The 56,901-nt window shown below is 62.2% G+C and carries 54 protein-coding genes and 2 pseudogenes (2 of these 56 cut by a window edge); 36 read left to right on the top strand and 20 right to left on the bottom strand.

All coding sequences use genetic code 11. From position 1 onward, the window contains the following. Together BLV47_RS06080 and colR are read right to left on the bottom strand one after the other, a co-directional pair. Nucleotides 1–399: the beginning of a sensor histidine kinase gene (locus BLV47_RS06080; protein ID WP_092311055.1), read on the bottom strand. 882 nt of this gene lie to the left of the window's left edge; the window shows 399 of its 1,281 coding nt (coding positions 1–399); it begins with the start codon at nt 397–399; its stop codon lies off the left edge, out of view. Next, on the bottom strand, nt 389–1,072 hold the full coding sequence (gene colR, locus BLV47_RS06075; RefSeq protein ID WP_047305857.1) for a two-component system response regulator ColR: 684 nt from the start codon (nt 1,070–1,072) through the stop codon (nt 389–391). The genes BLV47_RS06080 and colR overlap by 11 nt, the downstream gene beginning before the upstream one ends. Nucleotides 1,073–1,276: 204 nt before the next feature. On the opposite strand from colR, the gene BLV47_RS06070 reads away from it, so the two are divergent. Then, on the top strand, nt 1,277–3,226 hold the full coding sequence (locus BLV47_RS06070; protein ID WP_092311052.1) for an LTA synthase family protein: 1,950 nt from the start codon (nt 1,277–1,279) through the stop codon (nt 3,224–3,226). Between the two features lie 150 nt (nt 3,227–3,376). On the opposite strand, the gene groL is transcribed toward BLV47_RS06070, so the two are convergent. From groL to BLV47_RS06050, 4 genes are all read right to left on the bottom strand, one after another. Continuing rightward, nucleotides 3,377–5,020 (bottom strand): chaperonin GroEL, encoded by a 1,644-nt coding sequence (gene groL / locus BLV47_RS06065; protein ID WP_092311049.1) that lies wholly within the window; start codon nt 5,018–5,020, stop codon nt 3,377–3,379. 49 nt (nt 5,021–5,069) lie between these two features. Beyond that, a complete protein-coding gene (locus BLV47_RS06060) occupies nt 5,070–5,363 on the bottom strand; it encodes a co-chaperone GroES (protein ID WP_011063093.1) in 294 nt (97 codons plus the stop codon). Between the two features lie 251 nt (nt 5,364–5,614). Further along, a complete protein-coding gene (locus BLV47_RS06055; protein ID WP_011063094.1) occupies nt 5,615–6,091 on the bottom strand; it encodes an FxsA family protein in 477 nt (158 codons plus the stop codon). 66 nt (nt 6,092–6,157) lie between these two features. Continuing rightward, on the bottom strand, nt 6,158–6,889 hold the full coding sequence (locus BLV47_RS06050; protein ID WP_092311046.1) for a HugZ family pyridoxamine 5'-phosphate oxidase: 732 nt from the start codon (nt 6,887–6,889) through the stop codon (nt 6,158–6,160). 165 nt (nt 6,890–7,054) lie between these two features. Here BLV47_RS06050 and BLV47_RS06045 point away from each other — a divergent pair, with 165 nt between their 5' ends. Beyond that, nucleotides 7,055–7,813 carry an SDR family oxidoreductase gene (locus tag BLV47_RS06045; protein ID WP_092311043.1) on the top strand — a complete coding sequence of 253 codons (759 nt, stop codon included), beginning with the start codon at nt 7,055–7,057 and terminating at the stop codon, nt 7,811–7,813. 94 nt (nt 7,814–7,907) lie between these two features. On the opposite strand, the gene apbC is transcribed toward BLV47_RS06045, so the two are convergent. Beyond that, nucleotides 7,908–9,002, bottom strand: a complete 1,095-nt coding sequence (apbC, locus tag BLV47_RS06040) for an iron-sulfur cluster carrier protein ApbC (RefSeq protein WP_092311040.1) — start codon at nt 9,000–9,002, stop codon at nt 7,908–7,910. 195 nt (nt 9,003–9,197) lie between these two features. Between apbC and metG the strand changes: the two genes are divergently transcribed. From metG to BLV47_RS06000, 8 genes are all read left to right on the top strand, one after another. Further along, nucleotides 9,198–11,249 carry a methionine--tRNA ligase gene (gene metG / locus BLV47_RS06035; RefSeq protein ID WP_092311037.1) on the top strand — a complete coding sequence of 684 codons (2,052 nt, stop codon included), beginning with the start codon at nt 9,198–9,200 and terminating at the stop codon, nt 11,247–11,249. Between the two features lie 128 nt (nt 11,250–11,377). Next, nucleotides 11,378–11,956, top strand: a complete 579-nt coding sequence (locus BLV47_RS06030) for an Rnf-Nqr domain containing protein (RefSeq protein ID WP_092311034.1) — start codon at nt 11,378–11,380, stop codon at nt 11,954–11,956. Next, a complete protein-coding gene (gene rsxB, locus BLV47_RS06025) occupies nt 11,953–13,164 on the top strand; it encodes an electron transport complex subunit RsxB (RefSeq protein ID WP_092311031.1) in 1,212 nt (403 codons plus the stop codon). Before BLV47_RS06030 ends, rsxB begins: the two co-directional genes overlap by 4 nt. Continuing rightward, nucleotides 13,151–14,137 (top strand): RnfABCDGE type electron transport complex subunit D, encoded by a 987-nt coding sequence (locus tag BLV47_RS06020; protein WP_092311028.1) that lies wholly within the window; start codon nt 13,151–13,153, stop codon nt 14,135–14,137. Before rsxB ends, BLV47_RS06020 begins: the two co-directional genes overlap by 14 nt. A 2-nt stretch (nt 14,138–14,139) precedes the next feature. Next, a complete protein-coding gene (locus BLV47_RS06015; RefSeq protein WP_092311025.1) occupies nt 14,140–14,751 on the top strand; it encodes an RnfABCDGE type electron transport complex subunit G in 612 nt (203 codons plus the stop codon). Further along, nucleotides 14,744–15,340, top strand: coding sequence for an Rnf-Nqr domain containing protein (locus tag BLV47_RS06010; protein WP_092311022.1), 597 nt, complete (start codon nt 14,744–14,746; stop codon nt 15,338–15,340). The genes BLV47_RS06015 and BLV47_RS06010 overlap by 8 nt, the downstream gene beginning before the upstream one ends. Before the next feature lie 7 nt (nt 15,341–15,347). Continuing rightward, nucleotides 15,348–15,986, top strand: a complete 639-nt coding sequence (gene nth, locus BLV47_RS06005; protein WP_092311019.1) for an endonuclease III — start codon at nt 15,348–15,350, stop codon at nt 15,984–15,986. A 107-nt stretch (nt 15,987–16,093) separates the two neighbouring features. Then, the gene (locus BLV47_RS06000) at nt 16,094–16,273 is read left to right on the top strand and encodes a PA3496 family putative envelope integrity protein (protein ID WP_016965325.1); all 180 of its coding nucleotides are present in this window, start codon (nt 16,094–16,096) and stop codon (nt 16,271–16,273) included. 135 nt (nt 16,274–16,408) lie between these two features. Here BLV47_RS06000 and BLV47_RS05995 read toward each other — a convergent pair whose 3' ends face one another. The 3 genes from BLV47_RS05995 to BLV47_RS05985 all read right to left on the bottom strand — a co-directional run bounded on the left by BLV47_RS05995 (nt 16,409) and on the right by BLV47_RS05985 (nt 19,683). After that, nucleotides 16,409–17,035 carry a response regulator transcription factor gene (locus BLV47_RS05995; RefSeq protein WP_092311016.1) on the bottom strand — a complete coding sequence of 209 codons (627 nt, stop codon included), beginning with the start codon at nt 17,033–17,035 and terminating at the stop codon, nt 16,409–16,411. A gap of 386 nt (nt 17,036–17,421) precedes the next feature. Next, nucleotides 17,422–18,639, bottom strand: a complete 1,218-nt coding sequence (locus tag BLV47_RS05990) for an argininosuccinate synthase (protein ID WP_016965323.1) — start codon at nt 18,637–18,639, stop codon at nt 17,422–17,424. A 129-nt stretch (nt 18,640–18,768) separates the two neighbouring features. Then, nucleotides 18,769–19,683 carry a flagellar protein MotY gene (locus BLV47_RS05985; RefSeq protein WP_060844472.1) on the bottom strand — a complete coding sequence of 305 codons (915 nt, stop codon included), beginning with the start codon at nt 19,681–19,683 and terminating at the stop codon, nt 18,769–18,771. A 157-nt stretch (nt 19,684–19,840) separates the two neighbouring features. Between BLV47_RS05985 and pyrC the strand changes: the two genes are divergently transcribed. Next, entirely contained in the window at nt 19,841–20,887 is a 1,047-nt protein-coding gene (gene pyrC, locus BLV47_RS05980; protein WP_092311013.1) for a dihydroorotase, read from the top strand. Next, nucleotides 20,884–21,555: a ribonuclease T gene (rnt, locus tag BLV47_RS05975; RefSeq protein ID WP_016965320.1), complete on the top strand. Its 672-nt coding sequence runs from the start codon at nt 20,884–20,886 to the stop codon at nt 21,553–21,555. Before pyrC ends, rnt begins: the two co-directional genes overlap by 4 nt. A gap of 78 nt (nt 21,556–21,633) precedes the next feature. Here rnt and BLV47_RS05970 read toward each other — a convergent pair whose 3' ends face one another. After that, entirely contained in the window at nt 21,634–22,236 is a 603-nt protein-coding gene (locus BLV47_RS05970) for a peroxiredoxin (RefSeq protein WP_007922432.1), read from the bottom strand. A 322-nt stretch (nt 22,237–22,558) separates the two neighbouring features. Here BLV47_RS05970 and BLV47_RS05965 point away from each other — a divergent pair, with 322 nt between their 5' ends. Then, nucleotides 22,559–22,777, top strand: coding sequence for a bacterioferritin-associated ferredoxin (locus tag BLV47_RS05965; RefSeq protein ID WP_011063112.1), 219 nt, complete (start codon nt 22,559–22,561; stop codon nt 22,775–22,777). A 212-nt stretch (nt 22,778–22,989) separates the two neighbouring features. Beyond that, nucleotides 22,990–23,463: a bacterioferritin gene (gene bfr / locus BLV47_RS05960; protein WP_092311010.1), complete on the top strand. Its 474-nt coding sequence runs from the start codon at nt 22,990–22,992 to the stop codon at nt 23,461–23,463. Between the two features lie 79 nt (nt 23,464–23,542). Here the strand turns inward: bfr and grxD are convergent, their stop codons facing one another. The 3 genes from grxD to BLV47_RS05945 all read right to left on the bottom strand — a co-directional run bounded on the left by grxD (nt 23,543) and on the right by BLV47_RS05945 (nt 26,512). Then, nucleotides 23,543–23,881, bottom strand: a complete 339-nt coding sequence (gene grxD / locus BLV47_RS05955; protein WP_011063114.1) for a Grx4 family monothiol glutaredoxin — start codon at nt 23,879–23,881, stop codon at nt 23,543–23,545. A gap of 96 nt (nt 23,882–23,977) precedes the next feature. Then, nucleotides 23,978–26,086 (bottom strand): molybdopterin oxidoreductase family protein, encoded by a 2,109-nt coding sequence (locus tag BLV47_RS05950; protein WP_092311007.1) that lies wholly within the window; start codon nt 26,084–26,086, stop codon nt 23,978–23,980. 135 nt (nt 26,087–26,221) lie between these two features. Beyond that, on the bottom strand, nt 26,222–26,512 hold the full coding sequence (locus BLV47_RS05945; RefSeq protein ID WP_092311004.1) for a hypothetical protein: 291 nt from the start codon (nt 26,510–26,512) through the stop codon (nt 26,222–26,224). 416 nt (nt 26,513–26,928) lie between these two features. Here BLV47_RS05945 and argF point away from each other — a divergent pair, with 416 nt between their 5' ends. Both argF and BLV47_RS05935 read left to right on the top strand, forming a co-directional pair. Beyond that, the gene (gene argF / locus BLV47_RS05940) at nt 26,929–27,849 is read left to right on the top strand and encodes an ornithine carbamoyltransferase (RefSeq protein WP_092311001.1); all 921 of its coding nucleotides are present in this window, start codon (nt 26,929–26,931) and stop codon (nt 27,847–27,849) included. Beyond that, a complete protein-coding gene (locus BLV47_RS05935) occupies nt 27,846–28,955 on the top strand; it encodes an ABC transporter ATP-binding protein (RefSeq protein ID WP_092310998.1) in 1,110 nt (369 codons plus the stop codon). Before argF ends, BLV47_RS05935 begins: the two co-directional genes overlap by 4 nt. A gap of 78 nt (nt 28,956–29,033) precedes the next feature. Here BLV47_RS05935 and BLV47_RS05930 read toward each other — a convergent pair whose 3' ends face one another. Both BLV47_RS05930 and ybaK read right to left on the bottom strand, forming a co-directional pair. Continuing rightward, complete coding sequence (locus BLV47_RS05930) at nt 29,034–29,816, bottom strand: PhzF family phenazine biosynthesis protein (protein ID WP_092310995.1); 783 nt, start codon at nt 29,814–29,816, stop codon at nt 29,034–29,036. 120 nt (nt 29,817–29,936) lie between these two features. Next, nucleotides 29,937–30,406 (bottom strand): annotated as a pseudogene (gene ybaK, locus BLV47_RS05925) (Cys-tRNA(Pro) deacylase). A gap of 369 nt (nt 30,407–30,775) precedes the next feature. On the opposite strand from ybaK, the gene BLV47_RS05920 reads away from it, so the two are divergent. From BLV47_RS05920 to BLV47_RS05855, 14 genes are all read left to right on the top strand, one after another. Continuing rightward, nucleotides 30,776–31,624: an MIP/aquaporin family protein gene (locus BLV47_RS05920; RefSeq protein WP_092310992.1), complete on the top strand. Its 849-nt coding sequence runs from the start codon at nt 30,776–30,778 to the stop codon at nt 31,622–31,624. A 76-nt stretch (nt 31,625–31,700) separates the two neighbouring features. Beyond that, a complete protein-coding gene (glpK, locus tag BLV47_RS05915; RefSeq protein ID WP_092310989.1) occupies nt 31,701–33,206 on the top strand; it encodes a glycerol kinase GlpK in 1,506 nt (501 codons plus the stop codon). A 95-nt stretch (nt 33,207–33,301) separates the two neighbouring features. Next, nucleotides 33,302–34,057: a DeoR/GlpR family transcriptional regulator gene (locus BLV47_RS05910; protein WP_092310986.1), complete on the top strand. Its 756-nt coding sequence runs from the start codon at nt 33,302–33,304 to the stop codon at nt 34,055–34,057. A 285-nt stretch (nt 34,058–34,342) separates the two neighbouring features. Then, the gene (gene glpD, locus BLV47_RS05905) at nt 34,343–35,881 is read left to right on the top strand and encodes a glycerol-3-phosphate dehydrogenase (protein ID WP_092310983.1); all 1,539 of its coding nucleotides are present in this window, start codon (nt 34,343–34,345) and stop codon (nt 35,879–35,881) included. A gap of 361 nt (nt 35,882–36,242) precedes the next feature. Next, on the top strand, nt 36,243–37,157 hold the full coding sequence (locus BLV47_RS05900; RefSeq protein ID WP_092310980.1) for a glutamate/aspartate ABC transporter substrate-binding protein: 915 nt from the start codon (nt 36,243–36,245) through the stop codon (nt 37,155–37,157). A gap of 193 nt (nt 37,158–37,350) precedes the next feature. After that, entirely contained in the window at nt 37,351–38,097 is a 747-nt protein-coding gene (locus BLV47_RS05895; protein WP_092310977.1) for an amino acid ABC transporter permease, read from the top strand. Further along, nucleotides 38,097–38,768 (top strand): amino acid ABC transporter permease, encoded by a 672-nt coding sequence (locus BLV47_RS05890; protein ID WP_016964664.1) that lies wholly within the window; start codon nt 38,097–38,099, stop codon nt 38,766–38,768. The genes BLV47_RS05895 and BLV47_RS05890 overlap by 1 nt, the downstream gene beginning before the upstream one ends. Beyond that, complete coding sequence (locus BLV47_RS05885) at nt 38,765–39,499, top strand: amino acid ABC transporter ATP-binding protein (RefSeq protein ID WP_016964662.1); 735 nt, start codon at nt 38,765–38,767, stop codon at nt 39,497–39,499. The genes BLV47_RS05890 and BLV47_RS05885 overlap by 4 nt, the downstream gene beginning before the upstream one ends. Before the next feature lie 133 nt (nt 39,500–39,632). After that, nucleotides 39,633–41,534: a two-component sensor histidine kinase AauS gene (gene aauS / locus BLV47_RS05880; RefSeq protein ID WP_092310974.1), complete on the top strand. Its 1,902-nt coding sequence runs from the start codon at nt 39,633–39,635 to the stop codon at nt 41,532–41,534. Further along, nucleotides 41,531–42,856, top strand: a complete 1,326-nt coding sequence (aauR, locus tag BLV47_RS05875) for a two-component response regulator AauR (protein ID WP_092310971.1) — start codon at nt 41,531–41,533, stop codon at nt 42,854–42,856. Before aauS ends, aauR begins: the two co-directional genes overlap by 4 nt. Before the next feature lie 27 nt (nt 42,857–42,883). Beyond that, nucleotides 42,884–43,213: a GlpM family protein gene (locus BLV47_RS05870; RefSeq protein ID WP_169892259.1), complete on the top strand. Its 330-nt coding sequence runs from the start codon at nt 42,884–42,886 to the stop codon at nt 43,211–43,213. Nucleotides 43,214–43,380: 167 nt separating this feature from the next. Further along, a complete protein-coding gene (locus tag BLV47_RS05865; RefSeq protein ID WP_092310968.1) occupies nt 43,381–44,301 on the top strand; it encodes an arginase family protein in 921 nt (306 codons plus the stop codon). Continuing rightward, nucleotides 44,298–44,672, top strand: coding sequence for a DMT family transporter (locus BLV47_RS05860; protein WP_092310965.1), 375 nt, complete (start codon nt 44,298–44,300; stop codon nt 44,670–44,672). Before BLV47_RS05865 ends, BLV47_RS05860 begins: the two co-directional genes overlap by 4 nt. Before the next feature lie 31 nt (nt 44,673–44,703). Continuing rightward, nucleotides 44,704–45,105, top strand: a complete 402-nt coding sequence (locus BLV47_RS05855) for a DMT family transporter (protein ID WP_047288912.1) — start codon at nt 44,704–44,706, stop codon at nt 45,103–45,105. Nucleotides 45,106–45,183: 78 nt separating this feature from the next. Here BLV47_RS05855 and BLV47_RS05850 read toward each other — a convergent pair whose 3' ends face one another. Both BLV47_RS05850 and BLV47_RS05845 read right to left on the bottom strand, forming a co-directional pair. Then, nucleotides 45,184–46,050 carry a fatty acid desaturase family protein gene (locus BLV47_RS05850; protein WP_092310962.1) on the bottom strand — a complete coding sequence of 289 codons (867 nt, stop codon included), beginning with the start codon at nt 46,048–46,050 and terminating at the stop codon, nt 45,184–45,186. A 103-nt stretch (nt 46,051–46,153) separates the two neighbouring features. Then, entirely contained in the window at nt 46,154–46,924 is a 771-nt protein-coding gene (locus BLV47_RS05845) for a MipA/OmpV family protein (RefSeq protein WP_092310959.1), read from the bottom strand. A 229-nt stretch (nt 46,925–47,153) separates the two neighbouring features. Between BLV47_RS05845 and BLV47_RS05840 the strand changes: the two genes are divergently transcribed. The 6 genes from BLV47_RS05840 to BLV47_RS05815 are packed head-to-tail and all read left to right on the top strand — an operon-like array spanning nt 47,154 to nt 54,394. Continuing rightward, nucleotides 47,154–47,849 (top strand): HAD-IB family phosphatase, encoded by a 696-nt coding sequence (locus BLV47_RS05840; RefSeq protein WP_011063137.1) that lies wholly within the window; start codon nt 47,154–47,156, stop codon nt 47,847–47,849. Further along, nucleotides 47,842–49,236, top strand: a complete 1,395-nt coding sequence (locus tag BLV47_RS05835; RefSeq protein WP_092310956.1) for an aspartate aminotransferase family protein — start codon at nt 47,842–47,844, stop codon at nt 49,234–49,236. Before BLV47_RS05840 ends, BLV47_RS05835 begins: the two co-directional genes overlap by 8 nt. Further along, nucleotides 49,233–50,099, top strand: a complete 867-nt coding sequence (locus BLV47_RS05830; RefSeq protein ID WP_092310953.1) for an alpha/beta hydrolase — start codon at nt 49,233–49,235, stop codon at nt 50,097–50,099. The genes BLV47_RS05835 and BLV47_RS05830 overlap by 4 nt, the downstream gene beginning before the upstream one ends. 14 nt (nt 50,100–50,113) lie before the next feature. After that, entirely contained in the window at nt 50,114–51,241 is a 1,128-nt protein-coding gene (locus BLV47_RS05825; RefSeq protein ID WP_092310950.1) for a GNAT family N-acetyltransferase, read from the top strand. Continuing rightward, nucleotides 51,238–53,010 (top strand): sensor histidine kinase, encoded by a 1,773-nt coding sequence (locus BLV47_RS05820; RefSeq protein ID WP_092310947.1) that lies wholly within the window; start codon nt 51,238–51,240, stop codon nt 53,008–53,010. Before BLV47_RS05825 ends, BLV47_RS05820 begins: the two co-directional genes overlap by 4 nt. Further along, on the top strand, nt 53,000–54,394 hold the full coding sequence (locus tag BLV47_RS05815) for a sigma-54-dependent transcriptional regulator (RefSeq protein ID WP_092310943.1): 1,395 nt from the start codon (nt 53,000–53,002) through the stop codon (nt 54,392–54,394). Before BLV47_RS05820 ends, BLV47_RS05815 begins: the two co-directional genes overlap by 11 nt. A 98-nt stretch (nt 54,395–54,492) precedes the next feature. Here the strand turns inward: BLV47_RS05815 and BLV47_RS05810 are convergent, their stop codons facing one another. Together BLV47_RS05810 and metE are read right to left on the bottom strand one after the other, a co-directional pair. Beyond that, entirely contained in the window at nt 54,493–55,527 is a 1,035-nt protein-coding gene (locus BLV47_RS05810; RefSeq protein WP_092310940.1) for an alpha/beta fold hydrolase, read from the bottom strand. A gap of 179 nt (nt 55,528–55,706) precedes the next feature. Then, nucleotides 55,707–56,901, bottom strand: a pseudogene (gene metE, locus BLV47_RS05805) (5-methyltetrahydropteroyltriglutamate--homocysteine S-methyltransferase); it runs 1,114 nt beyond the window's last position.

Genomic DNA, 56,901 nt, shown 5'->3' with positions numbered 1-56,901 from the left:
GAACAGCACCCGCTCACGCTCTTCGAAATCGCTCTGATCCTGCAGCAGCACGTAACGCCGGCCATCCACCACCTCGACCATGGCGTGGTAGGACAGCTGCTCGCGGAACACTTCATGGAAGCCCGGGTCGAGATGGCGCAGGTCCTTGGGCAACTCGAAATCGCCGCGACCGCCGCTGTAGTAGAACAGTTGGTCGGGCTCGGGACGGTGGCTCCAGTCCGCTACGTTGTCCATCAGCAACAAGCGTTGCAGGTCGCCCCCGAGGCCGGCGGAGATGAGTTTTTCCTCCACCAGATGCACGGTCGCCACGATGCCCATGGCAAAGGCCCCTGCCACCAATGCGCTCATCAAGGCAAAGGCGATGATGATGCGCTGGGCCAGGCTTTGCTTAAACTCCATCACGGCCCTCGGCCAGCCGGTAGCCGACACCGTGCACGGTATGCAGCAGCGGCTTGGCGAATGGCTTGTCGATCACCTGACGCAGTTGGTGAACATGGCTGCGCAGGCTGTCACTGTCCGGGCAATCATCGCCCCACAGGGCCTCTTCGAGAATTTCCCGGCGCAAGACATGGGGGCTTTTCTGCATCAACACCGCCAACAGCTTGAGGCCCACCGGGTTGAGCTTGAGCAGACGCCCTTCGCGGGTGACTTCGAGGGTGTCGAGGTCATAACTGAGGTCACCGACCTGCAGCGCTCGACGACCACCGCCCTGGGTACGGCGCATCACCGCCTCGATTCGCGCTGCCAGTTCCGAGAGGGCAAAAGGCTTGAGCAAGTAGTCGTCGGCACCGGACTTGAAGCCCTGCAGCCGGTCATCCAGCTGGTCGCGGGCGGTGAGCATGATCACCGGGGTGTCGCGCCGGGCATCTTCACGCAGGCGCTTGCACAGGGTGTAGCCATCGATTCCCGGCAGCATGATGTCGAGCACGATCAGGTCGTAGTGCTCGGTGGCCGCCAGGTGCAGGCCGGACAGACCATCCTGGGCGCAGTCCACGGTGTAGCCCTTGAGCCCCAGGTAGTCAGCCAGGTTGGCGAGAATATCGCGGTTGTCTTCAACCAGTAGAATTCGCATCGGAACTCTCTCCCTACACAGTTACGGCCGTCTTGGCCCGCGCAGCTTAAGGCCAAGTCCGACTCGCCGCCAGCCCTGTCTGACCGCTGCCGCAGACCTGTTGCCCGATCAATGCCTTGACGAGTTTTTCACTGTGGGCTCACAACCTGACTACAGGGACAACCTCAGACTACGGACCGTTTGCCCACAAGGAACCCCCCCTCGATGGACCTTCTCAAGACCGCGCCCGCGCGCCTGGTACTGCTACTGACCGGCACCTGGCTGGCGATTTTCCTGCTGACCCGCAGCATTCTCCTGCTGACCCACCTCAACGAAGCCGGTAGCGGCTGGCTGCCGGTGTTCGGCATCGGCCTGCTCTATGACCTGGGCTTCCTGGCCTACGCCGCCCTGCCTCTGGGGCTGGGCCTGTTGCTGTGCCCGACAAGCCTCTGGCGCCGACGCGGCCTGCGCTGGCTGATACAGGGCCTGTTCAGCATCAGCTTGTTCGCCATGCTCTTCACCGCCGTGGCGGAATGGTTGTTCTGGGACGAGTTCGGCGTGCGTTTCAACTTCATCGCCGTCGACTACCTGGTGTATTCCGACGAGGTCATGAACAACATCCTCGAGTCCTACCCCATCGGCCTGCTAATGGGCCTGCTGGCCCTGGCGGCGGTGATCCTCAGCCTGGTCCTGCGCAGGCCACTGCAGGCCGCGCTGAACGCGCCTTTGCCGTCCCTGCGCGGTCGCCTGCTCAGCACCCTGAGCCTGCTGCTGGTGGCCGCTGCCAGTCTGCAACTGCTCAGCCAGGACAGTCCGCGAGCCCAGGGCGGCAACGCCTATCAGAATGAGCTGGCGAGCAACGGCCCCTATCAATTCTTTGCGGCCTTTCGCAACAACGAACTGGACTATTCACAGTTCTATCGCAGCCTGCCCGCCGACATCGTCGCGCGGCAGATGCGCGCCGAGCTGAACGAGCCCAATGCCCGCTTCATTGGCCAGGACCCGCTGGATATCCGCCGCGCCATCGATAACCCGGGCACACCGCGCACGCCGAATATCGTCCTGGTGACCCTCGAGAGTTTCAGTGCCAAGTACATGGGCAGCAATGGTGACGAGCGCAACCTGACCCCCAACCTCGATGCCTTGCGCCGGCAGAGCCTGTACTTCAACAATTTCTACGCCACCGGGACCCGCACCGACCGCGGCCTGGAAGCCATTACCCTGGCGATCCCGCCCACTCCCGGGCGTTCGATCGTCAAACGCATCGGCCGTGAAAGCGGCTTCGCCAGCTTGGGCCAGCAACTGCGCGCCGTGGGCTACGACAGCGTGTTCGTGTACGGCGGGCGCGGCTATTTCGACAACATGAATGCCTTTTTCAGCGGCAACGGCTACCGGGTGGTGGACCAGAGCAGCGTCGAGGAATCCGAAATCCACTTCAAGAACGCCTGGGGCATGGCTGACGAAGACCTCTATAGCCAGACCCTGAAGCTGGCCGATGCCGACTACGGGCAACAGCGGCCGTTCCTGCTGCAACTGATGACCACCTCCAACCATCGGCCGTACACCTACCCCGATGGGCGGATCGACATCAAGTCCGGCAATGGCCGTGATGGCGCGGTGAAATACACCGACTACGCCATCGGCGAGTTCCTCAAGGCTGCACGGCAAAAGCCCTGGTTCGACAACACGATCTTCGTGTTCGTCGCCGACCACACGGCGGGCAGCGCGGGCAAGGAAGACCTGCCCATCAGCAACTATCAGATTCCGCTGTTCATCTATTCACCCAAGCTGGTTCCAGCACAGGAAAGTGCACAGCTGGCCAGTCAGATCGACCTGGCGCCAACCCTGCTGGGCTTGTTGAACCTGGACTACGAATCGACCTTTTTCGGCCGCAACCTGCTGCAGGACAACCCGCTAGCGCCTCGGGTGCTGGTGGGCAACTACCAGCACCTGGGACTGTTCGACGGACAGGACCTGGCGATTCTCAGCCCGCGCCAGGGTCTGCGCCGCCATGACCAGGCGCTGGGCGCCAGCCGGGAATCCCGAGTGCCGGACAGCGACCCGCTGATCCAGCGCGGGATCAGTTACTACCAGAGCGCCAGTTATGGCTTCAAGCAGCAGTTGCTGGGCTGGAAGGCGCCCAAGGCAGCGGCGGATGAGCTGAGCCTGCGCTGAAGCCGTTCGCGGGCCAGCCCGCTCCTACAGAGGTCCATCGTTGTAGGAGCGGGCTGGCCCGCGAAGATTCAGGTACCCCATATCCCGGGCATAAAAAAGCCCCGCCGGCTTTCACCGGCGGGGCTTTTTCAGTACAGGGGTAAGGCTGGCTTACATCATGCCGCCCATGCCACCCATGCCGCCCATGTCTGGCATGCCGCCAGCTGCAGGCTTGTCTTCCACGATTTCAGCAACAGCGGCTTCGGTGGTCAGGATCAGACCGCCGATGGACGATGCGGCTTGCAGCGCGGAACGGGTCACCTTGGTTGGATCCAGGATGCCCATTTCGATCATGTCGCCGTATTCGCTGGTAGCAGCGTTGTAGCCGAAGTTGCCGGCGCCTTGCTTGACCTTGTCCACCACCACGCTTGGCTCGTCGCCGGAGTTGGCAACGATCTGGCGCAGCGGCGCTTCGATAGCGCGACGCAGTACAGCGATACCCACGTCCTGATCGGCGTTGTCGCCTTTCAGTTCGCTGATGCCTTGCAGAGCACGGATCAGGGCTACGCCACCGCCAGGTACCACGCCTTCTTCAACGGCTGCGCGGGTAGCGTGCAGGGCGTCTTCAACGCGGGCTTTCTTCTCTTTCATTTCAACTTCGGAGCCAGCGCCAACCTTGATCACTGCAACGCCGCCGGACAGCTTGGCCAGACGCTCTTGCAGTTTTTCACGGTCGTAGTCGGACGAAGTGTCGGCCACTTGTTGACGGATCTGAGTCACACGAGCCTGGATGTCCGCTTCAACGCCAGCACCGTCGATGATGGTGGTGTTTTCTTTGGACAGGATCACGCGCTTGGCGTTACCCAGGTGCTCCAGGGTGGTGCTTTCCAGGCTCAGGCCGATCTCTTCGGAGATCACGGTACCGCCGGTCAGAACGGCGATGTCCTGCAGCATGGCCTTGCGACGGTCGCCGAAGCCTGGTGCCTTGACGGCAGCGACTTTGACGATGCCACGCATGTTGTTCACAACCAGAGTCGCCAGGGCTTCGCCTTCAACGTCTTCAGCCACGATCAGCAGTGGGCGGCCGGCTTTGGCAACGGCTTCCAGCACTGGCAGCATTTCGCGGATGTTGGAGATCTTCTTGTCCACCAGCAGGATCAGCGGGCCGTCGAGTTCGGCGACCATGGTGTCCGGCTTGTTGATGAAGTAAGGGGACAGGTAGCCACGGTCGAACTGCATGCCTTCAACAACCGACAGTTCGTTTTCCAGGCCCGAGCCTTCTTCAACGGTGATCACGCCTTCTTTGCCGACTTTTTCCATGGCTTCGGCAATGATGTCGCCGATGGAGTTGTCGGAGTTGGCGGAGATGGTGCCAACCTGGGCGATGGCGCGGGAATCAGCGCAAGGCTTGGACAGACCCTTCAGCTCTTTGACGATGGCGATGGTGGCCTTGTCGATACCGCGCTTCAGGTCCATCGGGTTCATGCCGGCAGCGACGGCTTTCAGGCCTTCGTTGACGATCGACTGAGCCAGAACGGTAGCGGTGGTGGTGCCGTCGCCAGCGTCATCGTTGGCACGGGAGGCAACGTCTTTGACCAGCTGCGCGCCCATGTTTTCGAAGCGATCTTTCAGCTCGATTTCTTTGGCAACGGAAACGCCGTCCTTGGTGATGGTCGGAGCGCCGAAGCTCTTCTCGATGATCACGTTACGGCCTTTCGGGCCCAGGGTCGCTTTTACCGCGTCAGCCAGAACGTTGACACCGGTGAGCATTTTCTTGCGGGCGGAATCGCCGAATTTAACTTCTTTAGCAGCCATGATCGATATTCCTTAAATACTGTGTAGTAGCGGGAAAATACGCGGGAAATCAGCCTTCGATAACAGCGAGAATCTCGTTCTCGGCCATTACCAGCAGATCTTCGCCATCGACTTTCACGGTGTTGCTGCCGGAGTAAGGGCCAAACACCACTTTGTCACCCACTTTCACGGCCAGCGCACGTACTTCACCGTTGTCCAGCACACGGCCGGTACCTACAGCGACGATTTCGCCGCGGTTAGGTTTTTCAGCAGCCGAACCAGGCAGAACGATGCCGCCGGCAGTTTTCGATTCTTCTTCGCTGCGACGGATGACGACGCGGTCATGCAGAGGACGAAGCTTCATTGTCGATCTCTCCTAATTGTGGTTTTCAACGGCCGGTGTCGATACCGGCGGGTTAACAAATCCGGCTGTGCCGGGTGCGACTCGACAAGCGAGCCGCGGAAGTCTGTCTGGTGTCAGCACCAGAAACCTTGCGGTGACCGTTACATAAGGGCGCATAAGGTTATTACAAGGGCTGGCTGATGAATTTTTTTACATTGCCCGCGCCAAAACGAACACGGCACCCGAAGGTGCCGTGCTTTAAGGCTGAAAACTCATGAATCGCGGTGCTCGAACTCACCTTCGATGACATTGGGCTCGCGACCCAACGGCTGTTGCGGCGCGGGGCCGCCACGGGCCGCGCGCATGTCGTCGGCGAAGGCGCGTTGGCGCAGGGCCTGTTCCTCGGCGCGCTGGCGCATCTTGTTGGCCAGCAAGCGGCGGCTGATCGGCAGCAGCATCAACAGACCGAACACATCACTGATGAAGCCGGGCAGGATCAGCAGGCCGCCGCCCAGGGCCAGCATCAGCCCTTCAAGCATCTGCTGGGCCGGCAGTTCACCGCGGTTGAGACTTTCACGGGCACGCAGTGCCGTGGCCAGGCCAGCCACGCGCAACACCAGCACACCGAGCATCGAACCGAGAATGATCAGCAGCAGCGCCGGGAAGAACCCGATGGCCGCGCTGACCTTGACGAAGACGAACAGCTCCAGCACCGGGAACAGTAAAAAGAGCAACAGAAAAGGGCGCATCAAATGGTTTCCTCTGCGGAAGAATGCCTTCCAGTAGACCGTAAATGACGTCGCCAATTCGTGAATTCAAGCGCCAACGGCCGGATTTTTCGGCCATTGATCGGCGTGAGCCAGGAAAACCAGGGCTTCGCGTACTTGTGTCGGCGTATTGCAAGGCGCCTGGAACGGCAGCCAATACAACGCTTGGCCAATGCGCAGGTGCATGCCCTCGGTGTCGATTCCAGCCAGTTGCGCCGGCTCGCTGTGCGGCAGCCCGCTCAGCTCGACGTAATGGGCGATGGCCTTGGCATGATCGCTGTTCATGTGATCCACCATGCTCGACTCGGCCTTGCCGGCGAACGGGTTGGCCAGGGTCACCTGATCAATCCAGTGGATCGCGCCAAAGCCGCCGATGTAGCGATGCCGGACGGGCTTAAGTACCCAGAAGTCGAAATCGTGAGCCTTGTGATAGTTCTGCGATTCGGGGAAGTAGCGGTAGTAACGCTCGGCGGCGGCCTCGATGGCTGCATCGTCTTCAAGCTTCTCGGCTTCGGCCAGGTAGGTCAGGCGCCCGACCGCCTGCACATCGTCGGCGTCGCGCTCACCCACCAGCAACGAACACTTGGAGTCCTTCTGCAGATTATGGGTGTGCTGGGCAATGCGACTGATCAGAATCAGTGGCCGCCCCTCGGCATCCAGGCAGTAGGGCACCACGGAGCCAAAAGGAAAACCCGGCATGGCCTTGGAGTGCGTCGACAACACGCCGCGGTATTCCTTGAGCAGCAATTCTCGTGCATTCTTCGCAGCTTCAACGCTCACTTTATGACTCCTTCTGTAAAATCCGTCGAAAACGGACGGGCGCCTGGGGCATTGTTCCAGCTACGCCAGTGGGGCAATTCTCGTCTGCAGCCAGGCCAGGCCCGGCAGTCGGTCGAGGCTCTGCCAAAAGGACAACCTCTCAAGACCTGCTAGCGGGACATGCGAATGCAACTCACTGACAAAGTAATCATTATCACCGGCGGTTGCCAAGGTCTGGGCCGCTCCATGGCCGAGTATTTCGCGGCCAAGGGCGCGCGACTGGCCCTGGTCGACCTCAACCAGGAAAAACTCGACCAGGCGGTTGCCGCCTGCCAGGCCCTCGGCGTCGAGGCCCGCGCCTATCTGTGCAACGTCGCCAATGAAGAACAGGTGAGCCACACGGTGGCCCAGGTGGCCGAGGACTTCGGCGCCATCCACGGCCTGATCAACAATGCCGGGATCCTGCGCGACGGCCTGCTGGTCAAGGTCAAGGACGGCGAGATGACCAAGATGAGCCTGGCCCAGTGGCAAGCGGTGATCGACGTCAACCTGACCGGGGTCTTCCTCTGCACCCGTGAGGTGGCGGCGAAAATGATCGAGCTGAACAACAGCGGCGCGATCATCAACATCTCGTCGATCTCCCGCGCCGGCAATATCGGCCAGACCAACTATTCCGCGGCCAAGGCCGGGGTCGCGGCGGCCACCGTGACCTGGGCCAAGGAACTGGCGCGCTATGGCATCCGCGTGGCCGGCATTGCCCCGGGCTTCATCGAAACCGAGATGACCTTGGGGATGAAGCCCGAAGCCCTGGAGAAAATGACCTCGGGGATTCCCCTCAAGCGCATGGGCAAGCCGCAAGAGATCGCCCACTCGGCGGCGTACATCTTCGAGAACGACTACTACACCGGACGCATCCTGGAGTTGGACGGCGGCCTGCGGGTCTGATCCTGTCATCGCAACGGTAGGAGCCGGCTTGTCGGCGAAAGCGATCTTGAGGGCGCCTTCGCCGGCAAGCCGGCTCCTACATGACGCCGGGGTTTCAGTCGTCGCTGATGGTGATGTTGGGCATCGCCGGCGCTGCGGCTTCCTGCAATACGATGCGCGCGCCGACGTGCCGCGCCAGTTCCTGATAGACCATGGCGATCTGGCTTTCCGGCTCGGCGATCACCGTCGGCTTGCCACCGTCGGCCTGCTCGCGGATCAGCATCGACAGCGGCAGCGAGGCCAGCAGCTCGACACCGTACTGGCTGGCCAGCTTCTCACCGCCGCCCTCACCGAACAGATGCTCGGCATGACCGCAGTTGGAGCAGATGTGCACCGCCATGTTTTCCACCACGCCCAACACCGGGATGTTGACCTTGCGGAACATCTCCACGCCCTTGCGTGCATCCAGCAGGGCCAGGTCCTGGGGCGTGGTGACGATCACCGCGCCGGCCACCGGGACTTTCTGCGCCAGGGTCAGCTGGATGTCGCCGGTGCCTGGCGGCATGTCGATCACCAGGTAGTCGAGGTTGCCCCAGTCGGTCTGGGTCACCAGTTGCAGCAGGGCCCCGGAAACCATCGGCCCGCGCCAGACCATCGGCGTGTTGTCGTCGGTCAGAAAGGCCATGGACATGACCTCGACCCCGTGGGACTCGATCGGCACGAACCACTTCTGGTCCTTGATCTTCGGCCGGGTGCCTTCGGCGATGCCGAACATGATGCCCTGGCTCGGCCCATAGATATCGGCATCGAGAATCCCCACCTTGGCGCCTTCGCGGGCCAGGGCCAGGGCCAGGTTTGCGGCGGTGGTGGACTTGCCCACGCCGCCCTTGCCGGACGCCACCGCCACCACGTTCTTGACGTTGGCCAGGCCGGGGATCTGCGCCTGGGCCTTGTGTGCGGCGATCACGCTGGTGATTTCGACCTTGGCCGAGCTCACGCCATCCAGGCCTTCGATGGCCAGTTGCAGCATCTGCGCCCAGCCGCTCTTGAACAGACCGGCGGCATAACCCAGTTCCATGCGGACCGTGACCCGCTCGCCCTGGACGTCGATATCCCGCACACAGCCGGCGCTGACCGGGTCCTGGTTCAGGTAAGGGTCGGTGTACTGGCGAAGGACGGCTTCCACCGCTGCGCGATTGACGGCGCTCATGGGCAACTCCGATAACAAGACTGGAAAATCAGGCGGCTATCCTACCTGTTCCGTGGCGCGGGCGGGATGCCAAAACAACATGCGGGGCCCTCGTCACTGGCCACGACAGCCGTGGAAAACCGGGCTCACAGGGTGAAATATATTTCTCGGCGCTTTATAGTGGCCGACCTCCGTTTCATCAAGTAGCCGAGCCCCATGTCCGAGCCACGCAAGATCCTCGTCACCAGCGCCCTGCCCTATGCCAATGGTTCCATCCACCTTGGCCACATGCTTGAGTACATCCAGACCGACATGTGGGTGCGCTTCCAGAAGCATCGCGGCAATCAATGCATCTATGTCTGCGCCGACGACGCACACGGCTCGGCCATCATGTTGCGCGCGGAAAAGGAAGGCATCACCCCGGAACAGTTGATCGCCAACGTCCAGGCCGAACACAGCGCCGACTTTGCCGACTTCCTGGTGGACTTCGACAACTTCCACTCGACCCACGCCGAAGAAAACCGCGAGCTGTCGAGCCAGATCTACCTCAAGCTGCGCGACGCCGGGCACATCGCCACTCGCTCCATCACCCAGTATTTCGACCCGGAAAAGAAAATGTTCCTGGCCGACCGCTTCATCAAGGGCACCTGCCCGAAATGCGGCACTGAGGACCAGTACGGCGACAACTGCGAAAAATGCGGCGCCACCTACGCCCCCACCGATCTGAAGGATCCGAAGTCGGCGATCTCCGGCGCCACCCCGGTGCTCAAGGATTCCCAGCACTTCTTCTTCAAGCTGCCGGACTTCCAGCAGATGCTGCAAAGCTGGACTCGCAGCGGCACCTTGCAGGACGCCGTGGCCAACAAGATTGCCGAATGGCTGGATGCCGGCCTGCAGCAGTGGGACATCTCCCGCGACGCGCCGTACTTCGGCTTCGAGATCCCGGGCGAGCCGGGCAAATACTTCTACGTGTGGCTGGATGCGCCAATCGGCTACATGGCCAGCTTCAAGAACCTCTGCGACCGTCGTCCGGAGCTGGATTTCGACGCGTTCTGGGGCAAGGACTCCACCGCCGAGCTGTACCACTTCATCGGCAAGGACATCGTCAACTTCCACGCCCTGTTCTGGCCCGCGATGCTGGAAGGCGCCGGCTACCGCAAGCCGACCGGCATCAACGTCCACGGCTACCTGACCGTCAATGGCCAGAAGATGTCCAAGTCCCGCGGCACCTTCATCAAGGCCCGCACCTACCTGGAGCACCTGTCGCCGGAATACCTGCGCTACTACTACGCCTCCAAGCTGGGCCGTGGCGTCGACGACCTGGACCTGAACCTCGAAGACTTCGTGCAGAAGGTCAACTCCGACCTGGTAGGCAAGGTGGTCAACATTGCCAGCCGTTGCGCCGGTTTCATCCACAAGGGCAACGCCGGGTTGATGGTCGACAGCAATGCCGCCCCCGAGCTGACCGAGGCTTTCCTGGCCGCCGCGCCCAGCATCGCCGACGCCTATGAGGCCCGCGACTTCGCCCGCGCCATGCGCGAAATCATGGCCCTGGCCGACCGCGCCAATGCCTGGATCGCCGACAAGGCCCCATGGTCGTTGAACAAGCAGGAAGGCAAGCAGGCCGAGGTCCAGGCCATCTGCGCCACCGGCATCAACCTGTTCCGCCAACTGGTGATCTTCCTCAAGCCGGTGCTGCCACTGCTGGCCGCCGATGCCGAGGCCTTCCTCAACGTCGCGCCGCTGACCTGGAACGACCACCAGCACCTGCTGGCCAACCATCAGCTCAACGAATTCAAGCCGCTGATGACGCGGATCGACCCGGTAAAAGTCCAAGCCATGACCGACGCCTCGAAAGAAGACCTGACCGCCAGCCAGACCGACACCGGCGCCGCCGCGCCAGCCGGCAACGGCGAACTGGCCAAGGATCCGCTGTCGCCGGAAATCGACTTCGACACCTTCGCCGCCGTCGACCTGCGCGTCGCCCTGATCGTCAAGGCCGAAGCCGTGGAAGGTGCCGACAAGCTGCTGCGCCTGACCCTGGATATCGGTGATGAGCAACGCAACGTGTTCTCCGGAATCAAGAGCGCCTACCCGGACCCATCCAAGCTCGATGGGCGCCTGACCATGATGATCGCCAACCTCAAGCCGCGGAAAATGAAGTTCGGCATTTCCGAGGGCATGGTGATGGCTGCCGGCCCTGGCGGCGAAGAGATCTACCTGCTGAGCCCGGACAGCGGCGCCAAGCCCGGCCAGCGGATCAAGTAAGCCTCCACGCTGCCCCCATCCCCCCGTCGTGCCCAGGCGCAACGGGGGGATTTGCATATCTGGCGCCCCTGCGTGCGCGCAGAGTTTGCCTACTCTTGAGGGATAGCCTGCCCGTACCGGCCGCCACCATGACCCACTTCCTGCTCGCCCTGTTCAGCACCGCCCTGATCAACAACTTCGTGTTGCAATGGCCGCTGGGCGTCGATCCGCTGTTGCAGGCCGACGCTAGCAACCGACAACGGGTTCATGCGCTGGGGCTGGCGACCACGGGGTTGATGCTGCTCAGCAGCGTGCTGGGGCATGTCCTTTATCGTGGGCTGCTGCAGCCCTGGGGGTTGGCGGCGCTGCAATTGTTCATCTGGCTGCCATTGAGCCTGTTGCTGATCAAGCCGCTGCTGAGGCTGCTGTCCCGCGTCCTGCCGCGCTTGCCGTTCGAAGGCCTCTGGCCCTTGCTGCTGGGCAATGCCGGCATGCTCGGCCTGCTGCTGATCGGCGCCCGGGACGATCTGGACCTGGCCACCCTCAGCGCCATGAGCCTGGGGGCCGGACTGGGTTTCTGGCTGGTGCTGAGCCTGTTCAGCGACCTGCGCCAGCGTATTTCCACCAACGATATTCCCCTGCCCTGGCGCGGCCTGCCGATCGACCTGATCAGCGCCGGCCTCATGGCAGTGGCGTTTTTCGGCTTCAACGGACTGATCAAAACATGAGTCTGATTCAACGCATCGATGCCCTCCTGCCCCAGACCCAATGCGGCAAGTGCGGCCATCCAGGATGCAAGCCCTACGCCCAGGGCATCGCCAACGGCGAGGCCATCAACAAGTGCCCGCCCGGCGGCCAGGAAACCATTGCCGGCCTGGCGCAACTGTTGCAATTGCCGGTGTTGGAGCTGGACCGCAGCCGCGGCGAAGCGCCGGCACAGATCGCCCATATCCGCGAGGCAGAGTGCATTGGCTGCACCAAGTGCATCCAGGCCTGCCCTGTGGACGCCATCGTCGGCGCGGCCAAATTCATGCACAGCGTGCTGATCGACGAATGTACCGGTTGCGACCTGTGCGTGGCGCCTTGTCCGGTGGACTGCATCGACATGCTGCCGCTCCCAGAAGCCAAGGTGGTACCGATTGTTGGCGGCCTGGCCACCAGCCCCGAGCAACTGCAGGCCCGCAACAGCAAGCGCGAGCAGGCGCGTCGGCGCTTCGAACAACGCAACGAGCGCTTGCAACGGCAAGAAGCCCGGCGCCTGGCCGAGCGTCAGGCGCGTGCGCAGAAAGCCGCACAGGCTGTCGACGACAGCCAGAATCCGCTGCAGGCCGCCATCGAGCGGGTCCGCGCGCAGAAAGCCGCGGCCGCCGACGCGGCGCTGAAAAAAGCCAAGATCGAGCTGGCCATGAGCCGGGCTCAATTGCACAAATCCCTCAAGGCCTTCGGCCATCCACCGACCTTCGAGCAGCAAACGCAGCTCATCGTTCTGCAGCGTCAGTTCGAAGCCGCCGAACAGGCCCTGGCGCAGCTGGAGCCGGCAGCTCCAGCGGCGGCTACCGCGGCCCCAGTGGCCAAGGACGCCGAACTCAAGCGGGCAAAGATCCAGCTGGCCACCCGCCGCGCCGAACTGAAAAAGGCCCAGGCCGCGCACGCCTCCGACGCCGAGCTACAAGCCTTGAGCGCCGCCCTGGCGGCCGCCGAACAGGCGCTGCACGCCGCCGAGGACGCCAGCGGCAAACCGGCCCCAGTCCTGGTGCGTGTCGAAAAGCGCCCGATCGATCCCCAACTGCGGCAACTGAAAACCGAACTGGCCTACGCCCGCGCCGAACTGCACAAACTGCAGCGCCAGCCTGGCACCCATGCCGAGCAACTGGCCGAGGCTCAGGCACGCTTGCACGAAGCCGAACGCCAGGTGAAGGCCCATGCTGACCGCTGACGGCGTCGACCCGCGCCTGCGCCAGGCCATGCAACGCGTGCTGCTGGCCACGCTGCCCGGGCTGCTGGTATTGCTGTGGTGGTTCGGCTGGGGCGTGCTGCTCAACCTGTTGCTGGCGGCATGCGGCGCCCTGGCCATGGAAGCCCTGGCGCTGTTCCTGAGAAAGCGTGCGCTGTCAGCCGGCCTTGGCGATGGCAGCGCCTTGGTCAGCGCCACATTGCTGGCCCTGGCGTTGCCACCTTACTGCCCCTGGTGGCTGCCGCTCAGCGCCGCGGCAGCTGCCATTGCCCTGGGCAAGCAGGTGTACGGCGGAGTCGGCCAGAACCCGTTCAATCCGGCGATGCTCGGTTACGCCCTGGCCTTGCTGTGCTTTCCCCAGTCGATGACCCATTGGCCCGCGCCGCACGCCATGGACCTGCTCGCGGGACTGCAACAGGTGTTCGGCCTCTCTGACGGCCTGCAAGTGGATGCCTGGGCCCAAGCCACGGCGCTGGACAGTTTGCGCGTCAACAAGAGCCTGACCCTCGACGAACTCTTTGCCAGCAACCCCGCCTTCGGCCATTTCGGCGGTCGTGCCGCGCAATGGATCAACCTGGGATTTCTTGCCGGAGGCCTGTTTCTGCTGCAGCAGCGGGTCATCGGCTGGCAGGCGCCGGCGGGCATGCTGGGCAGCCTCCTGGTCATCAGCCTGGTGTGCTGGAACGGTACGGGCTCGGACTCCCACGGTTCACCGCTGTTTCATCTGCTCAGCGGCGCCAGCATGCTCGGCGCATTCTTTATCGTCACCGAACCGGTATCGGGACCCAAGACGGAAAAAGCCCGGCTGCTGTTTGGCGTCGGCGTCGGCCTGCTGACTTACCTGATCCGGACATGGGGCGGCTACCCCGACGGCGTCGCCTTCGCCGTGCTGCTGATGAATCTGACAGTGCCGGGACTGGAACGCCTGTGCGCGGCAAAACGGGAGAACGCTTGAGCATGAAAAAATCCGGCGGTCTGCTCCTGCTGGCCCTGATCGGTTTCGTGGGGGTGGCGGCGACCTTGTGGCTACATGGGGTTGCGGCGCCACGTATCGCCGCTGAACAACGGGCGCAGCAGGCGCGCAAGTTGCTCGACCTGCTGCCCGTCGCTCGCTACGACAACCAGCCCCTGGAGCAGCCACTGCCTCTTGAGGATGTGCAACTGGACAACAGCCGCTTGTTGCAGGGCTACCTGGCCACTCTTCAGGGCCACCCCAGCGCCGTGCTGTTGCGCAGTCAGGTGAGCGGCTACGCCGGCCCCATCGAGCTTTTGATCGCCATTGACAGCCAGGGCCGGCTGCTGGGCAGCAAGACCCTGAGACAGGATGAAACCCCCGGCCTGGGCGCCAGGATCGCTGATCAGCCCAACCCCTGGTTGCAGGGTTTTTCCGGCAAGTCCCGCAGTGATCCGGGCGATGCCGCCTGGGCCCTGAAGAAGGACGGCGGCCAGTTCGATCAGATCGCCGGCGCCACCATCACCTCCCGCGCGGTCATCAGTGCCCTACACGATGCCTTGCGCTACTTCGACGAACATCGCCAGCAACTGCTCCCGGAGGCCGCCCATGAATAAGCCGCTGACATTGCCGGGCCTGCTGATGCTGACGCCGTTGATCGGGGCCACTGATTCCTGGGTCAAGGCCCTGGGCCTGGCCCTGGCATCCGGGCTGCTGCTGAGCTTGTTCGGAGCCGGCATGGGTCTATTGCGGGCACAGTTGCAACGCCAGCAGCAGTGGTTCGCCAGCCTGCTGCTCGGAGCGTCCCTCGGCAGTTGCCTGTGGCTGGCGCTGCAAGCATTAAGTTATGAACTGCACCAGCAGTTGAGCCTGTACCTGGGCCTGCTGCCCCTGCAATGCGTGATGCTGGAACAGGCGGGCTTCTTCCAGCACCGCAATCGGTTGCGCCTGGCCGCCGGCTTCTGTGGCGCCCTGGCACTGCTGGGCGCACTGCGCGAACTGCTGGGTACAGGCGCCTTGGGCAGCCATCTGGGCTGGCTTGTCGGCCTGAGCGGCGACAGCACCGGCTGGGTGCTGCTGCCCCAGGGCGGCTTGCGCCTGCTGACTCTGGTCCCCGGGGGCTTTATCCTGCTGGGCCTGTTGTTGGCGGCAAAGCGGGCCTGGACCGCCTCATCGCCCTTCAACCGACAGTCTTCAAGGAAATGAACCACCCATGAATGCCGCCAAACGCCTGGAAATATTTCGCCGACTTCATGAAGACAACCCCGAGCCCAAGACCGAACTGGCCTATTCCTCGCCGTTCGAATTGCTGATCGCGGTGATTCTTTCGGCGCAATCGACCGACGTCGGGGTCAACAAGGCGACCGCCAAACTCTTCCCCGTGGCCAATACACCCGCGACGATCCATGCCCTGGGAGTCGAAGGCCTGTCCGAGTACATCAAGACCATCGGCCTGTACAACAGCAAGGCCAAGAACGTCATCGAAACCTGCCGCCTGCTGGTGGAACGCCACAACGGCGAAGTGCCACAGACCCGGGAGGAACTGGAAGCCTTGCCCGGCGTCGGGCGCAAGACCGCCAACGTGGTCCTCAACACCGCCTTCCGGCAGTTGACCATGGCGGTGGACACCCACATTTTCCGGGTCAGCAACCGCACCGGTCTGGCCCCGGGCAAGAACGTGGTGGAAGTGGAGAAAAAGCTGCTCAAGTTCGTGCCCAAGGAGTTCCTGCTGGACTCCCATCACTGGCTGATCCTGCATGGACGCTATGTCTGCCTGGCCCGCAAGCCACGTTGCGGCAGCTGTCGAATAGAAGACCTGTGCGAATACAAGCAGAAGACTTCCGACGATTGAGGAAGCATTGATTTTGCCGATGAATCGATTGAAAAAATCTTTTTTACCCGCCAGGAGAATATCGATATAAGGGGCGCCAATGGCAGTCTTAGCCTGGAGTTGACCTTATGAGCACTGGCAAAGAACAACTGGACGTAGAAGAAGACTTCATCGCCGCGGAAACAGACGATGTCGAACCGGTGGTCGAAGTGGCGAAAACCAATCTGAGCAAGCGCCGCACCATCGACAATCTTCTGGAAGAGCGGCGTCTGCAGAAACAACTGGCCGATTACGACTTTGACCTTTAGTCGCAAAAGAACCTCCATACGGAGGTTTTTTTGTGCCTGTCTTGCCGTCATGTCCGGCCGGTCAGCCTCCCGGCATGACCGGCCCGATCCGTACTTTCAGGCCTGACAGTCCAGCACCATCTCGGACGACAAGACTCAGACCAACTGATGGCGCTGGGCAAACTCGATCAGGTCAACCAGTGAGCGCGCATTGAGCTTGGCCAATAACCGTCGCTTGTAAGTACTGACCGTCTTGTTGCTCAGGCACAGGCCTTCAGCGATCTCCTTGTTACTCATGCCGTTGGTGAGCTGCTTCAATACGATCAACTCACGTCCGGAAAGAAGCTCGATCATTTCTTCCTCACTGCTGATGCCCTGGCTGGAACGAAAAGTGTGCAACGCCTCGTTGGGAAAGTAGCTGTAGCCCGCCAGTACCGCCCGTACCGCACTGATCAGCTCGGTAATGTCCTGCTGCTTGCACACGTAACCGGCGGCGCCGGCCTGCATGCAGCGCATGGAAAAGGGCCCTGGCGCTTGCAGCGTCAACACCAGGATCTTGATCGGCAAACTTCTGAACATGAGGCGAGCTATAACTTCAAGTCCATCAAGTTGCGGTATGCCAATATCCAGAATCAAGATATCGGGAAGATATTCAAGAGCCAGCTTTAATGCGTCCGTGCCGTTATCTGCTTCGGCTACTACTTCAAAACCATGACGTTCCATCAGCATGCGAACAGCGAGGCGAACAACAGGATGATCGTCCACGATCAATACTCTTTTCATAGGTCCATCCAGGTACTTAGAGTTTTTTAGAGCCCGCACAATACCCCAGAGAATTGACTCTGACACCGTGCCAAAAGGGGCTACGACCCTACGAGGACGATCCTTACAAACAATACCGATTTACCTTACAAAATAAATTAGATAAAGGTCGTTCAAGGGAAAAGGCGCTTAGGATTAATCTTCAAATCAGCTACTTTTCGTACTAAAAATTCGCAAACCCAACCCTCTTTTTCAGCGACAAGCGTGGCCAAGTCCGCCATCACTAACTTCATTCTGTTCAATCAACTTCTCTATCAAACCGCTGGCCTACAGCAACACGCCGCTGACTTAATCGAAGGCAAGAAAAAGCCCCGCATATAGCGGGGCTCTTTCTCAACAACTCGGGATCAGATCAGAGTCCGTCCCTTGTTGGCGGCAATACGCATGCGCAGGGCGTTGAGCTTGATGAAGCCAGCTGCGTCCGCCTGGTTGTAAGCACCGCCGTCTTCTTCGAAGGTGGCGATGTTGGCGTCGAACAGCGACTCATCGGACTTGCGACCAGTCACGATCACGTTGCCCTTGTACAGCTTCAGGCGCACTACACCGTTCACGTGAGCCTGGGAAGCGTCGATCATCTGTTGCAGCATCAGGCGCTCAGGGCTCCACCAGTAGCCGGTGTAGATCAGGCTGGCGTACTTGGGCATCAACTCGTCTTTGAGGTGAGCCACTTCGCGGTCCAGGGTGATGGACTCGATCGCGCGGTGGGCACGCAGCATGATGGTGCCGCCCGGAGTCTCGTAGCAGCCACGGGACTTCATGCCGACGTAACGGTTCTCGACGATGTCCAGACGACCGATGCCGTGTTCGCCACCAATGCGGTTCAAGGTCGCCAGCACGGTAGCCGGGGTCATTTCCACGCCGTCGATGGCGACGATGTCACCGTTGCGGTAGGTCAGTTCCAGGTACTGCGGGGTATCAGGAGCCTTCTCCGGGGAGACGGTCCAGCGCCACATGTCTTCTTCGTGCTCGGTCCAGGTGTCTTCCAGCACGCCGCCTTCATAGGAGATGTGCAGCAGGTTGGCGTCCATCGAGTACGGCGACTTCTTCTTGCCGTGACGCTCGATTGGAATGCCATGCTTCTCGGCGTAATCCATCAGCTTCTCGCGGGACAGCAGGTCCCACTCGCGCCAGGGAGCGATCACTTTCACGCCCGGCTTGAGGGCATAGGCGCCCAGCTCGAAACGCACCTGGTCATTGCCCTTGCCGGTAGCACCATGGGAAATGGCGTCGGCGCCGGTTTCGTTGGCGATCTCGATCAGACGCTTGGCGATCAACGGACGAGCGATGGAAGTACCCAGCAGGTACTCGCCTTCGTAGACGGTGTTGGCGCGGAACATCGGGAAGACGAAATCACGCACGAACTCTTCGCGCAGATCGTCGATGTAGATCTCTTTGACGCCCATGGCTTGCGCCTTGGCGCGGGCCGGCTCGACCTCTTCGCCTTGGCCCAGGTCAGCAGTGAAAGTCACTACTTCACAGTTGTAAGTATCCTGCAGCCACTTGAGGATCACCGAAGTGTCCAGGCCGCCCGAATACGCCAGAACGACCTTGTTAACGTCCGCCATGCCATCACTCCACGGGGTTGTACGGAAAGCCGCCAAGTCTACCGATCCACGCGGATAATTTACAGTGGCGCGACAGCTTATGACGACCAAGCGACAGATTATGTCGAGCGCGCGACGATGACAGCCGTATCAGGAGGTCGCAGCAGCGCTGGAGCCAGAGGCGGCCTGGGGCGCTGGAGCCGGCTTCTCGGTGGGTGCTACCCGCTCCAGATGCACGTTGACCCGACGGTTCTTCGCCCGGTTGGCGGCATTGGTGTTGGGCGCCAGAGGGTAACGCTCGCCATGGAAGCGCACCACGATCTGGTTTTCCGCCAGGCCGTTGGCCTTGAAGAACTCCATTACCGCCAGGGCACGACGACGGGACAGGTCACGGTTGGTCAAGCGATTGCCGCTGTTGTCCGAGTGGCCATCGAGTTCAACGTGGTTGACCGTCGGGTCGGCCTTGATGAAGTCCACCATCACCTGCAGCTTGGCCTTGGCCCGGGCATCGAGCTCGATACCCCCTCCCGGGAAACCGATCTCGCCCTGTTTCACCTGCTCGTAGTTCATCGGCAGCAGCTTGGCCATGCAGCTTTGATAGTCGCCATACGCCTTGCTGAACTTCACCGGCAACAGGCGCACTTCGGACACTCCGCCCTCGCGGGAATAATTGCGCACCACAGGGCTGCGCCCCTCCAGCAGCCCGATGATCAAGCGCCCGGCCTGCATCTGGTTGCTGTTGAACAGCACTCCATCGGTGCCGGCCTTGACCGCTCCGAGGTTGATGTCGCCCCGTCCCGGCTGCCAGGGCGCCGCCGCCGCCAGTAGAGTCGCCGAGCCCCCCGCCTGCATCGGGTTGAAGCTCTTGAGACGGAAGATCGCCTGCTCGCCGGCGCGGCGAACGAACTCGCCGGAACCGAAATCGGTCACTGGTTGGATCAGGCGGCACTCGAATTTGTCACCTTCGACCGTCCACTCAATGCTCTCCAGACGGGTCTGGAAAGTGAGAGCCATCGCGGGCAGGCTGGCAAACACACTGAGCAAGGCTAGATAACGCTGGCGCACGGGAGGCTCCACTGACGTGTACAACAGAAAAATCGACAGGCGTTAATACGCCATACCTTCGGGATATCGGTTGCTCGTCGCAAAACTTGATAGCGAGTGCCTGGAAGAGTCTTTTCCGGTAGCATTCCCCCCGAGTTTTACCCGCCTGGAACCTCCCATGTCCGACCGCCTGACCCTGCTGCGTCCCGACGACTGGCATATTCATCTTCGCGATGGTGCCGTGTTGCCCAATACAGTCGCAGATGTCGCGCGCACCTTTGGCCGCGCCATCATCATGCCCAACCTGGTACCTCCGGTGCGCAACGCCGTGGAAGCCGACGCCTATCGCCAGCGCATTCTCGCTGCGCGCCCGGCCGGCAGCCGCTTCGAGCCGCTGATGGTGCTCTACCTGACCGACCGCACTCAGCCGGACGAGATCCGCGCGGCCAAGGCCTGTGGCTTCGTGCACGCCGCCAAGCTGTATCCGGCCGGTGCGACCACCAACTCGGATTCGGGCGTGACCAGCATCGACAAGATCTTCCCGGTGCTCGAAACCATGGCCGAAGTCGGCCTGCCGCTGCTGATCCACGGTGAGGTGACCCGTGGCGAGGTCGACGTCTTCGACCGCGAGAAAATCTTCATCGACGAGCACATGCGTCGTGTGGTCGAGCGCTTCCCCAGCCTGAAAGTGGTATTCGAGCACATCACCACCGGTGAAGCCGTGCAGTTCGTCAACGAGGCTTCGGCCAACGTCGGCGCCACCATCACCGCGCACCACCTGCTGTACAACCGCAACCACATGCTGGTGGGCGGTATTCGTCCGCACTTCTATTGCCTGCCGATCCTCAAGCGCAACACCCACCAGGAAGCCCTGCTGGATGCGGCCACCAGCGGCAGCCAGAAATTCTTCCTCGGCACCGACTCCGCGCCCCACGCCCAGCATGCCAAGGAAGCCGCTTGCGGTTGTGCCGGCTGCTACAGCGCCTACGCCGCGATCGAGCTGTATGCCGAAGCGTTCGAACAGCGCAATGCCCTGGACAAGCTGGAAGCCTTTGCCAGCCTCAACGGTCCGCGCTTCTACGGCCTGCCGGCCAACACCGATAGCATTACCCTGGTTCGTGAAGAATGGACCGCCCCCGCCAGCCTGCCGTTCGGCGAGCTGACTGTCATTCCGCTGCGCGCCGGTGAAAAACTGCGCTGGCGCCTGCAGGAGGATCACTCGTGAGTGACGACCATTTCGACGACGAACAAGACGGCAGCAGTGGCGGCCCCCGCCATCCGATGGCGGCGCGCTTTCGCGGTTACCTGCCGGTAGTCGTCGACGTAGAAACCGGGGGGTTCAACTCGGCCACCGACGCCCTGCTGGAGATTGCCGCGACCACCATCGGCATGGACGAAAAGGGTTTTGTGTTCCCCGAACACACCTATTTCTTCCGTGTCGAGCCTTTTGAAGGCGCGAACATTGAAGCAGCGGCCCTGGAGTTCACCGGGATCAAGCTCGACCATCCGCTGCGCATGGCCGTCAGCGAAGAAGCCGCCCTCACCGATATTTTCCGCGGCGTGCGCAAGGCGCTGAAAGCCAATGGCTGCAAACGCGCGATCCTGGTGGGCCACAACAGCAGCTTCGACCTGGGCTTCCTCAACGCCGCCGTGGCACGCCTGGACATGAAGCGCAACCCGTTCCACCCGTTCTCCAGCTTCGACACCGCCACCCTGGCGGGCCTGGCTTACGGCCAGACCGTTCTGGCCAAGGCCTGTCAGAGCGCCGGCATCGACTTCGACGGTCGCGAGGCCCACTCGGCCCGCTACGACACCGAGAAAACCGCCGAGCTGTTCTGCGGCATCGTCAACCGCTGGAAGCAAATGGGCGGCTGGCAGGATTTCGACGACTGATCGTTCCCTGGTCGAGTTGAATCGCCCGCATAAAAAAACCGGCCCTGAGGCCGGTTTTTTTATGCGTGACGCCAAGCCTTACAGCTTGCCGGCGTTCTCGCTCAGGTAAGCAGCAACGCCTTCTGGCGAAGCGGTCATGCCCTTGTCGCCTTTCTTCCAGTTGGCAGGGCAGACTTCGCCGTGCTCTTCGTGGAATTGCAGAGCGTCGACCAGACGGATCAGCTCTTCCATGTTGCGGCCCAGCGGCAGGTCGTTGACGATCTGCGAACGGACAACACCTTTGTCGTCGATCAGGAATGCGCCACGGAACGCCACGCCGCCTTCGGACTCGACGTCGTAGGCCTTGGCGATGTCATGCTTCATGTCAGCGGCCATGATGTATTGAACCTGACCGATGCCACCGGCATTGATCGGGGTGTTGCGCCAGGCGTTGTGGGTGAAGTGCGAGTCGATGGAAACAGCGATCACTTCTACGTTGCGAGCCTTGAAGTCGGCCATGCGGTGGTCCAGAGCGATCAGCTCGGACGGGCAAACGAAGGTGAAGTCCAGTGGGTAGAAGAACACCAGGCCGTATTTGCCTTTGATGGCCGAGGACAGGGTGAAGCTGTCGACGATTTCGCCATTGCCGAGAACGGCCGGTACGGTGAAGTCAGGGGCTTGTTTGCCTACGAGTACGCTCATTGGATATCTCCTGGTGTGGACGTAGTAATGAAGAAGGGGATTGGCCTTGAGTCTGCCACGCAGATGCGACAGCTCTGTGACCCGACCCCGCTTCGCAAGGACCGACCATCATACACCGCGTCTTTGAGCTGTCCTTAACGGTTTTTCGTCAGCCCGGCTCACAAAGCGGAAAATGCGAATCATCTGTCACCATCGCTAACAAAACCGTTCGTCACCCCGGGATGAAACGACCGCAAAGGCGGCCGAAACCACTTTGACAATCATTCTCGTTAACATTAAGATCCATCGCAATTGAGCCCTAACCAGCGACGGTTCTCATCCTATGTATGTCTGCCTCTGCACCGGTGTCACCGACGGACAAATTCGCGAAGCGATCTACGAAGGTTGCTGCAGCTACCGTGAAGTGCGCCAGGCCACCGGCGTCGCCAGCCAATGCGGCAAATGCGCGTGCCTGGCCAAACAAGTGGTTCGCGAAACCCTGACCGAATTGCAGAGCAGCCAAGCAGCCATTCCCTACCCCGTGGAATTTAATGTTGCTTGATGTGCCGAATAAATAGCCGCATTTGAAACAACCGGACCTAGCGTCCGGTTTTTTTATGTCTGTAATTCAATCGCTTAGGTGCAAAACGCGGAACACAAACATTCTTATTCCGATTAATTTTCATATATTATTCAATAACTTAGGTTTGACAGTAATGTTTGTGCGGCTCAGACTCTGCTCTTATTTCACTAATTAAAGGGCAGGACCCCAACATGAAAGGCGACATTACAGTCATCCAGCATCTCAATAAAATCCTTGCCAATGAACTGGTCGCGATCAATCAGTACTTCCTGCATGCACGCATGTATGAAGACTGGGGCCTGAACAAGCTGGGCAAGCACGAGTACCACGAATCCATCGACGAGATGAAGCATGCGGACAAGCTGATCAAGCGCATCCTGTTCCTCGAAGGCCTGCCCAACGTTCAGGACCTGGGCAAGTTGCACATCGGCGAACACACCAAGGAAATGCTCGAGTGCGACCTGCGCATCGAACGCACCGGCCACGCCGACCTCAAGGTCGCCATCGCTCATTGTGAGTCGGTTGGCGACTTCGGCAGCCGTGAACTGCTGGAAGACATTCTGGAATCCGAAGAAGAACACATCGACTGGCTGGAAACCCAATTGGGCCTGATCGACAAAGTGGGTATCGAGAACTACCTGCAATCGCAAATGGGCGACGAGTAACCAACGCCCAAGCAATAAAAAAGCCCCGCCCTCGTAAGAGAGGCGGGGCTTTTTATTGAACGCGAATAAGCAGTTCGCGTCAGGCTTCGGTCTTGGCAGCCGCTTTTTCGGCAGCAGCCTTGATCAGGCTCTGCAGCTCACCATTGGCAAACATTTCAGCCATGATGTCGCTACCGCCGACCAACTCACCGGCCACCCACAGTTGTGGGAAAGTTGGCCAGTTGGCGTACTTGGGCAGGTTGGCGCGAATCTCTGGGTTTTGCAGGATGTCCACGTAAGCGAACTTCTCACCACAGCCCATTACGGCCTGAGCGGCTTTTGCGGAGAAGCCGCACTGCGGGGCATTCGGCGAGCCTTTCATGTAGAGCAGAATGGTGTTGTTGGCAATCTGCTCTTTAATAGTTTCGATGATATCCATGGAACACCTCGGCTGAACTTTCCGACTCTGTTGTCGGCACGGTGGCGCATTGTAACGGAATCCTGAGCGCCCTGCTCGGCCTCTCCGACAGACACCTCAGGCCGCCTCCACAGTCACCGGCACCCCATTCAACGCCGCATTCCCGGACAACGCATCGAGCTGACGCTCATCGGTCAGGTCATTGGCGCTACATCCAGGCTGCTCCATGGCAATGCTCATCTGCACACCAGGACGCCTGTGCCCCCAGCCATGGGGCAGACTTACCACGCCCGGCATCATCTCGCTGCTGGCCAGCACTTCCACCTCCACCGCGCCCACCCGGGACCTGACTCGCACCCGCTGGCCATCACTCAGGCCTCGCTGGGCCAGATCATCGGGATTCATCAATAACTGATGGCGAGGCTTGCCCTTCACCAGGCGGTGATAGTTATGCATCCAGGAGTTATTGCTGCGCACATGCCGACGCCCAATCAGCAACAACTCGCCCAAAGGTGGCGCACTCAGCGCGGCAAAGCGCTGCAGATCGGCCATGATCGGCGCCGGTGCGGCCTGGATCCGCCGATTCTCGGTTTTCAAGCGAGCCGCCAGGTTCGGCTGCAGCGCCCCCAGATCAATACCGTGGGGGTGCTGGTCCAGCGTCGCCAGGGACAGCTTGAGCGGCGAGGCATCGCCGTAAGGCCCGGCGCGCAAGCCCAAGTCAATCATCTGTGCAGGTGCCAGGGTCGGCTTCAACGGGCTGGCGGTCTGCGCGGCAAATGCCTTGGCCAGGCCGACGAAGATCTCCCAGTCATGCAGCGCCCCTTCAGGCTTGGGCAGGATCGCTCGATTGAAGCGACTGACATTGCGCACCGCGAACAGATTGAACGTGGTGTCGTAGTGATCATTCTCCAGAGCCGAGGTGGACGGCAGGATCAGGTCGGCATAACGGGTGGTTTCATTGATATACAGATCGATGCTCAGCATGAACTCCAGCCCGTCCAAGGCCTGCTCCAGCTGCCGGCCATTGGGCGTGGACAACACCGGATTGCCGGCCACGGTGATCAAGGCCCGCACCTGACCTTCACCCTCGGTGAGCATCTCTTCGGCCAGGGCCGATACCGGCAGCTCGCCGCCATACTCCGGAAGCCCGGAAACCCGACTCTGCCAGACATTGAAATGACCACCCGAAGTCGCCGCCACCAGGTCCACCGCCGGCTGGGTACATAAGGCACCACCGACCCGGTCCAGGTTGCCGGTGACCAGATTGAGCAACTGCAGCAACCAGTGGCACAGCGTGCCGAAGGCCTGGGTCGACACCCCCATGCGCCCGTAACAGACCGCCTTGTCCGCCGAGGCGAAATCCCGCGCCAGCTGACGAATCTGCGCAGCCGGAATGGCGCACAACGGGCTCATGGCTTCGGCAGTGAACCGCGAAATCGCCTGGCGCACCTCGGCCAGCCCATCCACCGGCAAATGGCTGTCGCGGGTCAGCCCCGCGTCGAAAATGCTGTTGAGCAGACCGAACAGCAGCGCCACATCGCCCCCCGGCCGGATAAACAGGTGCTGATCGGCCATCGCTGCGGTTTCACTGCGCCGGGGATCGACCACCACCACTTTGCCGCCACGGGCCTGAATGGCCCTGAGGCGCTTCTCCACATCCGGCACGGTCATGATGCTGCCGTTGGATGCCAGGGGATTGCCGCCCAGGATCAGCATGAAATCGGTGTGATCGATATCCGGAATCGGCAATAGCAGGCCGTGGCCGTACATCAGGTAACTGGTCAGGTGCTGGGGCAACTGATCGACCGATGTGGCCGAGAAACGATTGCGGGTCTTGAGCTGGCCGAGAAAGTAATTGCTGTGGGTCATCAGCCCATAGTTGTGCACGCTGGGATTGCCCTGGTAGGTCGCCACGGCGTTGTTGCCATGGCGCTGCTGGATGCTCGCCAGCCGCTCGGCCACCAGGGCAAAGGCCTCGTCCCACTCGATGGGCTGCCATTGGTTGCCCACACGACGCACCGGCTGGCGCAGGCGATCGGGATCATTCTGGATATCCTGCAGGGCCACGGCCTTGGGGCAGACATGGCCACGGCTGAAACTGTCCAGGGGGTCGCCCTTGATCGAGCTAATGCGTGGAGCGCTGCCCGGCTCTTCGGTGATTTCCAGGGTCAGGCCGCAGATGGCTTCGCACAGGTGGCAGGCACGGTGATGGAGAGTCTTGGTCATGGCCAGTCTCTTTTGTTTGAAGGCGCCCCGCACAGGGCCGCAGGAAGCCAAAACTATGGCGGCTGGCCTCGGCCGACACCAGCGACGTTCGCCCCATGAATTCAGGACCATCAGCCTGGGCCATGATCAGGGCCGTCAGTTCGGCGGTAAGCGCGGCGGCCCATCCACGGAGATTTGCGGGGGGACGTCCATGGGCCCCTGTTCGGCATGGACACCCGACAACTCGGCCAGCAGTCGCCAATGCTCATCCAGCCCGGCACTGAGGGTCATCATCAGATCGATCATCTTGCGCGCGGCGGCGCGGGTCAGCGGATCCTCGCTGCGTAGCAGCTCGAAAGAAAAGGCCGTCACCGAGGCGGTCATATCCGTAAGCGCCCGGGCCGTGAGCCCCAACAGCGTCATCAGTTGTTGCTCCCTGGATTCCATCGCACACCTATCCTTGCCGCAGATTCGCCTTTATAAACTCAGCACTTTGCATTAGGAAATGTTTCAAGTTGCCAAGCCGCGGATTCCCCCCGCAGCGAACCTCGGCCGACAGGTCAGAAAACGACCGCAGCCGCACAGCCGGCGCCACACTCGATTGCCAAGCCGCGCCGGGGCAGTGTACAAATGCCCGGCTGCTGTCTGAAAACCGGTCTCAAAAGCGCCAGCGCAATCGCGTCCTGGCCTCTCTGAATGCCCATGAACGCCGTAGCACTATTGGTAAGACGCGACATTTAATTATAAGATCGCGCCTTCCCCTATTTCGTCGCCCCGTGCGGCTTTCGCCGCAGGTCCAGCCCGTTGTTCGATTAAACAAGGCTTTGAGAATCTGCGGTCCGTTGCAAAAAAGGTAGTTAATGATGAGCGCAAGGCACTTTCTCTCCCTGATGGATTGCACGCCCGAAGAGCTGGTCAGTGTGATTCGTCGAGGCATCGAGCTGAAGGACCTGCGTAACCGCGGCGTACTCTTCGAGCCTTTGAAAAATCGTGTACTCGGCATGATTTTCGAGAAGTCGTCGACCCGTACCCGACTGTCTTTCGAAGCCGGCATGATCCAGCTGGGCGGCCAGGCCATCTTCCTTTCGCCACGGGACACTCAGCTGGGTCGCGGCGAACCGATCGGCGACTGCGCCATCGTCATGTCGCGCATGCTCGACGCGGTGATGATCCGCACCTTTGCCCACAGCACCCTGACCGAGTTCGCGGCCAATTCCCGGGTGCCGGTGATCAACGGCCTGTCCGACGACCTGCACCCCTGCCAGTTGCTGGCGGACATGCAGACCTTCCTCGAACACCGCGGTTCGATCCAGGGCAAGACCGTGGCCTGGATCGGTGACGGCAACAACATGTGCAACAGCTATATAGAAGCGGCCATCCAGTTCGACTTCCAGCTGCGCATCGCCTGTCCCGAAGGCTACGAGCCCAACGCAGAATTTGTCGCCAAGGCCGGCGATCGCGTGACCATCGTCCGTGATCCTCGCGAGGCCGTGATCGGCGCCCATCTGGTGAGCACCGACGTCTGGACCTCCATGGGCCAGGAAGAAGAAACCGCCAAGCGTCTTCAGCTGTTTGCCCCCTTCCAGGTCAGCCGCGCGCTGCTCGACCTGGCCGCCCCGGACGTAGTGTTCATGCACTGCCTGCCCGCCCACCGTGGCGAGGAAATCAGCCTCGACCTGCTGGACGACCCTCGCTCAGTGGCTTGGGACCAGGCGGAAAACCGTCTGCACGCGCAAAAGGCCCTGCTCGAGTTCCTTGTCGAGCCGGCGTACCACCACGCATGAGCCAGCCATTACTGCTGAACCTGCGCAACCTGGCTTGCGGCTACCAGGACCAACGCGTGGTGCAGGACCTCAATCTGCACCTCAACGCCGGGGACATCGGCTGCCTGCTGGGCTCATCCGGATGTGGCAAGACCACCACCCTGCGCGCCATTGCCGGGTTCGAGCCGGTGCACGCAGGCGAGATCCAACTGGCTGGCGAAACCATATCCAGCGCCGGTTTCACCCTGGCCCCGGAGAAACGCCGGATCGGCATGGTGTTTCAGGACTATGCCCTGTTCCCGCACCTGAGCGTGGCGGACAACATTGCTTTCGGCATTCGCAAGCACCCGCAGAGAGAACGAGTGATCGCCGAACTGCTGGAGCTGGTCAACCTGAAGAACCTCGGCCAGCGCTTTCCCCACGAACTGTCCGGCGGCCAGCAGCAGCGAGTCGCGCTGGCTCGCGCCCTGGCGCCAGAGCCGCAATTGCTGCTGCTGGACGAGCCCTTCTCCAACCTGGACGGCGAACTGCGGCGCAAGCTCAGCCATGAGGTGCGCGACATCCTCAAGGCCCGCGGCACCAGCGCGATCCTGGTCACCCACGATCAGGAAGAAGCCTTCGCCGTGAGCGATCAGGTCGGGGTATTCAAGGAAGGTCGCCTGGAGCAGTGGGACACTCCCTACAACCTCTATCACGAACCACAGACGCCCTTTGTCGCCAGCTTCATTGGCCAGGGCTACTTCATTCGCGGCCAACTGAACACGCCGGAATCGGTGCAGACCGAACTGGGTGTACTGCAGGGCAACCGGGCCTATACCTGGCCGACAGGTGGCGCGGTGGACGTCCTGCTGCGCCCGGACGACATCGTCCACGCGCCGGACAGCGACTTGAAAGCCCGGGTGGTCGGCAAGACCTTCCTTGGCGCCTCGACCCTATATCGCCTGCAATTGCCTACCGGCAGCCAACTGGAATCGATCTTCCCCAGTCACGCCGACCATCAGGTCGGAGCGGATGTCGGCATTCGGGTCGCGGCGGAACACCTGGTGCTGTTCCAGGCCTCAGGCAGCACGGCGGCGCAGATGCCCCATAGCGACTCCGGGGTACGGCGCTACAGTAGCGCTCACTGAGCCGCCTGCGCCAGCAAGCCAGCGCCTACAACAGCACACTGTAGGAGCCGGCTTGCCGGCGAAACCACCACCGCGCAGTCATTCCAGGTGCAAATGCCCGCTGGCAATCAGCCGTGCATGGCCACCGATCTTCACCCGTTCTCCCTCCAAGCGACAGAACAACGCCCCACCTCGCGCCGAACACTGATACGCGCTCAACTGCTGTTTATCCAATTGCTGCGCCCAGTAAGGCGTCAGGCAGCAATGGGTCGAGCCGGTCACCGGATCCTCGTCGATGCCGATGGCCGGAGCAAAATACCGCGAGACAAAGTCATGCCGCTCGCCCCGCGCGGTGACAATCACCCCCGGCCAGGGCAACTTGGCCAGTGCCGCCAGATCAGGCCGACAATCGCGGACCGCCTGCTCCGATTCCAGCACCGCCAACAGCTCATTGGCACCTTGCAGATCGACGACCCTGGCGCCGAGTATCTGCGCCACCTGCTCCGCATCGGCCTGGCGACGAGGGCTGCGCAGAGGGAAGTCCAGCCACAACAGGCCACCCTCACGGGTAACGCTCAAGGGCCCCGAGCGGCTGAGAAACTCAAGGCGCTGCCCCGGCTCGCCATACACCTCGAACAGCACGTAGGCACTGGCCAGAGTCGCATGCCCGCACAGGGGCACCTCGGTGGCGGGGGTGAACCAGCGAATCCGCCAGCCTTGGGTTTCGCGCACCACAAACGCGGTTTCCGCCAGATTGTGCTCGGCGGCGATCTGCTGCATCAGTGCGTCGTCAAGCCATGCATCAAGCCGGTAGACCATGGCCGGATTGCCGGCAAAGGGTTGATCACTGAATGCATCGATCTGTTGAAACTCAAGCTGCATAGCTCTTCTCCTTGATCCGTCGGCGGCCAGCATGGCCTGCGTGACCGGGAGCGCGACAGACACAGACGAGAAGATTTTCCGGCATACAGCAGCGGCCTGTTCAACCGCCGACGCCTGGACTCAAGGGCGACCGATGTCGGCAAACCTGGCCTGGGTATGCTCGGCCAGCACCGCTGCCGACAGCTCCACTTCCAGTCCGCGACGACCGGCACTGACAAAAATACTGGCCAAAGGCTGAGCACTGCTGTCGATGAAGGTCCGCAGACGCTTCTTCTGCCCCAGCGGGCTGATCCCCCCAAGAGGTAGCCAGTGGCACGCTGGGCAGCGGCCGGATCGGCCATTTCGGCTTTTTTCACCCCGGCCGCGTGGGCCAGGGCCTTCAGGTCGAGGCTGCCGGCGACCGGCACCACGGCCACCAGCAATTCGCCCTTCTCGCTGCTGGCCAGCAGCGTCTTGAACACTTGCGCCGGGTCGAGACTGAGCTTCTCCGCCGCCTCCAGACCATAGGAAGCTGCCTTGGGATCATGTTCGTAACTGTGAACACGATGTTCGGCGCGAACTTTTTTTAGCAGATCCAATGCAGGGGTCATGGCAGCTCCAAGGGGGACGAAAAGGCAAAACCGAGCGCGCGGATTTTAGGCCATTAATCGACAAAAGGCTCTATTCCAGGCCTCGATCAGCACTGGCCACGGACACCAGCGCAGCACCACCTGTCACTCCCGGGACTGTAGCCCTGGATCATTCATTTGATTGATATCTATAAAATGACCAGCCGTTCACTTTCGACCTTTGACAGCGGTGTTTCTTGTCTATATTTTTTCGTTTCTGAATATCATGCGGTAGATACAAGGTTGTACCCAGCAGCAAGACGAAGCCGGAATGGGGATTCCGTCTTCGTTGGAAGTCGCGCTCCATGCCTTTTGCAGCAGCGCCAGACAACAACAAAAATCGAGGTTCACATGACAACTGCTCTGCAACAACCGTCGCTATCGGGCCAATGCATCGCCGAGTTTCTGGGTACTGCACTGCTGATCTTCTTCGGCACCGGCTGTGTCGCCGCGCTCAAGGTCGCGGGGGCCAGCTTTGGCCTATGGGAAATCAGCATCATTTGGGGGGTCGGCGTGAGCATGGCGATCTACCTGACCGCCGGAGTTTCCGGCGCCCACCTGAACCCGGCCGTAAGCATCGCCCTGTGCCTGTTCGCCGATTTTGAAAAACGCAAACTGCCGTTCTACATCCTGGCCCAGGTCGCGGGCGCCTTCTGCGCGGCGCTGTTGGTTTACACGCTGTACAGCAACCTGTTCTTCGATTTCGAACAAGCTCACCAGATGATCCGTGGTTCCCAGGCCAGCCTGGAACTGGCCTCGGTCTTCTCCACCTTCCCCAACCCGGCGCTGTCCACGGCCCAGGCGTTCCTGGTGGAAGTGGTGATCACCGCGATTCTCATGGGCGTGATCATGGCCTTGACCGATGACAACAATGGCCTGCCTCGCGGCGCCATGGCGCCTCTGCTGATCGGCCTGCTGATTGCCGTGATCGGCAGCTCCATGGGCCCGCTGACCGGCTTTGCGATGAACCCGGCGCGGGACTTCGGACCTAAACTGATGACGTTCGTCACTGGCTGGGGTGAAATTTCCTTCACCGGCGGCCGTGATATTCCGTATTTCCTGGTACCGATCTTCGCGCCGATCCTGGGTGCCTGCCTCGGTGCAGCGGCCTATCGCGGATTGATCGCGCGCCACCTGCCTAATGCGGCGCCAGCCCCTGAGGCCGAACAGGCCGCCGACGGCAAGATCAAAGTTTCCTGAATCCAGCGGCGCGTGATCCTGCCCGAATCGATCCCGCGCCAGTTCTCTCTCCCTTATTTCGTCCAAGGCAATCGACATGACCGACATTCAGAATAAGAACTACATCATTGCCCTCGATCAGGGTACGACCAGCTCCCGGGCGATCATTTTCGACCGCGACGCCAACGTGGTGTGCACCGCCCAGCGCGAGTTCGCCCAGCACTATCCGCAAGCCGGCTGGGTCGAACATGACCCCATGGAAATCTTCGCCACCCAGAGCGCGGTGATGGTCGAGGCCCTGGCACAAGCTGGCCTGCATCACGACCAGGTGGCTGCCATCGGCATCACCAACCAGCGGGAAACCACCGTGGTCTGGGACAAGACCACCGGCCGGCCGATCTACAACGCCATCGTCTGGCAATGCCGCCGCAGCACCGAAATCTGCCAGCAGCTCAAGCGCGACGGCCTGGAAGACTACATTCGCGAAACCACCGGCCTGGTCACCGACCCCTATTTCTCCGGCACCAAGCTCAAGTGGATCCTCGACAACGTCGAAGGCAGCCGCGAGCGCGCCCGCAGCGGCGAGCTGCTGTTCGGCACCATCGACAGCTGGCTGATCTGGAAATTCACCGGTGGCAAGACCCACGTCACCGATTACACCAACGCCTCGCGCACCATGCTCTTCAACATCCACACCCTGGAGTGGGACGCGAAGATGCTGGAGGTACTGGACATCCCGCGGGAAATGCTTCCAGAAGTGAAGTCCTCGTCGGAAATCTACGGCCGGACCAAAAGCGGCATCGCCATTGGCGGCATCGCCGGCGACCAGCAAGCCGCGCTGTTCGGCCAGATGTGCGTCGAGCCGGGCCAGGCCAAGAACACCTACGGCACCGGCTGCTTCCTGCTGATGAACACCGGCGACAAGGCGGTCAAATCCCAGCACGGCATGCTCACCACCATCGCTTGCGGCCCACGAGGCGAAGTGGCCTACGCCCTGGAAGGCGCAGTTTTCAACGGTGGCTCCACCGTGCAGTGGCTGCGTGACGAGCTGAAGATCATCAACGACGCCCACGACACCGAATACTTCGCCAACAAGGTCAAGGACAGCAATGGCGTGTACCTGGTGCCGGCCTTCACCGGCCTCGGCGCGCCCTACTGGGACCCCTATGCCCGTGGCGCATTGTTCGGCCTGACCCGTGGCGTGCGCGTGGACCACATCATCCGCGCCGCCCTGGAATCCATCGCCTACCAGACCCGCGACGTGCTTGACGCCATGCAGCAGGATTCCGGCGAACGCCTCAAAGCCCTGCGCGTGGACGGCGGCGCCGTAGCCAACAACTTCCTCATGCAGTTCCAGGCCGACATCCTCGGCACCCAGGTTGAGCGCCCGCAAATGCGCGAAACCACGGCCCTGGGCGCCGCCTACCTGGCCGGCCTGGCCTGCGGATTCTGGGGCAGCCTGGAAGAACTGCGGGGCAAGGCGGTGATCGAGCGCGAGTTCGAACCACAACTGGGCGAAGCGGAAAAAGAAGGCCTGTACGCAGGCTGGAAGAAGGCGGTCAGCCGCACCCGCGACTGGGAACCTCACGAAGAGGCCAAATAAGCCAAGCCGTGGATAGGTAACCGCTTGTAACTGGTCGGGAGGGGATTCCTGCGGCATCATGGGCAAATTTTGCACGGCAGCCCAAAGGAAGCCCCATGAATCTGCCTCCCCGTCAGCAGCAAATCCTCGATCTGGTCCGCGAACGCGGCTACGTCAGCATCGAGGAATTGGCCCAGCTGTTCGTTGTGACACCGCAAACCATCCGCCGCGATATCAACCAACTGGCGGAAGCCAATCTGCTGCGTCGCTACCACGGCGGCGCGGCCTATGACTCCAGCGTAGAAAACACCGCCTACGCCATGCGCGCCGACCAGATGCGCGACGAAAAGCAGCGCATCGGCGAAGCCGTTGCCGCGCAGATCCCCGATCACGCCTCGCTGTTCATCAACATCGGCACCACCACCGAATCCATCGCCCGCGCCCTGCTCAACCACAGCCACCTGAAGATCATCACCAACAACCTGCACGTGGCCTCGATGCTCAGTGCCAAGGATGATTTCGACGTGCTGCTCACCGGCGGCAATGTGCGCCGTGACGGCGGCGTGGTAGGCCAGGCCAGCGTCGACTTCATCAACCAGTTCAAGGTCGACTTCGCCCTGGTGGGCATCAGCGGCATCGACGAGGACGGCAGCCTGCTGGACTTCGACTACCAGGAAGTGCGGGTGTCCCAGGCGATCATCGCCAATGCCCGGCAAGTGATCCTGGCCGCCGACTCCAGCAAGTTCGGGCGCAACGCCATGATCCGCCTCGGCCCCATCAGCCTGATTGATTGCCTGGTCACCGATCAGCAACCGGTCCCGGCCCTGAGCCAACTGCTCAACCAGCACAAGATCCGCCTCGAAGTGGTCTGAGCTCCCCTCCCGCAAGGCGAAGCAGGCCGGATTCCAGCGCCGGCCCATAGCGCGGCGCTACAGCCCTCCCTGCCCCGCGCACCTGCCTGGTGCGCTCCAAGCCTTCGGGCGTGCCGCAACCGCGGCATCCATCGCCTGACAATGTTCGAAAACCATCTTCCAAAGCCGCTTCGATCAGTTTTTTCAATCGAAACACGCTGGATGCAGGGTTCTTTATGCGCTAGTATTTTCGAAAATGAACATTAATGTTCGAATTCAAATATCAAAGCAACACGAGGCCCGTCGATGCCCACTTCTACCTTGCCCGCGCGCCCTCTCTCCGAGGTTTACGATATCGCCGTCATCGGCGGTGGGATCAATGGTGTTGGAATTGCCGCGGATGCGGCAGGTCGCGGCTTGTCCGTGTTCCTTTGCGAAAAGGACGATCTGGCCAGCCACACGTCGTCGGCCAGCAGCAAGCTGATCCACGGCGGCCTGCGCTACCTCGAACATTACGAATTCCGCCTGGTACGCGAAGCCCTGGCCGAACGCGAAGTACTGCTGGCCAAGGCGCCACATATCGTCAAACCCATGCGTTTTGTCCTGCCGCACCGGCCACACCTGCGCCCGGCATGGATGATTCGCGCCGGCCTGTTCCTGTATGACCACCTGGGCAAGCGGGAAAAACTCGCCGGTTCGCGCAGCCTGAAGTTCGGCGCCGACAGCGCGCTGAAGGCCGAGATCAGCAAAGGCTTCGAATACTCCGACTGCTGGGTCGACGATGCCCGCCTGGTGGTGCTCAACGCCATGGCCGCCCGCGAACACGGCGCCCACGTGCATACCCAGACCCGTTGCGTCAGCGCCCGGCGCAGCAAGGGCCTGTGGCAACTGGAACTGGAACGGGCCGACGGCAGCCGGTTCTCCATCACCGCCAAGGCCCTGGTGAACGCGGCCGGCCCCTGGGTCGCCAAGTTCATCAAGGATGACCTGAAGCTGGAATCGCCTTACGGCATCCGCCTGATCCAGGGCAGCCACCTGATCGTGCCCCGGCTGTACGAGGGCGAGCACGCGCACATCCTGCAGAACGAAGACCAGCGCATTGTCTTCACCATTCCCTACCTCGATCAGTTCACCCTGATCGGCACCACCGACCGGGAATACACCGGCGACCCGGCCAAGGTCGCAATCACCGAAGGCGAAACCGACTACCTGCTGCAGGTGGTCAACGCGCACTTCAAGAAGCAGCTGAGCCGCAGCGATATCCTGCACAGCTACTCCGGTGTTCGCCCGCTATGCAATGACGAATCCGACAACCCTTCGGCGGTGACTCGCGACTACACCCTGGCCCTTTCCGGCACTGGCGAAGAAGCTCCGCTGCTCTCGGTGTTCGGCGGCAAACTGACCACCTACCGCAAGCTGGCAGAATCGGCCATGGCGCAACTGGCTCCCTACTTCAAGCAGGCCAAGCCGAGCTGGACCGCTCAGGCCACCCTGCCCGGCGGCGAGCAGATGAGCACGCCGCAAGCCCTGGCGGAAGCCATCCGCAAGAAATTCGACTGGGTGCCCAGCCAGATCGCCCGCCGCTGGGCCACCACCTATGGCAGCCGCACCTGGCGCCTGCTGGAAGGCGTGCACAACCTCAACGACCTGGGTGAACACCTGGGGGGCGGCCTGTACACCCGCGAAGTGGATTATCTGTGCGCCGAGGAATGGGCGCTCAAGGCCGAGGATATTCTCTGGCGCCGGAGCAAGCTGGGCTTGTTCACCACCGCTGCCGAACAACAGCAGTTGCGGGATTATCTGCAAAAGGTCGAGGACAATCGCGGCAAGATCAAGGCAGCCTGAACGCCACGGATCAAGCCAAGCCCCTGCGCCGGAAGGCCCAGGGGCTTTTTTGTGCCCCACCCTGGCCAGCCGCTCGCGTCGGCCGGCGCCGACCGCAGAGTACCGCGTTCGGTTTTCCGAATGGCCAACCGAAAGGGATTCGGATAACCGGATGGAAGCGCGGAAATTTATACCAGAAAAATATTTAATATCCTTGTAAATCAAAGACTTGATCATGATCAATGGGTCTGGCACGACTCATGCTCTACACTGTGCGACGAATGCCTGTCGCGCCAACACTTCAGGAGCCGTCAAGGCATTCGCTGTATATAAGAGCCGTCGAACTGGCTTCATAAAAAAAACAAATGTCGAGGAAATATTGATGCGCATCGTTCCCCATCTGTTGGGCGCAGCTATCGCTGCCGCTCTGATTAGCACTCCAGTTTTCGCTGCCGAGCTCACCGGCACACTGAAGAAAATCAAAGAATCCGGCACCATCACCCTCGGACATCGCGACGCTTCCATCCCGTTTTCCTACATCGCTGACGCTTCCGGCGTGCCAGTGGGCTACTCCCACGACATCCAGCTGAAAATCGTCGAAGCGATCAAGAAAGACCTCGACATGCCTGACCTGAAGGTCAAGTACAACCTGGTGACCTCCCAGACCCGTATCCCGCTGGTGCAGAACGGCACCGTGGACGTCGAGTGCGGCTCCACCACCAACAACGTCGAGCGCCAGCAACAGGTCGACTTCTCGGTCGGCATCTTTGAAATCGGTACCCGTCTGCTGTCCAAAAAGGACTCGACCTACAAGGACTTCCCTGACCTGAAAGGCAAGAACGTGGTGACCACCGCCGGTACCACTTCCGAGCGCATTCTCAAGGCCATGAACGCCGACAAGCAGATGGGCATGAACGTGATCTCCGCCAAGGACCACGGTGAGTCGTTCCAGATGCTGGAATCGGGCCGCGCCGTTGCCTTCATGATGGACGACGCGTTGCTGGCCGGTGAGATGGCCAAGGCCAAGAAGCCGACCGACTGGGCCGTGACCGGTACTCCACAGTCCTACGAAATCTACGGCTGCATGGTCCGCAAGGGCGATGCCCCGTTCAAGAAAGCCGTGGATGACGCCATCGTCGCTACCTACAAATCGGGCGAGATCAACAAGATCTACGACAAATGGTTCCAATCGCCGATCCCACCAAAAGGCCTGAACCTGATGTTCCCGATGAGCGACGAGCTCAAGGCCCTGATCGCCAACCCGACCGACAAAGCGGCTGACGATAAAAAGTCCTGATTCCTGACTAACCTTATCTCCCGAAGGGGCGCCGCCCCTTCAGGAGTCTGTCACTACCTGCTGGCATTTTTTTTGGAAACACTCGAACCGGTGGTTGTCGAGCCGATCGCGTGTGCCTGGCCGTCCTGGCCGGGTGGGAACGGACGTCCCCAGGCGGGTGCTTGTACATCGAACGATCTGAGGGGTAACCCTAATGAATTACAACTGGGACTGGGGCGTGTTCTTCAAGTCCACCGGCGTGGGCAGCGAGACCTATCTCGACTGGTTCATCAGCGGCCTGGGCTGGACCATCGCCATCGCCGTGGTGGCCTGGATCATCGCGCTGCTGCTGGGGTCGATCCTGGGCGTCATGCGCACCGTGCCAAATCGCCTGGTGTCGGGCATCGCCACCGTCTACGTGGAGATCTTCCGTAACGTGCCGCTGCTGGTGCAGCTGTTCATCTGGTACTTCCTGGTGCCCGATCTGCTGCCGGCCAACCTTCAGGAGTGGTACAAGCAGGACCTCAACCCGACCACCTCGGCCTACCTGAGCGTTGTCGTGTGCCTGGGCCTGTTCACCGCCGCCCGGGTCTGCGAACAGGTCCGTACCGGCATCCAGGCGCTGCCCCGCGGCCAGGAATCCGCCGCTCGCGCCATGGGCTTCTCGCTGCCGCAGATCTACTGGAACGTGCTGCTGCCCCAGGCCTACCGGATCATCATTCCGCCGCTCACCTCGGAATTCCTCAACGTCTTCAAGAACTCCTCCGTGGCGTCCCTGATCGGCCTGATGGAACTGCTGGCCCAGACCAAGCAGACCGCCGAGTTCTCGGCCAACCTGTTCGAAGCCTTCACCCTGGCCACCCTGATCTACTTCACCCTGAACATGAGCCTGATGCTGCTGATGCGCCTGGTGGAGAAGAAAGTTTCGGTCCCCGGCCTGATCTCCGTGGGAGGTAAATAATGGAATTCGACTTCTCGGGCATCGTCCCGGCCATTCCCGGTCTGTGGAACGGCATGCTGATGACCCTCAAGCTGATGGTCATGGGCGTGGTCGGCGGGATCATCCTCGGCACCTTGCTGGCCCTGATGCGCTTGTCCCACAACAAGCTGCTGTCGAACCTGGCCGGCGCCTACGTCAACTACTTCCGCTCGATCCCGCTGCTGCTGGTGATCACCTGGTTCTACCTGGCGGTGCCTTTCGTGCTGCGCTGGATCACTGGCGAAGACACCCCGATCGGCGCATTCACCTCGTGCATCGTGGCCTTCATGATGTTCGAAGCGGCGTACTTCTGCGAAATCGTCCGCGCCGGCGTGCAGTCCATTCCCAAGGGCCAGATGGGCGCTGCCCAGGCACTGGGCATGAGCTATGGCCAGACCATGCGCCTGATCATCCTGCCCCAGGCGTTCCGCAAGATGACCCCTTTGCTGCTGCAGCAGAGCATCATCCTGTTCCAGGACACCTCCCTGGTGTACACCGTGGGCCTGGTGGACTTCCTTAACGCCTCGCGTTCTAGCGGCGACATCATCGGCCGCTCCAATGAATTCCTGATCATCGCTGGTCTGGTCTATTTCACAATCAGCTTTGCCGCCTCGCTGCTGGTCAAGCGTCTGCAAAAAAGGTTCGCCGTATGATCTCTATCAAGAACATCAACAAGTGGTATGGGGACTTCCAGGTGCTGACCGATTGCAGCACCGAGGTCAAGAAGGGTGAAGTGGTGGTGGTCTGCGGGCCGTCCGGCTCGGGCAAATCGACCCTGATCAAGTGCGTCAACGCACTGGAACCCTTCCAGAAGGGCGACATCGTGGTGGACGGCACCTCCATCGCCGACCCGAAGACCAACCTGCCGAAGCTGCGTTCTCGGGTGGGCATGGTGTTCCAGCACTTCGAACTGTTCCCGCACCTGACCATCACCGAAAACCTGACCATCGCGCAGATCAAGGTCCTGGGTCGCAGCAAGGAAGAGGCCACCAAGAAAGGCCTGCAACTGCTGGACCGCGTCGGCCTCGCCGCCCATGCCCACAAGCACCCGGGCCAGCTGTCCGGCGGCCAGCAACAGCGCGTGGCCATCGCCCGCGCCCTGGCCATGGATCCGATCGTCATGCTGTTCGACGAACCGACCTCGGCCCTGGACCCGGAAATGGTCAATGAAGTACTGGACGTCATGGTGCAACTGGCCCAGGAAGGCATGACCATGATGTGCGTGACCCACGAAATGGGCTTTGCCCGCAAAGTGGCCAACCGCGTGATCTTCATGGACAAGGGCCAGATCATCGAAGACTGCCAGAAAGAGGAATTCTTCGGCGACATCAGCGCCCGCTCCGAACGTGCCCAGCACTTCCTCGAGAAGATCCTGCAGCACTAAAACCCGCGTTCCTGTAGGCGCCGGCTTGCCTGCGATGGGACGGCATCTGACTCCCCTATCGTCAGCGCCGCCCTTATCGCCGGCAAGCCGGCGCCTACAGACACTGCGCAGTGGTTGACCCAAGGCATCTGTGATGAAATGCGACCCCACTCTCTATCGCGCCGCGCCGCCATCACTTGCCGTGAAACCCCGTCTGATCCGCCAGCTGTTCCTGCCGCCCCTGGTCATCCTGCTGATGATCGGCCTGGGCTACATCGGCTTCTGGGTCAGCGAACACAACGGTATCCGCACCCTCGGCGAAAATGGCGAACGCCAGCTGGAACTGCACGCCCGCGCCGTAGAAAGCGAGATCAGCAAATACACCTATCTGCCCAGCCTGCTGGAACTGGAATCCAGTGTCTCGCGTTTGCTGGACGATCCCTCGCCGGAACACCGGCAGACCGTCAATCAATACCTCGAAGGCCTCAACCGCCGCAGTCGCAGCCGGGCCATCTATGTCCTGGACACCACCGGCCGGGTACTGGCCACCAGCAACTGGCGCGACGTCGACAGCTACCTGGGTGAGGACCTGTCGTTTCGCGCCTACTTCCAGAACGCCGTGCGCGGCCAGCCCGGACGCTTCTACGGCATCGGCAGCACCAACGGCGAACCCGGCTACTACCTGGCCCACGGCCTGGAAGAGCACGGCAAGATCATTGGCGTGGCGGTGGTCAAGGTGCGCCTGGAAGCCCTGGAAGAACGCTGGCAGCGCGCCCGCCTGGAGGCCTTCGTCAGCGACGAGAACGGCATCATCATTCTCTCCAGCGACCCGGCGCGTCGCCTCAAGTCGGTCCGCCCCCTGAGCGACGACACCAAGGAGCGCCTGGCCCGCAGCCTGCAGTACTACTGGTTTCCGCTCAATGAACTCGAACCCCTGGCCCGGGAGCGCCTGGCCGAAGGCGTGGAGAAACTGACCTTCCCCGCCAACACCGAGCTCGAATCCGACGGCAAGGCCATCAGCTACCTGTCCCAGACCCGTCCCCTGAGCGACACGCCGTGGAATTTCACCCTGCTCACGCCCCTGCAGGACCTGCGCCGCGAAGCCATCAACCAGGGCATCCTGGTGGCCGTGGCGTTTGCCCTGGTGGCCTTCTTGCTGATCGCCTGGAACGAGCGACGCAAGGTCATCGCCACCCGCCTGGCCGCCCGTGAAGCCCTGCAGGAAGCCAACAGCCAGCTGGAACGGCGGATCGCCGAACGCACCGCCGACCTGCGGGCCAGCAACGAGCGGCTCAAGGGCCAGATCCGCGAACGCCGCCAAGCCGAGGAAACCCTGCGCCGGGCCCAGGACGAGCTGGTCCAGGCCGGCAAGCTGGCGGCCATCGGCCAGATGTCCACCAGCATTGCCCACGAACTCAACCAGCCCCTGGCGGCGCTGCGCACCCTGTCCGGCAACACCGTGCGCTTCCTCGAACGCGGTGCCCTGGACACCGCCAGCGCCAACCTCAAGACCATCAACGAACTGATCGACCGCATGGGCCGCATCACCGCCAGCCTGCGCTCCTTCGCCCGCCGCGGCGACGACCAGGGCCAGGCCAGCCTGGACAAGGCGGTGGACGCCGCCCTGCAGATTCTCAACGCCCGCATCGAACCCCTGCCCCTGCAGCTGCACCGCGACTTCAGTGAACAGACCCTGCAGATCGACCAGACCCGCCTGGAGCAGATCCTGATCAACCTGATCGGCAATGCCCTGGACGCCATGCAGGCGCAGCCGGCGCCGGAACTGTGGCTGGAAGGCGAACCCGGCGACGGCAAATACCGCCTGCGGGTGCGCGACAACGGCCACGGCATCGATCTTGAGGCGCGCAAGCACCTGTTCGAACCCTTCTTCACCACCAAACCCGGCGAGCAGGGCCTGGGCCTGGGCCTGACCCTGTCCGCCAGCCTGGCCGCCGCCACCGGCGGCAGCCTGGGGGTGGAGCACCCGACAAGCGGCGGCACCGCCTTTGTCCTCTGCTTGCCACTGGCAAGCCCCACTCAAGCCGAGTCGATATGAACAACGAGCTGACCGTGCTGATCGTCGAAGACGACCCCCATGTCCTGCTGGGTTGCCAGCAGGCCCTGGCCCTGGAAGACATCCCCTGCATTGGCGTGGGCAGCGCCGAGGAGGCCCTGGCCCAGGTTGGCGACAACTTCCCCGGCATCGTGGTCAGTGACATCCGCCTGCCGGGCATCGACGGCCTGGAACTGCTGAGCCGCCTCAAAGAGCGCGATCGCAGCCTGCCGGTGGTGCTGATCACCGGCCACGGCGACATCTCCATGGCCGTCGGCGCGATGCAGAAAGGCGCCTACGACTTCATGGAAAAACCCTTCTCCCCCGAGCGCCTGGTGGACGTGGCCCGCCGTGCCCTGGAACAACGGGGCCTGGCCCGGGAAGTGACTTCGCTACGCCGCCAACTGGCCGAGCGCAATTCCCTGGAAGGCCGGATCATCGGTCGCTCGCCGGCCATGCAGAACCTGCGGGAGCTGATCGCCAACGTCGCCGATACCTCGGCCAACGTGCTGATCGAAGGCGAAACCGGCACCGGCAAGGAGCTGGTCGCCCGCTGCCTGCATGACTTCAGCCGCCGCCATTCGCAACAGTTCGTCGCCCTGAACTGCGGCGGCTTGCCGGAGAACCTGTTCGAAAGTGAAATCTTTGGCCACGAGGCCAACGCCTTCACCGGTGCCGGCAAGCGGCGCATCGGCAAGATCGAGCACGCCCACCAGGGCACCTTGTTCCTCGATGAAGTGGAAAGCATGCCGATCAACCTGCAGATCAAGCTGCTGCGGGTATTGCAGGAGCGGACCCTGGAACGCCTGGGGTCGAACCAGAGCGTGGCCGTGGATTGTCGGGTGATCGCCGCCACCAAGTCGGACCTGGACGAGCTGAGCCGGGCCAAGGCCTTTCGCAGCGACCTGTACTACCGCCTCAACGTGGTGACCCTGGAACTGCCGCCCCTGCGCGAGCGCCGCGAGGACATCCTGCAACTGTTCGAACACTTCCTGCAGCAGTCATCCCTGCGTTTCGACCGGGCCGTGCCGGAACTGGACAACCAGACCCTGTCGAGCCTGATGAGCCACGACTGGCCGGGCAACGTGCGCGAACTGCGCAACGTCGCCGAGCGCTTCGCCCTGGGCCTGCCGGCGTTCAAGAAGACCGGCGCCAGCCCAGCCCAGGGCCTGGGTTTTGCCGAGGCGGTGGAAGCCTTCGAACGCAACCTGCTCAACGATGCCTTGCAGCGCAGCGGCGGCAACCTGACCCAGGCCAGCCAGGAGCTGGGCATGGCCAAGACCACCCTGTTCGACAAGGTCAAGAAATACGGCCTGAGCCATTAACCCAAGGCGCGAGTATCCATGGATCTTTTGTTGAAGGCCGCCCTGGGCGCGGCGGTGGTGGTGATTCTGGCGGCCCTGGCCAAGACCCGGAACTACTACATCGCTGGCCTTGTGCCGCTGTTCCCGACCTTTGCCCTGATCGCCCACTACATCGTCGGCAAGGGCCGTTCGCTCGACGACCTGAAGACCACCATCCTGTTCGGCATGTGGTCGATCATTCCCTACTTCGTCTACCTGGCGACCCTGTATGTGATGGTCGACCGCCTGCGCCTGGAAGCCTCCCTGGCGGTGGCGGCCGTGGCCTGGCTGATTGCCGCAACGATCCTGGTCAGCGTCTGGGTGCGCCTCCACGCCTGAGACCCCGCCCTTTTCTGTAGGAGCGAGCTTGCTCGCGAAGCCGGCGCCGCGGTCTGTCGCCGGCCACCCTGGCCCAACCCTTGCATTTACCCGCTAAAGCCCGTCCAGCCTGCGTTTGCGCGTTATCACGCAGTTTCTGGAGGGCGCTGCCATGGGTAAAGAACACCTTGAATATCTTAGATCTCGACCACAGCCTGACCGCCCAGGAGCCGATCATGCGGCGCCTGAATAGCGGCCAGGCGCGACGCCTTGACCTGCTGGACCTAGGCCCCAAGCTGCGCCTCTGGTCCACCGAACGCACCTACCGCCATTTTCGCGAGCGCCTGGGCCAACGTCCCCGGCACAGCGGCCCGCAGCCGGAAATCTTCTTCGTCGGCTCCGGTGACTATCACCACCTGACCCCAGCCTTTCTGTACGACCTCAAAGAGCCGGTGAGCCTGATCCACTTCGACAACCACCCCGACTGGGTACGCTTCGCCCCGCGCCGGCACTGCGGCTCCTGGGTCAACCGGGCGCTGCAGTTGCCGAACATCCAGCGCATCGTCACCCTCGGCCCTTGCAGCGAAGACCTGCACAACCCGCAACTGCGCGGCGGCAACCTCGGCGCCCTGAAGCACGGCAAACTGCAGCTGTTTCCCTGGCAACACGCGCCGTCCAAGGTCTGGGGCCGGGTCGGCGACGGCGCCGGGCATCAGCAGCAGGAAAACCACCTGCACTGGCGCAACCTGGCGGACCTGGACTGGGCCAGCTTCCTTTCGCAGATGATCGACAGCCTGCCCACCGAAGCGGTGTGGATCACCATCGACAAGGACGTGCTGGCCAGCGAAGACGCCGCCACCAACTGGGACCAGGGCGGCATGCGCCTGACCCACCTGCTGCAGGCGCTGCGCGAACTGGCGGCGCGCAAGCGCATCCTGGGCATCGACGTCTGTGGCGAGTTCGCCCAGCCGGCCTTCAGCAACGCCTTCAAACGCTGGGAGGCCAAGTCCGACCAGCCCCCGGCCGAGCGCTGGAGCCAGGACGACCTGCTGCGCAACTCAGTAACCAATGAAGCCCTGATTTCGCTGTTCGAGGAGCTGTTCCCGTGACCCTGACCGTTGTTCTACTGGTGGCCTTTTCGATCCTCCTGGACGTGATCGGCCAACTCTGTTTCAAGCTCGGCCTCGACCGCCTGCCGGAGCTGGAAGGCGGCTTTCGCCTGAATGCCTTCTGGGGCCAGGTGTTCAACGCGCCCCTGCTGTGGTGCGGCATCGGCGCCTACGCCATCGAGTTCTTCGTCTGGCTCGAAGCCCTGTCCCGGGCGCCCCTGAGCCTGTTGTTCCCGGCAGCGGCCCTGGCCTATTGCGGCGTGGTACTGGCGGGCAAGGTGGTGCTGGGCGAGGTCGTCAGCCGCCGACGCTGGCTCGGCACCCTGGTGATCACCGCCGGGGTGATGCTGGTGTGCGTGGCCAGTACCTGAGCCTCATTCAACGAATAGAAGGAAACGCTTCATGAGTTCGAACACCTCCCACGGCTGGCTGCACGAGCGTCTGGGCACCATCGTGCTCTGGGCCCTGCTGATCGGCTTCGAGAGCGCCGGGCAGATCGCCACCAAGGTCGGCGGCGACCAGTTGGGGCAGATGGACTTCAACCTGCAATGGCTGGCAGCGGTTGCGGTCAATCCCGGCGTGTTGATGGCAATTGCCTGCTACATCGGCGCTTTTTTCGTTTGGATGCTGATCCTGCGCCGCAGCAGCCTGTCCCTGGCCTTCCCCCTGAGCTCCCTGGTGTTCGTGGTGGTCCTGCTGGGGTCGTGGCTGGGCCTGGGTGAGCAGATCAGCCTGCTGCACTGGATCGGCGTCTTCGTGATCATCGGCGGGATTGCCCTGCTGGCGGAGGGTGAAGAGGCCTGAGGGCCCCTTCGCTGGCAAGCCAGCTCCTACGGTGGGGGATTGGCGTGACGTCCTGGCCGGCGAAAGGCGGTCTTGCGGTCAGGCTTTGCGGTGGGATAGCAGGAAGCCCAGGCCGTGGGACAGCGGAATCACTTTTACCCCCGCCGCCCGCTGCTGCTCGCGAATCTCGCGGTGGAAGGCCTTGACCTTGGTCCAGTGCATCTTCGGCCGGTAGTGATGCTCGGCGTGGTAGCCGTTGTTCATCCAGATCAGGTTGTACAGCGGGCTGTAGGAACTCACGCCCCAGGCAATCGGCAGGTCGGGATTGCCCCCCAGGTGCTCGTAGTAGCCATTGAGGGACGACAGCGATTGTCCCAGGTACCAGAACGGCAGCAGCACCAGCACCGCGTGCCAGTCATACAGCGCCAGGGCCAGGTAGAAGGCCACGGTGACGCCGATTTCCACCTTCACCCAGCGCGCATCGTCAGGCCGCTTGCGCTGCATTTCCTGGTAGATCTCCTTGGGGTCGTCGCGAAAGAAGCTCAGGAAGGTGTAGGCCCAGGGGTTGTCCGGCTGGCCATTCTTGCCGTGCAGGTAGATCGACAGCGGGTCCACGGTCTTGCCCTGGGCATCGGGTCGATCGGAGTTGCCACGGTGGTGACGGTTGTGGATGTCGCGGTACAGGGTCTGGGAAAAGCCGATGGTCACCGACAACAGCAGGTCGAAGGCGCGGTTCATCCACCCCGGGGTGAAGTAGGCGTTATGGATCTGATTGTGGGAAATGCTGTTGATGCTCCACGACAGGCTGACCGCATACAGCAGCGCCGCCGGGAGAATGACCCACCAGGACAGGGCGTGAAAGTCCAGCACCAGCCACAGGACAAAGGCGAAATGCGCCAGGGCCATGACAATCGGGATCAGGTCCCAGAGGGAATGGGCAAGCAGACGGTAGGCGGGTCGAGCCATGAAGAACTTCCTGAGAAATTGAATTCATGACCGCCTTTGCAAAGGCCAGACCAGTTTTCACCGGAGCCAGCGCAGGCCGGGTCGCGGCCGGCGCTGGCGCGCTTCAGAACTTGTAGCTGATGGCGGTCTGTACCTGGCCCTGGTTGACCTCGCCCCGATCACGAACGATGGAGCTGTCCGCGGCGGAATTGGCCAGACGGATCCAGCTGGCGCTGGCCACCAGCGACCAGTTGTCCCCCAGGGGGAACTGGAAACTCTGGCTCAGGGTGAAGTTCTGCAGGCCACCGCCGGCGTTGTAGCGGTCGATACCGGAGGCCAGGGAGTCTTTGCTGCTGACGCCATAGAAGGTATTGGCCTGGCGGTCGTCGGCAAAGTGCAGGGTCAGTTCGTTGCTGCCAATGATGCCCATGCCCAGGGGATAACCGATCTCGCCACCGAGCTTGCCCAGCAGGCCGCCCTGGCCGCCGGCACCGCCAACCGCCTGGCCCAGGGTGGCGAATAGCCGCCAGAAGTCATCCGGAGCGTATTCAATGAAACCGCCGATATCGGCCATGTCGCGCACGTCCCGCAAGCCGCGCAGCTTGCCGTCGGAGTTGCGCCCCTGCAGGTAGTTGACGTAGGGACCGACACTCAAGCCATTGCCCTTGAAGGCACTCCAGGTCAGGCCGTCATCGGTGCTCAGGCTGACATCGCCCCACTCCAGATCCATATATGGCAGCGGCACCGTGTCGTAGCTGCTGCCGGTCGGGTCGTGGGGCTGGTAGCCGAGGCCAAGTCCCAGTTCACCGGTGATGCCGGAGTCGGCGGCGGCGCCCATTGCCGCGCCCAGCGACAGCAGGCCGGCCAGGATGGCGGAGAAAGAAAGCCTAGGCATGAGTGAGTTTCCTTGTCTGAACAGCCGCGCATCAATCACCAGAGCGGCCCATGGATGCAAGCACTGATGTTGGTTGTAGCAAGCTACAAAAATTGTAGCCAGAAAGCTACAAATCCCCTCCCAACCCAGCCAGAGCCCCGGCCCTGCTGGGTTTTCGCCACTTGGCACAGTCCCTGCTGTACCCCTGCCGCAAGCGCAAACAGCGCTCTTATTCAACAGGTAACAGCAGATGATGCACTGGCATATCGTATGTGACTTCGACGGGACCATCTCCCGCGCCGACGTGATCGATAACGTTCTCCAACGCTTCGCCGACCCGAGCTGGGAAGGTATCGAGCAGGAATGGCTGGACGGTCACATCGGCTCCCGAGAATGCCTCAGCCGCCAACTGGCCCTGGTCAAGGCTTCGCCCGCCGAACTGCTGGGCTACTTCGACAGCGTCGAAATCGACCCTGACTTCCCCGACTTCGTCGATCACGTGATCGGCCTGGGCGCTTCCATCGAAGTGGTCAGCGACGGCATCGAACAGGGCATCGCCCGGATCCTGGCACGCAACTACGTGACCCTGCTGCCGATCCTCGCCAACCGCCTGCGCCAGGTCGACCACAACAGCTGGCGCATCGACTTCCCCTATGCCAGCGACGCCTGCCGCGCCGCTTCCGGCAATTGCAAGTGCAAGTCCACCCCACGGGGCAAGCGCGTGCTGGTGATCGGCGACGGTCAGTCGGACATGTGCGTGGCTTCCACCGCCGACTTCGTGTTCGCCAAGGACCGCCTGGCCGACTACTGCGAACGCAACAAGATTCCTCATGCGCGGTTCGACTCCTTCGCCGAACTGCCGGCGCTGCTGGCCAAGCTGCCGAACAACGCCGCCAACGCGACCAATTTCTCTCTTGAAACCCAGGAACTCTTCCACCATGTCTGATATCCGCATCGCTACCGCCGAAGACCAGATCCTTCTGGAAAAAGAAGCCAAGTACTGCTCCTACGGCGATACCGTTCACTACATCGAGCCGCCGCGCATTTTCAGCCGCTGCGAAGGCTCCTATGTCTGGGACACCAGCGACCAGGCTTACCTCGACCTGCAGATGTGGTACTCGGCGGTGAACTTCGGCTACGCCAACCCGCGCCTGAACAACGCCCTCAAGCAACAGATCGACACCCTGCCGCAGATCGCCAGCCAGTACCTGCACAAGGGCAAGATCGAGCTGTCGGAAATGATCGCCGTGGACGCCAAGAAGAAGTTCGGCCTCGATGGTCGCGTGCACTTCAACGTCGGCGGTTCGCAGTCGGTCGAGGACTCGCTGAAAGTGGTGCGTAACGCCACCAACGGCAAAAGCCTGATGTTCGCCTTCGAGGGCGGCTACCACGGTCGTACCCTGGGCGCCTCGTCGATCACCTCCAGCTACCGCTACCGTCGCCGCTACGGCCACTTCGGCGAGCGCGCGCAGTTCATCCCGTTCCCGTACCACTTCCGTGGCCCTAAAGGCATGACCAAGGAAGAGTACGGCAGCCACTGCGTGAAGCAGTTCGCCCGCCTGTTCGAAACCGAATACAACGGTGTGTGGGACCCGAAAGTCGGCCAGAGCGAATACGCCGCCTTCTACGCCGAGCCGATCCAGGGCACCGGCGGCTACGTGATCCCGCCGATGAACTTCTACAGCGAGCTCAAGCAGGTCCTGGACCAGCACGGCATCCTGCTGGTAGTGGACGAAATCCAGATGGGCTTCTACCGCACCGGCAAGCTGTGGTCGATCGAGCACTTCGACGTCCAACCCGACGTGATCGTGTTCGGCAAGGCGCTGACCAACGGCCTCAACCCACTGGGCGGCATCTGGGCCCGTGAAGAGCTGATCAACCCGGGCGTGTTCCCGCCAGGTTCGACTCACTCCACCTTCGCCTCCAACCCACTGGGCACCGCCGTGGGCCTGGAAATGTTCAAGATGACCAGCGAGATCGACTACGGCGCGATGGTCATGGAAAAGGGCAAGTACTTCCTCGAAGGCCTCAAGGACCTGCAGAAGCGCTACCCGATCATCGGCGACGTCGACGGCCTGGGCCTGGCCCTGCGCTGCGAAATCTGCACCACCGACGGCTTCACCCCGGACAAGGCGACCCTGGACTTCATGGTCGAGGAAGGCATGAAGGGCGACATCGAAATCGACGGCCAGCGCCTGGGCCTGATCCTCGATGTGGGCGGCTACTACAAGAACGTCATCACCCTGGCCCCGTCGCTGGAAATCAGCTACGCGGAAATCGATCTGGGCATCGCACTGCTGGACCGCCTGCTGGATCGGGCCATGAAGCGATGAGCCAGGCTGAGATCGATCTGGGCGAAGGCGACGCCGGCTTCGTTCTCGGCACGGGTCCGGTCGGGGTCTTGTTGATCCACGGCCTGACCGGCACCCCGACGGAACTCCGTCGGGTGGCCCAGGGCCTGGCCAAGGACGGAACGTGCACCGTGTACGTTCCGACCCTGCCCGGGCACTGCGGGGACAACAGCGACCTGCAGGCCACCGGCTGGCAGGACTGGTACGAGGGCGTGCGCAAGACCTTTGTCGGCGTGCAGCAGCGTCACGAGCAGGTGTTCGTCGGCGGCTTGTCGATGGGCGCGGTGATGTCCATGTACCTGGCCTCCGAGCATCCGGGGCGGATCAGCGGCCTGCTGATGTACTCCACCACCCTCAAGTACGACGGCTGGAGCATCAACAAGCTGGCGTTCCTCACGCCGTTGCTGATGAAGATCCCCTTTGGCGTGCACATCTGCCGTTTCGAAGAGAAGCCGCCCTACGGCATCAAGAACGAACGGCTGCGGGCCATTGTCGAGAAGCAGATGAAAGCCGGCGAAAGCAGCAATGCCGGACTCCTGACCATGGAGGGCGTGACGGTGCGCGAGTTGCATCGGATGAACGCCGTGGTCAAGAAACGCATGCCTTCGATCATGACCCCGGCCCTGGTGCTGCACTCCAGCGAGGACGACATCACCAGCCCCTGGAACGCCGACTACGTGGAGCGCAAGCTCGGCGGCCCGGTGACCAAGATCCTCCTCGACAACTGCTATCACATGATCACCGTTGACCTGCAGTACCTGCGGGTGATCGAGCTGAGCGTCGACTTCATCCAGCAACGAGTGACCCAGCCCGCCGAACGTGAAGACTACCGACAGCTGGCGTGACTTAAGGAAGAGACGTGATTACCGCCCGAGCCTTTTCAACCATACAGGCCATCGAACGCAGCGCCTGGAATGACTGTTTTCCAGAGGCCCTGGAGGATTGGGATTACTACCTGGCCGTGGAAAAAGCCGCCATTGCCGACTTTCAGTGGCGCTACCTGGCGGTCTTCGAGGGCTCGACCCTGGTGGCGGTGGCTCCGGCCTTCACCACCCAGTACCGGCTCGACACCACCGTTTCGGGACTGGCCAAACGCTTTACCGAGCGCCTGGAGCGCCAGTGGCCCGGTGTCCTGCAACTGCGCCTGTACGCCATCGGCTCGCCGGTGGCCGAACAGTGCAATGCCGGCACCGCCAGCCATGTCCCGCCCCAGCGTCGCCAGGCCTTGCTCGAAGAACTGCTGAAACTGGCCCGGCGCGACGCCGACAGCTTTGGCATCGGCCTGTTGGCGGTCAAGGATGCCCCCAGCCACGATCAGCAATGGGCCGACAGCTGCCTGGCCGCCGGCCTGCAAGCCATGCCCAGCCTGCCCACCGCGTTGTTGCCCGTGCCCTTCGCCTCGATCGACGCGTACCTGGGCACCCTGGGCAAATCCACCCGCAAGGACCTGCGCCGCAAACTCCGGGCGCCGGGACCGCGCATCGAATGGCGCCGGCAGATCGACGATGTGCTGCCGGACATCATGCGCCTGTACGAAGCGACCCTGAACCGCAGCGACCTGCAGTTCGAACGCCTGCCGGCGGACTACTTCACGGCGATCCTGGAGCAGTTGGGCGACCGCGCCGCCTGCGTCCTGTACTGGGTCGGCGAGCAGTTGGTGGCGTTCAACCTGATCCTCATCGACCAGCATCGGCTGATCGACAAGTTCTTCGCCCACGACCTCAATGTCAGTCGCGAGCACAACCTGTATTTCCGCAGCTGGCTGGCCAATGTCGACTACTGCATCCAGCAACGAATTCCGCTCTACGAGTGCGGCCAGGCGGGCTATGCCAGCAAACTGCGTCTGGGTTGCCGCTTCACCGGTAACATGCTGTTTTTCCGCCACCGCAATCCGTTGCTCAATGCCCTGCTCAAAGTGATAAAACGCTTTGTTCGCCCGGATCGCTCCGACCCCGCCATGGCTGCTGCAATAAGCGAAAGTACATGACCAGAAAAGATCGTCGCCCGCCCCGCCCCTTCGCCATCTCCCGCTGGAGCCTGCAGCGCAAGCTGGTGCTGGCATTCTGGCTGGTCAGTGTGATCCCCACCATGATCGCGGCTGAGCTGGCGGCCACCACGCTGTCGGAAATCTTCGACAGCAACGTGCGGATCTGGCTGCAGGAGTCGACCAAGATCGTCGAGGACGAGATCACCGAGATCCTGCGTGACAACGCTCGGATCGCCCAGCTGTTCCTGCGCTACACCCGCCCGCCCACCGATCGCAATGCGGCCAAGCACGACAAGCTCACCGCCGACATCGCCGACTCCATGGGCATCGACGTGGTGGCGCTGATCCGCAAGAGCGACCACAAGGTGATGTTCACCACCGCCGCCGATGACGTGGTGGGGCAGATCAGTACCGCCTCCAATGCCGTGCTGCAGACCATCCAGGTTGGCGGGGTGGCCACCGGGGCGGTGGTTTCGACCTTCCAGACCCAGCTGGACGGCGTCGACTATCAGCTGTTGATCGCCACCTACCTGGACGCCAGCTTCCTCACCAGCGTGGCCGATGTGCACTCCCTGGACCTGCGCCTGTACCTGGCCAAGGCCGATGACTTCTCCGAGATTTTCGCCACCCAGCGCTTTGAGGATCACCCGCCGCGGGTGCCGCACAAGATCGAAGACATCCTGCGCGCGACGCGCCAGCCCACCGAACAGTTCACCAGCCGCTACAGCGGCCTGTACCGCCCGATCTTCAATGACAGCGGCGACCTGGTGGGGGTGATTTTCAGCGGCTTGCTGCGCCACAGCAGCCTGGTGGGCCTGGTCAACCAGAGCAACCTGTTCATCCTGATCTTTCTCCTCAGCTCGGCGGCCTCGCTGTGTGTCGGCTGGCTGGTGTCGCAACGCTTGACCCGGCCGCTGCGGGGCCTGTCCAAGGGCGTCCAGGCGGTGATTGCCGGCGACTACCGGCAACGGGTGCCGGTGATCGGTGGCGACGAACTGGCGGAACTGAGCAGCACCTTCAACCACATGACCGAACGCCTCGGCGAACTGCAGCACCTGGAATCCCAGTTGCGTCGCCGGGACCGCCTGCACGCCCTGGGCGAAGTGGCCATGGGCCTGGCCCACGAGATCCGCAATCCCCTGGGCATCATCAAGACCGCCACCCAACTGCTGCACCGCCGGGCCAACCTGCCGGAAAACGACAAGCGCCACCTGGAATACGTGATCAGCGAAGTCAGCCGGATCAATGACCTGATCACCGAATTCCTCGACTTCGCCAAGCCCAGCGCGCCGATCCGCGCCACGCAGCCGGCGCGCCCTTTGCTGGAAGAGTTGCTGGGCTTCTGCGCCCCGGAACTGGCGACCCACAACATCGATGCACGCATCGACGACCAGGCCCCCGGCGCGACCATCCACGCCGATGCCCGGCAGCTCAAGCAGGCCTGCCTGAACCTGATCCTCAACGCCATCGACGCCATGCCCGAGGGCGGCCGCCTGACCCTGGGCATTGCCCAGCAGGAAAACGAAACCGTCATCAGCGTCAGCGACACCGGCCAGGGCATCGAGCCGGACATGCTGGAGCGCATTTTCACCCCATTCGTCACCACCAAGGCCTCGGGCACCGGCCTGGGATTGGCTAAAGTCTTCTCGATCATGGAAAGCCATGACGGCCATATCGAGTGCGCCAGCGAAAAAGATGCCGGCGCCACCTTCAGCCTGTACATTCCGGCCAACGGTGAAGAGGACGACGAGGACAGTGATGACGCATAACCTGCTGGTGGTCGACGACGAACCGAAACTCTGCGACCTGCTGTCCTCGGCCCTGAGCCAGGACGGCATTCAGGTGTTCACCGCCAGCAACGGCCTGCATGCCCTCAAGGTGCTGGAGCAGGAGGACATCGACCTGGTGATCAGCGACTGGCGCATGCCGGGCATGGACGGGCCGCAGTTGCTGGGTGAAATCAAGCAGCGCTACCCGAACCTGCCGGTGATCGTGATGACCGCCTACAGCACGGTAAAGAACGCCGTGCAGTCCATGCGCAACGGCGCCTACGACTACATCGCCAAGCCGTTCGATATCGACGAGCTGGACATCACCGTCAGCAAGGCCCTGCAGTTTCGCGACATTCTCAAAGACAACCAGCGCATGCGCGCCGAACTCGACGAACACCAGCAGTTCGACAGTCTGGTGGGCGACAGCCCGACCTTTCGCCAGGTGCTGCAGGCGGTGGACTCAGTACGCGACAGCAATGCCACCATCCTCCTGACCGGAGAAAGCGGCACCGGCAAGGAAATGGTCGCCAGGGCCATCCACAAGCATGGCAATCGCGCCGACAAGCCGTTTGTCGCGGTCAACTGCGCGGCGATTCCCGAGGGCCTGCTGGAGAGCGAGATGTTCGGCCATCGCAAGGGCGCCTTCACCGGTGCCGTGGCCGACCGCATCGGGCGCTTTCAGCAGGCCGACAAGGGCACCCTGTTCCTCGATGAAGTGGGCGACATGCCCCTGGCCCTGCAGGCCAAGATCCTGCGCGCCCTGCAGGAGCGGGTGATCGAGCCGGTGGGCGATCCCCGGGAGCGCAAGGTCGACGTGCGGGTGATTGCCGCGACCAACAAGAACCTGCTGGAGGCGGTGGCCAACAAGGAATTCCGCGAAGACCTGTACTACCGCCTCAATGTGTTTCCCATTCCCCTGCCGGCGCTGCGCGAACGGGTCGAAGACATCGCTCCGCTGGCCCGCCACTTCGCCCACAGCCTGGGCGCCGCCGCGGGCAAGCGCATCACCGGCTTCAGCCCGCAGGCGCTGCAGGCCATGGCCAGCTACAACTGGCCGGGCAACATTCGCGAACTGCAGAACTGCGTGGAGCGCGCCACCATCGTCGCGCGCGCCTCGGTCATCGAAGAGAGCGACCTGCCGGGCTATCTGTTCGACACCCAGCCTGCGGGAGTCGAAGGCAGCCCCCTTCCCAGCGTCAGTGCGCCTGTGCCCAGCGACCTGGACGCAGCCCTGGCGGAGGTGGAACGCAGCTACATCCTCGCGGCCCTTCAACAGAGCAACGGCGTCCAGGCGGCGGCGCAGATGATCGGCATTTCCGAGCGCAGCTTCTGGTATCGCCTGAAAAAACTCGGCATTCAGGTGGACAAGATTGTCCGCTGACGCGGACAGCTCTCAGCGGCAAGCTTCAAGCGGCAAGAAAAACCAGCCCGTAGGAGCTGGCTTGCCAGCGAACAGCCTCACGCCGGCGCTCGGCTCGCCTAAAGCACATTGCTATTGTCCACGGGTTCGATCTGCGCCCAGTGGGAGCTGTCTTCGCGATGGCTTTGCAGGTACGGCAGCACCGCCGCCAGCAAGGGTGCCTTGAAGGCTTCCTGGAAGCGATGGGCCAGGCCCGGGATCAGTTTCAACTGGCTGCCCTGGATCTGCGCCGCCAGGTGCACCCCGTGCATCACCGGCAACAGCGGATCGGCGGTGCCGTGCACCACCAGGGTCGGCACCCGCAGTTGCTTGAGCAGCGCCACCCGGCTCGGTTCGGCGAGGATCGCCATGATCTGGCGCTGAACCCCTTGCGGGTTGAACGCCCGGTCATAGGCCTGGGCCGCCTGATGCAGCAGGACCCGACGATCATCCGCGACCTTGGGGCTGCCCAGCGCCGCCAACAGGTCGGCCTGTTGCTCCAGGGCCACTTCGCGGTTCGGCGCATTGCGCCGGGACAGTAACTGCACCAGGGCCGCGTTGGGTGCCGGCAGGCCTTCGGCGCCGGAGCTGGTCATGATCAGGGTCAGGCTCTCGACCCGCTGTGGCGCCATGGCCGCCAAGTGCTGGGCAATCATCCCGCCCATGCTCGCCCCCAGCACATGGAACTGCTCGACGTGCAGGGCATTCATCAGCCCCAGGGCATCGTCGGCCATGTCGGTCAGGGTGTAGGGCGCCGACACCGGCAGGCCCAGCTTGTAGCGCAGCACCTCGAAGGTCAGGTTGGCGCTGTCCGGCGTCTGCCGCCAGGTGGACAGGCCGACGTCGCGATTGTCATAGCGAATCACCCGAAAGCCCTGCTGACACAAGGCCATGACCACCTCGTCCGGCCAGTGGATCAATTGCCCGCCCAGGCCCATGACCAGCAACAGCGCCGGATCGGAAGTACGGCCAATGCTCTGATAGGCCAGGCTCACCTGTGGCAGGTCGACCCGTTGCGTGGGTACGTTGATATCGCAGCGCGCGGCCGCAAAGGACAGCTGGCCGAGCAATAGCCCGGCCAGCAGGATGACAGTGGAAAACAATCTTGCCCGCATGGAAAACACCGAAACGCAGAACCCCAGTGGAGCGCGAGTCTGATGAACTTCGATGATTCGCGCTGCCACAGTTGCGTGACAGTTTGATGAAGATTGCCCAGCGGTCATCACTGGGGAGACGGTCGGACGGCGCTTGCCTGGCCGACGAAGAGCGATGATCGCCTTCGCCGGCCAGGGGCTCAGGCCAGCTGGCTGCGCAACTGCCGGGCGGCGGCCACCATGTTCACCAGGGCCGCTTCGGTTTCCGGCCAGGCGCGGGTCTTCAGGCCACAGTCGGGGTTGACCCATAGGCGCTCGGCGGGAATGCGCCGGGCGGCCTTGCTGATCAGCTTGACCATCTCGGCGGTATCCGGCACCCGTGGCGAATGGATGTCGTACACCCCAGGGCCGATGTTGTTGGGATAATCGAAGGCCTCGAAGGCTTGCAGCAACTCCATGTCCGAGCGGGAAGTCTCGATGGTGATCACGTCGGCATCCATGGCGGCGATGGCGTCGATCACGTCGTTGAACTCGCTGTAGCACATGTGGGTATGGATCTGGGTTTCGTCCTTCACTCCAGAGGCGCTCAGGCGGAAGGCCTGCACCGCCCAATCCAGGTACTCCTGCCATTGCGCCCGGCGCAGGGGCAGGCCTTCGCGGAACGCCGCCTCGTCGATCTGCACGATCTTGATCCCGGCCTGCTCCAGGTCCTGCACTTCATCGCGCAGGGCCAGGGCCAACTGCTGGGCCTGGACCTTGCGTGGCACGTCCTCCCGGGGAAAGGACCACATGAGCATGGTCACAGGCCCCGTGAGCATGCCTTTCATGACCTTGTCGGTGAGGCTCTGGGCGTACTGGATCCAGTCCACGGTCATGGCCCGGGCCGACTCAGGTCGCCATAGATGATCGCCGGCTTGACGCAGCGTGAACCGTAGCTCTGGACCCAGCCGAAGCGGGTGAACAGGTAACCGTCCAGTTGTTCGGCAAAGTACTCCACCATGTCGTTGCGCTCGGCTTCGCCGTGAACCAGCACGTCCAGCCCCAGGCGCTCCTGAATCTCCACCGCGTGACGGATCTCACGGTGCATGGCGTCGGTGTAGTCATTGAGCGACAGCTTGCCTTGCTTGTAGGCCTGGCGCGCCAGGCGGATCGATGAAGTCTGCGGGAACGAGCCGATGGTGGTGGTGGGAAAGGCCGGCAGTTGCAGGCGCGCCCGCTGCTGCTCGATGCGTCGGGCGAAGGGCGAGCGACGCTGGCTGTCGGCGGCGCCGATGGCCTCGACCCGCGCCTGGACCTGGGGCTTGTGAATCCGTGGTGAGCGGGCGCGGCTGGCCTGGACCGCCCGGCTTTGCGCCAGGGCCGCCTGCACCGCAGGGGCCTGGGGATCGTTCAGGG

The sequence above is a fragment of the Pseudomonas saponiphila genome, from assembly GCF_900105185.1.
GTDB lineage: Bacteria > Pseudomonadota > Gammaproteobacteria > Pseudomonadales > Pseudomonadaceae > Aquipseudomonas > Aquipseudomonas saponiphila.
The sequence above is the reverse complement of the archived record's forward strand: the minus strand, read 5'-3'. Positions and strand labels throughout refer to the sequence as shown.

Coding starts and splice junctions, on each gene's coding strand:
- colR (WP_047305857.1), bottom strand. CDS start 1,072: ATGCGAATTCTACTGGTTGAAGACAACCGCGATATTCTCGCCAACCTG.
- BLV47_RS06070 (WP_092311052.1), top strand. CDS start 1,277: ATGGACCTTCTCAAGACCGCGCCCGCGCGCCTGGTACTGCTACTGACC.
- groL (WP_092311049.1), bottom strand. CDS start 5,020: ATGGCTGCTAAAGAAGTTAAATTCGGCGATTCCGCCCGCAAGAAAATG.
- BLV47_RS06060 (WP_011063093.1), bottom strand. CDS start 5,363: ATGAAGCTTCGTCCTCTGCATGACCGCGTCGTCATCCGTCGCAGCGAA.
- BLV47_RS06055 (WP_011063094.1), bottom strand. CDS start 6,091: ATGCGCCCTTTTCTGTTGCTCTTTTTACTGTTCCCGGTGCTGGAGCTG.
- BLV47_RS06045 (WP_092311043.1), top strand. CDS start 7,055: ATGCAACTCACTGACAAAGTAATCATTATCACCGGCGGTTGCCAAGGT.
- apbC (WP_092311040.1), bottom strand. CDS start 9,002: ATGAGCGCCGTCAATCGCGCAGCGGTGGAAGCCGTCCTTCGCCAGTAC.
- metG (WP_092311037.1), top strand. CDS start 9,198: ATGTCCGAGCCACGCAAGATCCTCGTCACCAGCGCCCTGCCCTATGCC.
- BLV47_RS06030 (WP_092311034.1), top strand. CDS start 11,378: ATGACCCACTTCCTGCTCGCCCTGTTCAGCACCGCCCTGATCAACAAC.
- rsxB (WP_092311031.1), top strand. CDS start 11,953: ATGAGTCTGATTCAACGCATCGATGCCCTCCTGCCCCAGACCCAATGC.
- BLV47_RS06020 (WP_092311028.1), top strand. CDS start 13,151: ATGCTGACCGCTGACGGCGTCGACCCGCGCCTGCGCCAGGCCATGCAA.
- BLV47_RS06015 (WP_092311025.1), top strand. CDS start 14,140: ATGAAAAAATCCGGCGGTCTGCTCCTGCTGGCCCTGATCGGTTTCGTG.
- BLV47_RS06010 (WP_092311022.1), top strand. CDS start 14,744: ATGAATAAGCCGCTGACATTGCCGGGCCTGCTGATGCTGACGCCGTTG.
- nth (WP_092311019.1), top strand. CDS start 15,348: ATGAATGCCGCCAAACGCCTGGAAATATTTCGCCGACTTCATGAAGAC.
- BLV47_RS06000 (WP_016965325.1), top strand. CDS start 16,094: ATGAGCACTGGCAAAGAACAACTGGACGTAGAAGAAGACTTCATCGCC.
- BLV47_RS05995 (WP_092311016.1), bottom strand. CDS start 17,035: ATGAAAAGAGTATTGATCGTGGACGATCATCCTGTTGTTCGCCTCGCT.
- BLV47_RS05990 (WP_016965323.1), bottom strand. CDS start 18,639: ATGGCGGACGTTAACAAGGTCGTTCTGGCGTATTCGGGCGGCCTGGAC.
- pyrC (WP_092311013.1), top strand. CDS start 19,841: ATGTCCGACCGCCTGACCCTGCTGCGTCCCGACGACTGGCATATTCAT.
- BLV47_RS05970 (WP_007922432.1), bottom strand. CDS start 22,236: ATGAGCGTACTCGTAGGCAAACAAGCCCCTGACTTCACCGTACCGGCC.
- BLV47_RS05965 (WP_011063112.1), top strand. CDS start 22,559: ATGTATGTCTGCCTCTGCACCGGTGTCACCGACGGACAAATTCGCGAA.
- bfr (WP_092311010.1), top strand. CDS start 22,990: ATGAAAGGCGACATTACAGTCATCCAGCATCTCAATAAAATCCTTGCC.
- grxD (WP_011063114.1), bottom strand. CDS start 23,881: ATGGATATCATCGAAACTATTAAAGAGCAGATTGCCAACAACACCATT.
- BLV47_RS05950 (WP_092311007.1), bottom strand. CDS start 26,086: ATGACCAAGACTCTCCATCACCGTGCCTGCCACCTGTGCGAAGCCATC.
- BLV47_RS05945 (WP_092311004.1), bottom strand. CDS start 26,512: ATGGAATCCAGGGAGCAACAACTGATGACGCTGTTGGGGCTCACGGCC.
- argF (WP_092311001.1), top strand. CDS start 26,929: ATGAGCGCAAGGCACTTTCTCTCCCTGATGGATTGCACGCCCGAAGAG.
- BLV47_RS05935 (WP_092310998.1), top strand. CDS start 27,846: ATGAGCCAGCCATTACTGCTGAACCTGCGCAACCTGGCTTGCGGCTAC.
- BLV47_RS05930 (WP_092310995.1), bottom strand. CDS start 29,816: ATGCAGCTTGAGTTTCAACAGATCGATGCATTCAGTGATCAACCCTTT.
- BLV47_RS05920 (WP_092310992.1), top strand. CDS start 30,776: ATGACAACTGCTCTGCAACAACCGTCGCTATCGGGCCAATGCATCGCC.
- glpK (WP_092310989.1), top strand. CDS start 31,701: ATGACCGACATTCAGAATAAGAACTACATCATTGCCCTCGATCAGGGT.
- BLV47_RS05910 (WP_092310986.1), top strand. CDS start 33,302: ATGAATCTGCCTCCCCGTCAGCAGCAAATCCTCGATCTGGTCCGCGAA.
- glpD (WP_092310983.1), top strand. CDS start 34,343: ATGCCCACTTCTACCTTGCCCGCGCGCCCTCTCTCCGAGGTTTACGAT.
- BLV47_RS05900 (WP_092310980.1), top strand. CDS start 36,243: ATGCGCATCGTTCCCCATCTGTTGGGCGCAGCTATCGCTGCCGCTCTG.
- BLV47_RS05895 (WP_092310977.1), top strand. CDS start 37,351: ATGAATTACAACTGGGACTGGGGCGTGTTCTTCAAGTCCACCGGCGTG.
- BLV47_RS05890 (WP_016964664.1), top strand. CDS start 38,097: ATGGAATTCGACTTCTCGGGCATCGTCCCGGCCATTCCCGGTCTGTGG.
- BLV47_RS05885 (WP_016964662.1), top strand. CDS start 38,765: ATGATCTCTATCAAGAACATCAACAAGTGGTATGGGGACTTCCAGGTG.
- aauS (WP_092310974.1), top strand. CDS start 39,633: ATGAAATGCGACCCCACTCTCTATCGCGCCGCGCCGCCATCACTTGCC.
- aauR (WP_092310971.1), top strand. CDS start 41,531: ATGAACAACGAGCTGACCGTGCTGATCGTCGAAGACGACCCCCATGTC.
- BLV47_RS05855 (WP_047288912.1), top strand. CDS start 44,704: ATGAGTTCGAACACCTCCCACGGCTGGCTGCACGAGCGTCTGGGCACC.
- BLV47_RS05850 (WP_092310962.1), bottom strand. CDS start 46,050: ATGGCTCGACCCGCCTACCGTCTGCTTGCCCATTCCCTCTGGGACCTG.
- BLV47_RS05845 (WP_092310959.1), bottom strand. CDS start 46,924: ATGCCTAGGCTTTCTTTCTCCGCCATCCTGGCCGGCCTGCTGTCGCTG.
- BLV47_RS05840 (WP_011063137.1), top strand. CDS start 47,154: ATGATGCACTGGCATATCGTATGTGACTTCGACGGGACCATCTCCCGC.
- BLV47_RS05835 (WP_092310956.1), top strand. CDS start 47,842: ATGTCTGATATCCGCATCGCTACCGCCGAAGACCAGATCCTTCTGGAA.
- BLV47_RS05830 (WP_092310953.1), top strand. CDS start 49,233: ATGAGCCAGGCTGAGATCGATCTGGGCGAAGGCGACGCCGGCTTCGTT.
- BLV47_RS05820 (WP_092310947.1), top strand. CDS start 51,238: ATGACCAGAAAAGATCGTCGCCCGCCCCGCCCCTTCGCCATCTCCCGC.
- BLV47_RS05815 (WP_092310943.1), top strand. CDS start 53,000: ATGACGCATAACCTGCTGGTGGTCGACGACGAACCGAAACTCTGCGAC.
- BLV47_RS05810 (WP_092310940.1), bottom strand. CDS start 55,527: ATGCGGGCAAGATTGTTTTCCACTGTCATCCTGCTGGCCGGGCTATTG.